This is a genomic window from Acidovorax sp. NN32 (assembly GCF_057597245.1).
In genome coordinates, this window is sequence record NZ_CP199679.1 from 55,577 (window position 1) to 112,124 (window position 56,548).

General features: G+C 64.4%; 49 protein-coding genes and 2 pseudogenes (2 of these 51 cut by a window edge). 27 read left to right on the forward strand and 24 right to left on the reverse strand.

Annotated features, from left to right (window positions below):
• A protein-coding gene (locus ACT89O_RS00280; protein ID WP_487261492.1) for an EAL domain-containing protein crosses the window boundary here: on the forward strand, positions 1-3,074 show its 3' portion. Its footprint begins 1,813 nt before the window's first position; 3,074 of the gene's 4,887 nt are visible here — the last part of the coding sequence; the start codon falls outside the window, past its left edge; it ends in the stop codon at positions 3,072-3,074.
• A gap of 1,016 nt (positions 3,075-4,090) precedes the next feature.
• On the opposite strand, the gene ACT89O_RS00285 is transcribed toward ACT89O_RS00280, so the two are convergent.
• Complete coding sequence (locus tag ACT89O_RS00285) at positions 4,091-4,687, reverse strand: Spy/CpxP family protein refolding chaperone (protein ID WP_487261493.1); 597 nt, start codon at positions 4,685-4,687, stop codon at positions 4,091-4,093.
• Between the two features lie 416 nt (positions 4,688-5,103).
• On the opposite strand from ACT89O_RS00285, the gene ACT89O_RS00290 reads away from it, so the two are divergent.
• From ACT89O_RS00290 to ACT89O_RS00300, 3 genes are all read left to right on the forward strand, one after another.
• On the forward strand, positions 5,104-6,168 hold the full coding sequence (locus ACT89O_RS00290; protein WP_487261494.1) for a recombination-associated protein RdgC: 1,065 nt from the start codon (positions 5,104-5,106) through the stop codon (positions 6,166-6,168).
• Positions 6,169-6,327: 159 nt separating this feature from the next.
• Entirely contained in the window at positions 6,328-7,317 is a 990-nt protein-coding gene (locus tag ACT89O_RS00295; RefSeq protein WP_487261495.1) for an acyltransferase family protein, read from the forward strand.
• Between the two features lie 17 nt (positions 7,318-7,334).
• Entirely contained in the window at positions 7,335-9,266 is a 1,932-nt protein-coding gene (locus tag ACT89O_RS00300) for an acyltransferase family protein (RefSeq protein ID WP_487261496.1), read from the forward strand.
• A 43-nt stretch (positions 9,267-9,309) separates the two neighbouring features.
• Here ACT89O_RS00300 and ACT89O_RS00305 read toward each other — a convergent pair whose 3' ends face one another.
• From ACT89O_RS00305 to ACT89O_RS00345, 9 genes are all read right to left on the reverse strand, one after another.
• A complete protein-coding gene (locus ACT89O_RS00305) occupies positions 9,310-11,172 on the reverse strand; it encodes a beta-galactosidase (protein ID WP_228897052.1) in 1,863 nt (620 codons plus the stop codon).
• A 200-nt stretch (positions 11,173-11,372) separates the two neighbouring features.
• Positions 11,373-12,125 carry a gamma-glutamylcyclotransferase gene (locus ACT89O_RS00310; RefSeq protein ID WP_487261497.1) on the reverse strand — a complete coding sequence of 251 codons (753 nt, stop codon included), beginning with the start codon at positions 12,123-12,125 and terminating at the stop codon, positions 11,373-11,375.
• A 174-nt stretch (positions 12,126-12,299) separates the two neighbouring features.
• Positions 12,300-13,097, reverse strand: a complete 798-nt coding sequence (locus ACT89O_RS00315) for an enoyl-CoA hydratase/isomerase family protein (protein WP_487261498.1) — start codon at positions 13,095-13,097, stop codon at positions 12,300-12,302.
• Positions 13,098-13,183: 86 nt separating this feature from the next.
• A complete protein-coding gene (locus ACT89O_RS00320; protein WP_487261499.1) occupies positions 13,184-14,983 on the reverse strand; it encodes an AMP-dependent synthetase/ligase in 1,800 nt (599 codons plus the stop codon).
• 177 nt (positions 14,984-15,160) lie between these two features.
• Positions 15,161-15,979 carry an ABC transporter ATP-binding protein gene (locus tag ACT89O_RS00325; RefSeq protein ID WP_487261500.1) on the reverse strand — a complete coding sequence of 273 codons (819 nt, stop codon included), beginning with the start codon at positions 15,977-15,979 and terminating at the stop codon, positions 15,161-15,163.
• Between the two features lie 13 nt (positions 15,980-15,992).
• Entirely contained in the window at positions 15,993-17,171 is a 1,179-nt protein-coding gene (locus tag ACT89O_RS00330) for an ABC transporter substrate-binding protein (RefSeq protein ID WP_487261501.1), read from the reverse strand.
• 17 nt (positions 17,172-17,188) lie between these two features.
• A complete protein-coding gene (locus ACT89O_RS00335; protein WP_487261502.1) occupies positions 17,189-18,226 on the reverse strand; it encodes a branched-chain amino acid ABC transporter permease in 1,038 nt (345 codons plus the stop codon).
• Positions 18,227-18,402: 176 nt separating this feature from the next.
• Positions 18,403-19,293 carry a branched-chain amino acid ABC transporter permease gene (locus tag ACT89O_RS00340; protein WP_487261503.1) on the reverse strand — a complete coding sequence of 297 codons (891 nt, stop codon included), beginning with the start codon at positions 19,291-19,293 and terminating at the stop codon, positions 18,403-18,405.
• Complete coding sequence (locus tag ACT89O_RS00345; RefSeq protein WP_487261504.1) at positions 19,290-20,132, reverse strand: ABC transporter ATP-binding protein; 843 nt, start codon at positions 20,130-20,132, stop codon at positions 19,290-19,292. Before ACT89O_RS00345 ends, ACT89O_RS00340 begins: the two co-directional genes overlap by 4 nt.
• A 155-nt stretch (positions 20,133-20,287) precedes the next feature.
• On the opposite strand from ACT89O_RS00345, the gene ACT89O_RS00350 reads away from it, so the two are divergent.
• A complete protein-coding gene (locus tag ACT89O_RS00350; protein ID WP_487261505.1) occupies positions 20,288-21,142 on the forward strand; it encodes a TetR/AcrR family transcriptional regulator in 855 nt (284 codons plus the stop codon).
• Positions 21,143-21,208: 66 nt separating this feature from the next.
• On the opposite strand, the gene cueR is transcribed toward ACT89O_RS00350, so the two are convergent.
• Together cueR and ACT89O_RS00360 are read right to left on the reverse strand one after the other, a co-directional pair.
• Complete coding sequence (cueR, locus tag ACT89O_RS00355) at positions 21,209-21,727, reverse strand: Cu(I)-responsive transcriptional regulator (RefSeq protein WP_487261506.1); 519 nt, start codon at positions 21,725-21,727, stop codon at positions 21,209-21,211.
• Positions 21,728-21,763: 36 nt separating this feature from the next.
• On the reverse strand, positions 21,764-21,967 hold the full coding sequence (locus ACT89O_RS00360; RefSeq protein ID WP_029414201.1) for a heavy-metal-associated domain-containing protein: 204 nt from the start codon (positions 21,965-21,967) through the stop codon (positions 21,764-21,766).
• Positions 21,968-22,134: 167 nt separating this feature from the next.
• Here ACT89O_RS00360 and ACT89O_RS00365 point away from each other — a divergent pair, with 167 nt between their 5' ends.
• The 4 genes and pseudogenes from ACT89O_RS00365 to ACT89O_RS00380 all read left to right on the forward strand — a co-directional run bounded on the left by ACT89O_RS00365 (position 22,135) and on the right by ACT89O_RS00380 (position 27,270).
• Complete coding sequence (locus ACT89O_RS00365) at positions 22,135-24,396, forward strand: heavy metal translocating P-type ATPase (RefSeq protein WP_487261507.1); 2,262 nt, start codon at positions 22,135-22,137, stop codon at positions 24,394-24,396.
• Positions 24,397-24,516: 120 nt separating this feature from the next.
• A pseudogene (locus ACT89O_RS00370) lies at positions 24,517-26,079 on the forward strand (methyl-accepting chemotaxis protein); the annotation flags it as partial.
• A gap of 123 nt (positions 26,080-26,202) precedes the next feature.
• A pseudogene (locus tag ACT89O_RS00375) lies at positions 26,203-26,511 on the forward strand (CZB domain-containing protein); the annotation flags it as partial.
• Positions 26,512-26,682: 171 nt separating this feature from the next.
• A complete protein-coding gene (locus ACT89O_RS00380) occupies positions 26,683-27,270 on the forward strand; it encodes a hemerythrin domain-containing protein (protein WP_218300695.1) in 588 nt (195 codons plus the stop codon).
• A gap of 135 nt (positions 27,271-27,405) precedes the next feature.
• Here the strand turns inward: ACT89O_RS00380 and ACT89O_RS00385 are convergent, their stop codons facing one another.
• Positions 27,406-28,512: an alkene reductase gene (locus tag ACT89O_RS00385; RefSeq protein ID WP_487261508.1), complete on the reverse strand. Its 1,107-nt coding sequence runs from the start codon at positions 28,510-28,512 to the stop codon at positions 27,406-27,408.
• A gap of 170 nt (positions 28,513-28,682) precedes the next feature.
• Between ACT89O_RS00385 and ACT89O_RS00390 the strand changes: the two genes are divergently transcribed.
• Positions 28,683-29,909: a YbfB/YjiJ family MFS transporter gene (locus tag ACT89O_RS00390; RefSeq protein ID WP_487261509.1), complete on the forward strand. Its 1,227-nt coding sequence runs from the start codon at positions 28,683-28,685 to the stop codon at positions 29,907-29,909.
• A gap of 163 nt (positions 29,910-30,072) precedes the next feature.
• Here ACT89O_RS00390 and gstA read toward each other — a convergent pair whose 3' ends face one another.
• Positions 30,073-30,681 carry a glutathione transferase GstA gene (gstA, locus tag ACT89O_RS00395; RefSeq protein ID WP_121421762.1) on the reverse strand — a complete coding sequence of 203 codons (609 nt, stop codon included), beginning with the start codon at positions 30,679-30,681 and terminating at the stop codon, positions 30,073-30,075.
• A gap of 355 nt (positions 30,682-31,036) precedes the next feature.
• Between gstA and ACT89O_RS00400 the strand changes: the two genes are divergently transcribed.
• Positions 31,037-34,666: a hypothetical protein gene (locus ACT89O_RS00400; RefSeq protein ID WP_487261510.1), complete on the forward strand. Its 3,630-nt coding sequence runs from the start codon at positions 31,037-31,039 to the stop codon at positions 34,664-34,666.
• Between the two features lie 45 nt (positions 34,667-34,711).
• Positions 34,712-34,957: a hypothetical protein gene (locus tag ACT89O_RS00405; protein WP_218301398.1), complete on the forward strand. Its 246-nt coding sequence runs from the start codon at positions 34,712-34,714 to the stop codon at positions 34,955-34,957.
• 248 nt (positions 34,958-35,205) lie between these two features.
• On the opposite strand, the gene ACT89O_RS00410 is transcribed toward ACT89O_RS00405, so the two are convergent.
• From ACT89O_RS00410 to ACT89O_RS00435, 6 genes are all read right to left on the reverse strand, one after another.
• Positions 35,206-35,979: a class II aldolase/adducin family protein gene (locus tag ACT89O_RS00410; RefSeq protein ID WP_218301397.1), complete on the reverse strand. Its 774-nt coding sequence runs from the start codon at positions 35,977-35,979 to the stop codon at positions 35,206-35,208.
• Between the two features lie 188 nt (positions 35,980-36,167).
• Positions 36,168-36,893, reverse strand: coding sequence for an Ig domain-containing protein (locus ACT89O_RS00415; protein WP_487261511.1), 726 nt, complete (start codon positions 36,891-36,893; stop codon positions 36,168-36,170).
• Positions 36,890-38,590: a tail fiber domain-containing protein gene (locus ACT89O_RS00420; RefSeq protein ID WP_487261512.1), complete on the reverse strand. Its 1,701-nt coding sequence runs from the start codon at positions 38,588-38,590 to the stop codon at positions 36,890-36,892. Before ACT89O_RS00420 ends, ACT89O_RS00415 begins: the two co-directional genes overlap by 4 nt.
• A gap of 29 nt (positions 38,591-38,619) precedes the next feature.
• Entirely contained in the window at positions 38,620-40,239 is a 1,620-nt protein-coding gene (locus ACT89O_RS00425) for a tail fiber domain-containing protein (protein WP_487261513.1), read from the reverse strand.
• Between the two features lie 181 nt (positions 40,240-40,420).
• Entirely contained in the window at positions 40,421-40,885 is a 465-nt protein-coding gene (locus tag ACT89O_RS00430; RefSeq protein ID WP_228897032.1) for a carboxymuconolactone decarboxylase family protein, read from the reverse strand.
• Between the two features lie 147 nt (positions 40,886-41,032).
• A complete protein-coding gene (locus tag ACT89O_RS00435; protein ID WP_487261514.1) occupies positions 41,033-41,959 on the reverse strand; it encodes an RNA polymerase sigma-70 factor in 927 nt (308 codons plus the stop codon).
• A gap of 155 nt (positions 41,960-42,114) precedes the next feature.
• Here ACT89O_RS00435 and ACT89O_RS00440 point away from each other — a divergent pair, with 155 nt between their 5' ends.
• From ACT89O_RS00440 to ACT89O_RS00455, 4 genes are all read left to right on the forward strand, one after another.
• Positions 42,115-42,573: a DUF4087 domain-containing protein gene (locus ACT89O_RS00440; RefSeq protein WP_487261515.1), complete on the forward strand. Its 459-nt coding sequence runs from the start codon at positions 42,115-42,117 to the stop codon at positions 42,571-42,573.
• Positions 42,574-42,712: 139 nt separating this feature from the next.
• Complete coding sequence (locus ACT89O_RS00445; RefSeq protein ID WP_487261516.1) at positions 42,713-43,120, forward strand: VOC family protein; 408 nt, start codon at positions 42,713-42,715, stop codon at positions 43,118-43,120.
• 7 nt (positions 43,121-43,127) lie between these two features.
• On the forward strand, positions 43,128-43,472 hold the full coding sequence (locus tag ACT89O_RS00450; RefSeq protein WP_409860479.1) for a hypothetical protein: 345 nt from the start codon (positions 43,128-43,130) through the stop codon (positions 43,470-43,472).
• A 75-nt stretch (positions 43,473-43,547) separates the two neighbouring features.
• Positions 43,548-43,916: a VOC family protein gene (locus ACT89O_RS00455; RefSeq protein ID WP_487261517.1), complete on the forward strand. Its 369-nt coding sequence runs from the start codon at positions 43,548-43,550 to the stop codon at positions 43,914-43,916.
• A 31-nt stretch (positions 43,917-43,947) separates the two neighbouring features.
• Here the strand turns inward: ACT89O_RS00455 and ACT89O_RS00460 are convergent, their stop codons facing one another.
• The 4 genes from ACT89O_RS00460 to ACT89O_RS00475 all read right to left on the reverse strand — a co-directional run bounded on the left by ACT89O_RS00460 (position 43,948) and on the right by ACT89O_RS00475 (position 46,206).
• Positions 43,948-44,226, reverse strand: coding sequence for a YkgJ family cysteine cluster protein (locus tag ACT89O_RS00460; RefSeq protein ID WP_487261518.1), 279 nt, complete (start codon positions 44,224-44,226; stop codon positions 43,948-43,950).
• Between the two features lie 79 nt (positions 44,227-44,305).
• On the reverse strand, positions 44,306-44,917 hold the full coding sequence (locus tag ACT89O_RS00465) for an NADPH-dependent FMN reductase (protein WP_487261519.1): 612 nt from the start codon (positions 44,915-44,917) through the stop codon (positions 44,306-44,308).
• 110 nt (positions 44,918-45,027) lie between these two features.
• Positions 45,028-45,552 (reverse strand): anthrone oxygenase family protein, encoded by a 525-nt coding sequence (locus tag ACT89O_RS00470; protein WP_487261520.1) that lies wholly within the window; start codon positions 45,550-45,552, stop codon positions 45,028-45,030.
• A 54-nt stretch (positions 45,553-45,606) separates the two neighbouring features.
• On the reverse strand, positions 45,607-46,206 hold the full coding sequence (locus ACT89O_RS00475; RefSeq protein ID WP_487261521.1) for a Crp/Fnr family transcriptional regulator: 600 nt from the start codon (positions 46,204-46,206) through the stop codon (positions 45,607-45,609).
• A gap of 150 nt (positions 46,207-46,356) precedes the next feature.
• Here ACT89O_RS00475 and mnmG point away from each other — a divergent pair, with 150 nt between their 5' ends.
• The 11 genes from mnmG to ACT89O_RS00530 form a co-directional block, all read left to right on the forward strand.
• Entirely contained in the window at positions 46,357-48,336 is a 1,980-nt protein-coding gene (gene mnmG / locus ACT89O_RS00480; RefSeq protein ID WP_487261522.1) for a tRNA uridine-5-carboxymethylaminomethyl(34) synthesis enzyme MnmG, read from the forward strand.
• Positions 48,337-48,338: 2 nt separating this feature from the next.
• A complete protein-coding gene (gene rsmG / locus ACT89O_RS00485) occupies positions 48,339-49,010 on the forward strand; it encodes a 16S rRNA (guanine(527)-N(7))-methyltransferase RsmG (protein WP_487261523.1) in 672 nt (223 codons plus the stop codon).
• 108 nt (positions 49,011-49,118) lie between these two features.
• Complete coding sequence (locus ACT89O_RS00490; RefSeq protein ID WP_055402191.1) at positions 49,119-49,733, forward strand: LysE family transporter; 615 nt, start codon at positions 49,119-49,121, stop codon at positions 49,731-49,733.
• 36 nt (positions 49,734-49,769) lie between these two features.
• Positions 49,770-50,582 (forward strand): ParA family protein, encoded by an 813-nt coding sequence (locus tag ACT89O_RS00495; protein ID WP_121421778.1) that lies wholly within the window; start codon positions 49,770-49,772, stop codon positions 50,580-50,582.
• Between the two features lie 34 nt (positions 50,583-50,616).
• Positions 50,617-51,162 carry an RBBP9/YdeN family alpha/beta hydrolase gene (locus tag ACT89O_RS00500; protein WP_487261524.1) on the forward strand — a complete coding sequence of 182 codons (546 nt, stop codon included), beginning with the start codon at positions 50,617-50,619 and terminating at the stop codon, positions 51,160-51,162.
• Complete coding sequence (locus ACT89O_RS00505; protein WP_487261525.1) at positions 51,159-51,416, forward strand: hypothetical protein; 258 nt, start codon at positions 51,159-51,161, stop codon at positions 51,414-51,416. The genes ACT89O_RS00500 and ACT89O_RS00505 overlap by 4 nt, the downstream gene beginning before the upstream one ends.
• Positions 51,417-51,436: 20 nt before the next feature.
• Complete coding sequence (locus ACT89O_RS00510; protein ID WP_487261526.1) at positions 51,437-51,733, forward strand: cupin domain-containing protein; 297 nt, start codon at positions 51,437-51,439, stop codon at positions 51,731-51,733.
• A gap of 39 nt (positions 51,734-51,772) precedes the next feature.
• On the forward strand, positions 51,773-52,690 hold the full coding sequence (locus tag ACT89O_RS00515) for a ParB/RepB/Spo0J family partition protein (protein WP_487261527.1): 918 nt from the start codon (positions 51,773-51,775) through the stop codon (positions 52,688-52,690).
• 237 nt (positions 52,691-52,927) lie between these two features.
• Positions 52,928-54,283 (forward strand): hypothetical protein, encoded by a 1,356-nt coding sequence (locus ACT89O_RS00520; RefSeq protein WP_487261528.1) that lies wholly within the window; start codon positions 52,928-52,930, stop codon positions 54,281-54,283.
• A gap of 6 nt (positions 54,284-54,289) precedes the next feature.
• A complete protein-coding gene (locus ACT89O_RS00525; protein WP_055395759.1) occupies positions 54,290-55,033 on the forward strand; it encodes a class I SAM-dependent methyltransferase in 744 nt (247 codons plus the stop codon).
• Between the two features lie 327 nt (positions 55,034-55,360).
• Positions 55,361-56,548, forward strand: the 5' portion of a protein-coding gene (locus tag ACT89O_RS00530; RefSeq protein ID WP_055395761.1) for a COG3014 family protein. Its footprint extends 339 nt past the window's final position; the window shows 1,188 of its 1,527 coding nt (coding positions 1-1,188); its start codon is at positions 55,361-55,363; its stop codon lies off the right edge, out of view.

Sequence of the window (56,548 nt, forward strand, 5' to 3'; positions counted from 1 at the left end):
AGCAGCAGTACCGCATGCTGTTCAACGAGCATCCCCATCCCATGTGGGTGTACGACAAGGAAACGCTGCGCCTGCAGGCTGTGAACCAGTCGATGGAAACCCACTACGGCTACACCGAGGCCGAGCTGCTGGCCATGGACATGACCGACCTGTGGCCCGCCGAGCGGCACGCAACCATCCGGGAGGCCCTGCATGCGATTGCGATCGACCAGCGCAACAAGCCAGTGATCAGCCGCCACGTCAAGAAGGACGGCAGCTTCATGGATGTGGAGATCACGGCTGGCAGCATCAGCTTCAATGGCCGCCCGGCACGCCAGGTGCTGGCCACCGACGTGACCGAACGCCTGCGCACCGAGCGCGAACTGGCCCGCATGGGCCGTGCGCAGCGCCTTCTGAGCGCCTGCAACGAAACCCTGGTGCGCGCCACCTCCGAAACCGCGCTGCTGCAGGCCATCTGCCAGATTGCCGTGGACATTGGCGGCTACCGCATGGGCTGGGTGGGGTTTGCGCTGGACGACGAACGCAAATCCATCCAGCCTGTAGCCCACGCGGGCTACAACCAGAACTACCTCGAAAACCTGCAGCTTTCCTGGTCGGCCGATGACCCCTACGGCCGGGGGCCGGCGGGCATGGCCGTGCGTTCGGGCAAGCCCGTGATCGTGCAGGACATCCGCACCGAAGGCGACTTTGCCGACTGGACCGAGCGCATGCTGGACCACGGCTTCCACGGTGTGATCTGCCTGCCTTTGCAGGACCGTGATCGCAACCGCGACCGTACCTTTGGCCTGCTGTACCTCTACGCGCCGGACATTCTGCAGATCAGCCCTGAAGAGGCCGCCCTGCTGCAGGAACTCTCCAACGACCTGGCCTTTGGCATCACCAGCCTGCGCGCGCACAAGGCGCAGCAGCGGCTGCAGGCCTCGGTGCTCAAGGTGGCGGCGGCCGTGTCGGCCAGCACGGGCACCGAGTTTTTTGTGCAGCTGGTGCGCAACATGGCCGATGCCCTGGGGGCCCAGGGCGGCTGCGTGGTGCGGTTGCTGCCCCAAGCGCAAGGGCAACCACCCCGGGTGGTCACGCTGGCGGCGGTGCTGGACGGCCAGATGCTGCCCAACGACGAATACAGCCTGGAGGGCACGCCCAGCCTCATGCTGCTGACGCAGCGCGAGTACGTGGTGACCGACAAGGTACAGCAGCGCTATCCGGATGCGCCCGTGCTCCGTTACGTGGGCGCGCAGGCGTACGCAGGACAACAGCTGTGCAATGCCGACGGCGAAGTGGTGGGCATTGTGTTCGTGCTGTTCCGCCAGGCCATTGCAGAGACGGATTTCATCGCCTCCACGCTGCAGATCTTTGCCGCGCGCGCTTCGTCCGAGATCGACCGACAACTGGCCGACGCCCGCATCCGCCACCAGGCCTCGCTGCTGGACAAGGCGCAGGATGCCATCCTGGTGCGCGACCTGGAACACCGCATCATCTTCTGGAACAAAAGCGCCGAGCGCCTGTACGGCTGGTCGCAGCTGCAGGCGCTGGGCCAGTCCATCGAGACCCTGCTTTACGACGACCCCGCCCACTTTCGCCATGCCACCCAGTCGGTGCTGGAGCAAGGCGAGTGGACTGGCGAGATCGTGCAGCGCCACCGCGATGGCAGCACCATCGAGGTCGAGGGCCGCTGGACCCTGGTGCGCGGTGATGACGGCCAGCCGCAATCCATCCTCGCCATCAACACCGACATCCGGCAACGCAAGGCCAGCGAGCGCGAAATCCAGCGTCTGGCGTTCTACGACGCGCTCACCGGCCTGCCCAACCGCATGCTGCTCATGGACCGCATGGCCCATGCGCTGGCCAATGCCCAGCGGCGCCAGCAGGGCGGGGCGCTGCTGTTCATCGACCTAGACAACTTCAAGACCCTGAACGACACCCTTGGCCATGACCAGGGTGACCTGCTGCTGCAGCAGGTGGCGCAGCGCCTGAACACCTGCGTGCGCAGCGTGGATACGGTGGCCCGGCTGGGCGGCGACGAGTTTGTGGTGATGCTGGAAGAGCTGAGCCCCAAATCCCACGAACTGGCCCTGCACGCGCGCGGGGTGGGCGAGAAGATCCTGGCCATGCTGGCCGTGCCCTATGCGCTGGCAGGCTACCAATACCGCAGCACACCGAGCATCGGCATCGCGCCCTTCACCGGCGAGTTGACCAGCGTGGGCGAACTGCTCAAGCAGGCCGACCTGGCCATGTACCAGGCCAAGACGGCAGGGCGCAACACCCTGCGCTTTTTCGACCCCGACATGCAGGCCGTGGTGACGGCCCGCGCCGGGCTGGAAACCGACCTGCGTGCCGCACTGGCGCAGGAGGAATTTTTGCTGCACTTCCAGCCGCAGATGCACCAGTCGGGCCGCTGTGTGGGCGTAGAGGCCCTGGTGCGCTGGGCCCACCCGCAGCGCGGCATGGTGCCCCCTGCCGTATTCATACCGCTGGCCGAGGAAACCGGGCTCATCCTGCCACTGGGCCGCTGGGTGCTGCACACGGCGTGCAAGCTCCTGGCCACCTGGCAGGCCGACCCGCAGCTGGCCCACCTGACCATGGCGGTGAACGTGAGTTCGCGGCAGTTCCGCCACGCCAGTTTTGTGGACGACGTGGCCCGGGTGTTGGCCATCACCGGGGCACCGGCCCACCTGCTCAAGCTGGAGCTGACCGAAAGCCTGCTGGTGGAAGACATGGAGACCACCATCGCCACCATGGCCGCGCTGCGTTCGCACGGCGTGGGCTTCTCGCTGGACGACTTCGGCACCGGGTACTCGTCGCTGAGCTACTTGAAGCGCATGCCGCTCGATCAGCTCAAGATCGACCAGAGCTTTGTGCGCGACCTGCTGACCGACCCCAACGACGCCGCCATTGTGGACACCATCATCGGCCTGTCGCGCAGCCTGGGCCTGGAAGTCATCGCCGAAGGCGTGGAAACCCCCGAGCAACGCGAGCTGCTGGCCCGCGCGGGCTGCCAGCTCTACCAGGGCTACCTCTTCAGCCGCCCCCTGTCTGCGGACCTCCTGGGGGCCTTCCTGCGCCCTGCGGCTGCGTAGACGGCCTGCACGGCCCCGCGTTTTCCCCGATCGCCTTGCCACAACCGGCCCCGTGCACGGTGGTCGGCTGCGGTTTTCTCCCTGGGGTTGTGTCCCGTGCGCCCCCAAACATCGCCCCGTCCAGATGACAACCCCTGCCCTCGGGTGTGCCCCAAGTTGTCCCTCTTTCTTCTTCTTATGTTGTCTATAAATACATAGTCATAGTAGTAGAAGGCGACACGGAATGTGGACAACCGCATTTTCCCCAACCGCAGCGCGCACTTGCAGGTGCGCCAACCCTGTGCACCGATCCCTCTTGCCGTTGTCACGGGAACGGGGACAAAACACAGCGCCTGTCTTTTTCTGTGGATAACCACGTGGTTGTGCCAGAACTATCCCCAGTCTTGCGCACCGGCCCTGGTTCGTCATGAATTTGTGCCAAAAATTGGCTGTAGCGCTTGCTGCATAAGCGCTATTAGCTACATTATTAATAGCAAACATGAATTGCAGGAGCCGTGCAGCAAGTGCCGCTCCACCTCCACCTCAGCAAAGCGGTGCCCAAAAACGGAGGTCCGCACCCAGGTCTTGTTCATCCCCCCTTTCCGGGGCAGCCCACCAGAACGCGCGTGCGCCGCGGAATGGTGTTTCGACGGGTTCTGGTTATTCTTCTATAGTTCTATATATAAATAGCAGTAGTAGTAGAGCAAGCCACTTTCTGTGGACAAGGCCAATTTGTTCAATGTTGGCGCGGGGTTGCGCAGCTGCAAAGTCTGTGTGGCGGTCTGCACAAAGGGCGGGGCTCGCAGACAACAACTTCGGGCCATCGCCTTTTTGTGTGGATAACTGTCCAGTTGTGCCAGAACTGTTCCCAGTGTTATCCACAACGGGTGCCCGTCGACAACCTTTTCCATCCCACAAAGCACAAAGCACAAAGCCCGGGGTCCGTGGAGGACTCCGGGCTTTGTCAGGCAAGAAGAGAGGGAACCGCCGCCCACCTCCGAGCCGCCCCCTGCGTCAGGGCGGTCCCAGGAGGGGATTTACTTCGCGGGTGCTGTCTGCGGTTGCTGATGGCGGCCTTCGCCACCCCGCATGCCGTGGTGCCCGTGTCGGCCTTCGCCGTCGCCCTTCATGCCTGCCATGCCTCCCATACGGTGGCCGTGGTGGGCCTGGGCGTCAAAGGTTTTTTGCTGCTCGGGCGTCAGCGCCGCGTAGAAGGCCTTGGTGGCCTCGCCACGGCGGTCGGCCTCGGCGGCGTGCTGGGCGCGCATGGCCCGCATGCGGTCGATGCGCTCGGGGGTGGTCAGTTTGTCCATGTTCTGGCGGTCCAGACGGGCAGGGCGTTCGCCCGGTTGCATGGCCGCAGTGAACGTTGTCCACGCGGGTTCTTGCGCGGCGGTCAGCTTGAGTTGGCCCTTGAGGGCGGCCAGGCGTTTGGCATGGTGTTCGGCACGTTTTTCTGCACGGTCGCCATGGTGGCGTTCGTGCCGTTCTCCGGCCTTGTAGCGCGGGGCGGCTTCGGTTGTGGGGGCGCCAGCAGCGGGTGGTGTGGCCGGGGCTGGCTGGGCCAGAACAGGCAGGGCCAGCGCGGCCAGAACAGCGGTGGCGGCAAGGCGGTGTTGGAAGCGGAAAGCCATGGTGTGGGTCCTTTTACGGGGGTGGCTCGCTGGAACGACCGTTCCGGCGATTGAGAGTCAGTGTCCGCCCCGCATGTATCGCGGCCGTGCGCGTCGGATGACGCTGTGTAAAGTTGTGCCAAGAAGCTGCAGGCCTGCGCGATCAAGATTTTGATAAAAAATGGCCGCTAGCGCTTATCCATCAAGCGTTAATAGCTATTATATTTATAGCTAATTCAGGCGGCCATCGTTGCTTGTGCGCTCCGGCCGCAGGCTGCGTGCCGACGACCACCGACAATGGCATGTTCCGTGTCGGGCGGGCTGTTTTGTTCACGGGTTCGATCGCTCGATCATCCGTTGGCAACAGCTTCACCGATAGAGAAAGTGCTCTCGCTGAAAGCGCTTCACCACCAACGCTCCCGAACAAAAGGTTATCTGTGTTCAAGAACATGATCGTGTACCGCATTGCCCCGCAATGGCAGGTTGAATTGACGCAAGTAGAAGAAGCCCTGGCCAAGGCGCCCTTCATGGAATGTGGTGCCACCCAGGAAAAGTCCCTGGGCTGGGTGCCCCCGCGCGGTGATGCACACGGCCCGCTGGCCGAGTCGGTCGGGGGCCAGTGGATCCTGCGCTTCATGGTCGAATCCAAAGTGCTGCCCGGCAGCGTGCTGGCCCGCCGCGTGAAAGAAAAGGCCGAGCGCATCGAGCAGGAAACCGGCCGCAAGCCCGGCAAGAAGGAAAGCAAGGAGCTGAAAGACGAGGCCAAGCTGGACCTGCTACCCATGGCCTTCACCAAGCAGGGCTCGATGTGGTTGTGGATCGACACCACCTCGCGCCTGCTGGTGCTGGACACCTCCAGCCAGGGCCGCGCGGACGAAGTGGTCACCCTGCTGGTCGAGGCGCTGCCCGGCCTGTCGGTGTCGCTGCTAAACACCCAGACCAGCCCGCAGGCCGCCATGGCCCACTGGCTCAAGGAACAGGAGCCGCCCGTGGGCTTCACGGTGGACCGCGAGTGCGAACTCAAAAGCGCCAACGAGGAAAAAGCCGTGGTGCGCTACGCCCGCCACCCGCTGGATATCGAGGAGGTGCAGGCCCACATCGACGCCGGCAAGCTGCCCACCAAGCTGGCACTGACCTGGGACGACCGCGTGAGCTTCATGCTGACCGAAGGCCTGCAGATCAAAAAAGTGTCGTTCCTGGACACCGTGTTCGAGGGGACCAAAGCGGATGACGGTGGTTTTGATACCGATGTGGCGATTGCCACCGGCGAGCTGGTCAAGCTGATCCCGGACCTGATCGAGGCGCTGGGGGGAGAGGCTGAGAGTGGCGTGGCCAGTGCGGCAGCTGCGGTGGCCTCAGAGAGCGACAGCATGCCGGTACCTTCAGTGGAATCACGCGCCCCCACGAATTCAGCGCCTGCGCGAAAGAGTGGCGCTGGTGGCGTGGTGACGGGGCCTGCGCAAGTCCCGGTGGATACGGATCCGGAGTCGGCGCCGTTTTGAGCGGAGAGTGTGAGAGAGCTTAGAAGGTGCTTTCTCCTGAATGCCGAGGTGTCTGGCCTAACAGATGCCGGTTGTTTTGCCCGTGGTTTGGCCGGCATGCGACACCTACCTACCAATTCTGGTAGTTAATATTTAATTGTCTCGCTATAGAATATTTGGATGAGTATTATTTCGTCAAAAAATCACTCCATTGAAACCTTGAGAGCACTGGCCGTGCTCCTTGTTTTTGCGAATCATCTCCATACCTTGAAGGTTGTTTCTATTCCATATTTTGGAATTGTAGGGGGGTGGATTGGGGTACAGATTTTTTTTGTTATCAGTGGATATTTGATTATTCAAAGCGCAATTAGATACTCTGCGATTGAATATATTAAACATCGATTTTTTAGAATATATCCGGCATACCTGTTCTGGTTTGTTTTATTTTCTCTGGTTTTTGGTCATTTTCAATTGGAATCAATGGACTTTGAAAGTCTATTGATTCATTTGTTTTTTCTTCAGCATTTTTTTCCAGAAGCTTATTTAAAATATAATGCCTTGAGCGTGAGCTGGACATTGACCATCGAAGTGGTATGGTATGTGATTGCATTTCTCATCGCCGCCAAGTTTTTTAAAAGCCCAACCAAAATTACAGCGATTTTTGTAGTCGCTGCATGCGTTTGGGTGTTTGGTGGTACCAAATGGCATCCGTTGGTAAAAAGCATGGAAGGAATATATGTGTATTTCTTTATTCAAAATAATGCGATTTCCCAGATGCCATTTTTTCTTTTTGGTGCGTGGATTGCGGTCAAAAATCCAAGGTATGACAAAGCAGCGCTGTTAGCCGTATTTGTATCGACCGTGGTTCTTTTTAAATCATGGGAGCCAATATTTCCGTCACCGATATTTCTCACAGGTCTTGGAGTGGCGGCATTATTTCTTATTTTGAAAAATTCTGAGTATGAAAATCCGAAATCGGTGAAATTGATGTCGGATATTTCTTATTCATTCTATTTGATTCACTATCCAGTCATTGTTTTGACAACTTCTGTTGTTCAAAACAAGTACCATCAAATGTTTTTGTCTTTCTTTGCAACGGTTACAATTTCTTATTTGAGCTATATGCTGATTGAAAAGCCGTTCATGAACATGGCTAGAAAAAAATCATAATCAATTTTGGCGGTTCAGTGAATACAGATAAAAAAATTGAATATCGTCCTGATATCGATGGATTGCGCGCCATTGCCGTATTGATGGTCCTTGCGGTTCACGCATCGCCTGCCAGCCTTCCCAATGGGTATGTTGGAGTGGACCTATTTTTTGTGATTTCGGGTTACCTCATTACATCCATTCTGTGCAGAGAGTTGGCTCAGGGGGATTTTTCCATTCGGGATTTTTACGTTCGCCGGATCAACCGTATCTTCCCCGCTCTGATCCTGGTGCTTCTGGGCTGCCTGCTTCTGGGCCCTGCGCTGATGTATCCAGGCGAATATGCCCAAATGGGCAAGTCGGCGCTGTTCAGTGCATTGTTTTCAGCCAATATTCATTTTTATCTGGAGTCTGGCTACTGGGATGTGGCCAGCAAGCTAAAACCGTTGCTGCATCTTTGGTCGCTTGGGGTGGAAGAGCAGTTTTACCTGTTGTGGCCATTGATTCTGCTATGGGCGCATCGTACGAAGCGTTCCATGGTGACGGTCTCCCTTGCCGTGGTTTTTGGCTCGATGGCGGTGAATCTGATCCTCACCAACAAAAGCCAGGCTGCGGGTTTCTACCTGCCGTTCGGGCGTCTTTGGGAGTTGGCCTGCGGCGGAGTGATGGCCTGTATTCAATGGCAAGCTGGAAGCAGGGTGTCCGCAAGTGCTTCTAGTGAAAAGCTGCGGCAGGATGTCTTGAATGTTGCAGGATGGTCCGGCATTGCTTTACTGGTCACTACCCAGGTTGTATTCATGGATGCCAACGCGTTTCCAGGCTTCTACACCCTGGCAGTGGTAATGGCCACCGCAATGCTGGTGCAAGCTGGGCCTGGCGCCTGGTTCAATCGCAAGGTGCTTTCGCACCCCGCATTGGTCTATGTGGGCAAACTGAGCTACCCGCTGTACCTGTGGCATTGGCCGCTGTTGGTTTTTGTACGCCTGCTGGGGGATGGGCGTTGGTCGTCATCCCATCGAAATCTGGCGGTTCTGGCTTCGATCCTTCTGGCTGTGCTTACTTACCACGGCATTGAAAGACCGTTGGCCAGACATGTGAAAAACAAGAGGCTTCTTGCGGTCCTGCTCTTGGCACTGATGGTGGTGGCAGGGGGGATCGCTTGGCTTGGGCTTGCAGGCAAGGTTCCGTTGACAGGCGTGCCCTACCCCAATGCGGCACTGACTGCCTACGACAAGCCAGAGATAAAAAGCCAGGGGAAGATAGCCTTGGTGGGTGACAGCAATGCAGGGCACTTGTTCTACGGCCTTTCGCTGCTGTATGGGAATCGGCTGGAGGTCGCGTCCACGCCGGGTTGGCCTTATCTTGATGGTGTCAGATACCGGCCAGGCTATATGCCGCATCCAGAACATGTAGGTACCCCGGAGATGACGGAAAAGGTATTGCGCCGCCTGGAGTCAGATTCAGACGTCCGCTTGGTTGTCCTGTCCAATGTGTACTTGATTTACTTCACGGGCAATAGCCTGCGCAGTATCCTGGGTGCTGGGCCTGACGAGACATCGACCCAGGCGTATGAGCGCGGCCTGCGGCGCACCCTGGAGCGGCTGGTGGCCAAACAGAAGAAAGTGGTGTTGGTGAAGTCCATTCCTATTCATTCGGTGTTGCTGAATGTGACAGGCTGCGCTGGTGATGTCCGGCCCGCCTTGCGCCGCGAGCCCGCTGAATGTTTGCGGGCCAGGGATGCTGTCGATGCGGAAAGACGGGAATACGACGCCATGGTGGAACGGGTGATTGGCGGGCTGCAAGGCGTGCATGTGTTGAACACGCTGGATGAGCTTTGCGATGCTCAGTACTGCTATATCAACCACAAGGGGGTACAGATGTACATCGACCCAGGCCATTTCACTACGGCTGGGAGCCAGCTCATGGCGGCCGCTCTTGCTCGGAAGATTGAAGACGCGCTGGCGCCATGAAGCCTGTGGTCCCAGGGCCTCCGGGCCCTGGTCTGGCGGGTTTTCAGTTTTGCAATGCAGGCCGTTTGGTGGCCACTTTTGCAATCTCGCGCACAAACAGTTTCTTCCACGCATCCTGGGTTGAATCGGCGACCAGTTGCGGCATGAACCCGAATGCCAAAGTGCGTTCGCCTTTCACCAAGATGCCTTGTTCCCGTTGAAGCAGTTCTGTGGCCAGCACCTGGTACCCGGTGCGGGGCGTGATCGACGCGTAGCCCGCGTACAAGTGTTTTGAAGGCTTGAGCCGGTAGACCTTGCCGTCGATCAGGAAGATGCCGCCATTCTTCTTCCACTCGACATTGGCTATGCCGAATACCTCGTGCATCCAGTCAAAGGTGGGTTTGCCGTTTTCGTCGAATTCACCCAGACGCATGTCCTGAATGAGCGCGCCGCCGTTTTTCCAGTAGGCGGTCAACTTGGTCTTGATGCCTTGCGGCATGGCCACCTGGTGGGGCACTAGGATGGCATCCAGCTGCCCGATGATGGGGTCGTCCGCGAGAAGGTTCTTTTCGCCGATGACGTGGACCTGCATGCCGGGCTCGCTGCTCAGAATCTTGTAAGACGCGAACAGCGCATCGCGGTGGGTGTTTCTGCCCGCGCTTTTCTCACCGTGCCACACGTGGAAGTTGGTGGTGGAGCCCAGGATGCCAATTCTGACCCTGCGTTCCGTGCCCGCTGTGACGGCGGGGCCCGGCTTGGCAATGCGGGCGTGAAGCTTGTTCAGCTGCAGGCCAGCCAGCGGCCCCCCACCTGCCTGGTGGTGGAAGCCTCCGATCTCGTAGCCCATCACATGGGGCTGGGCCAGCGACTGGGCCACCGCCTGCTGGATGACGGGGATCAGCTCTGGCGTCTTCTTGGCTGCTTCCCACCGCTCACCATATGCGCCCACCATGACTTTCTTGTAGCCCAGTGAACCCATGTAGTTGGCCAGCGTGGGCAACACATCGGGGTCTGCCACCAGCCCATAGCCATCGTAGAAATTGAAGTCGATGACTGCGATGTCAATGCACGGGGCCAGCTTTTCGACGACACCCGTGGCGTAGATGGCGTCGTGGGAGGTAAAGGTTTCTGCAAAGTAGCCAATCGCCTCTGCCCCCTTGCTCCGGATCACATTGGCGTAGGCACAGGTGGCTTCCTGGAGCCGGGTTTCCCGGAATTCCTTGTGGGCGTGCAGCAGGGGCTCTGCTTTAGGAACACCTGCTGCGATGTGGTTGTTGTAGTTGATGATGGGCTGTTTGGCGTTGTACTTTTTGGCAAACGCATCCTGGGTGGACTCCTTGTAGTCCCGCCACTGGTAGCCCATCTGCCCGTACTTGATTTCGTGCTCTTCCTGCAGGCCGATGGCGTAGCCCAGGACCTTGCCGGGGTAGCGCTTGGAGAAGTGATCGACCGTCTGCGCAATGAATGGGTCTGCATACTTCCTGATCGACGCATCGGTGAAGTCGGGCTGCCAGCTGGGGTCGCCCGAGAAATTGCGCATGGCCATGTCTGGATGTGCCGTGGTGATCCATTGCGGCACGGTGGACATGTTGGGCACGAGCTGGCCCGTCTCGTCCTTGTAGGGGCGTCCACCCATGTCAATGACCAGCAGCAGCGACAGGCCGCCGTTGACGATGGCATCCAGATGGCGGTGGTACTGGGCAAATTCGTACTGGCCCTTGCGACTTTCGATATCGGACCAGTTGAGATAGACGGTGGCGTGGCTGAAGCCCTGGGCCTTGAGTTCGCGGGGCAGGTTCTGGTTCTGATTCAGATCCCAGGGCATGACGATGATGCTGGAGACGGGAGCGGGTGGAGGTGGGGCTGCTTGGCTGGCCAGCGCAACCAGCGAAACAAGAACGGCGGCAATGCGGAGAATTTTTTTCATGAAAGCGCTGGAAGAAAGATTCCGTAGGAGGCGTTGGGCGGCCTGGATTCACAAAATGTGCCCCTCGCTGGGCGGTCAAAGCGCTGGCAACAAGAGGGATTTCCATTCCATTGTTCCATGAACAACAGGGGTACCTTGATCATGTGCTGCGCTACACCGGCGCGGGGTGGTAGTGCGCCACCACCTGCTCGGAAGCTCGTTCAGCAGGCCATCTGCACCATCTGCACCATCTGCACCATCTCCGCCAGCGCATGCACATAGGGGTCTACGATGCCCAGCACGCCGAATTGTGCGACCAGCTGATCAAGGTATTCGCGGTTGCTGCCGATGCGGCCACAGGCGCTGGCTATGGTGGCGGCGGTGGCCTGCATGGACAGGTCGCCCCGGTAGTGTGGATGGGCTGTATTGGCCGTCAGCACCAGCGCCTGATTGACAACACCCTGGGGCGTCTGCAATGGCAGCAGGGCGGGGCTGTAGGCGCCGGTGATCATCTCGCGGCGCCAGAGCAGGCGTGACTCCTCTTCAACCGCACAGGCCGGAATGCGGAACACCAGCCCGTCGCAAGACTGCGCTGCGTCGCGCTGCAGCGTGAGCACGAGGCCGGGGCAATCCGGTGTGCCCCGGCCGATGGTGGTGCTCAGCGCAAAGCGCCGGGCGAATCCCGGCAGGTGCGCCCTGCGGACTTCGGCAAACTCCAGGCCGGGGTTCCACATCAGCGATCCATACGCAAACACCCACAGGTCGTCCCGGCGTTCGGACACGCCCGCCAGCACCTGGCGGCGCGAGCGTTCGATGTCGCCGTCGGGCAGGCGCCAATCGATGGGCAGGCCCTGGCTGCGCGCCTGCGCGTCCCATTCCGCCAGGACCTCGTCGGTCAACCGCAGTCCGCAGGCGTGGGCGGGGATGAGCCGTCCTTGAAGTTCGGGAAGGTGCACAAAGGCAGGGGGCGTCATGTGCTGGGGCTTCAGGAGATCGTGGGGCAAGCTCTACAGTAGTGGTCCGAGAACGGTTGGATCAATGGGCCGACTGACAACTCAGTGTTCCAGCGATGGTGTTGATGGCGGCGCGCGGTGACGTGTTACGGCAGAGGCCATGAAAGAAGGGGGCGCCGCCGTGGCGATGGCGCGTCAGCGGCCCACAAATTGCGCGCTTTGGCGTTGGTGAAAGGCCTCCACGCCCGCGCGGAAGTCTTCGGTGCCTGCGCAGTGCACAAAGGCGTCTTTTTCGGCCGCCAGTTGTTCGGGCAGAGTGCGGTCCATCGATGCGCGCATGAGGCGCTTCATCGCGCCGTAGGCCACGGTAGGTCCGGCGGCCAGGCGCTGGGCCAGGGTGGTGGTGGCACAGTCCAGTTCAGCGGCAGGCACGATGCGGTTGATGAGGCCCAGGCGCAGCGCGTCGTCGGCGGTGAAGGCTTCGCCCAGCAGCGCGATCTCCAGCGCCTTGCGCAGGCCCACGGTGCGTGGGAGCGCCCACGAGGCGCCCACGTCGCAGCTGGTGCCCAGGTTAATGTAGGCCAGGTTCAGGCGTGTGCCTTCGGCGGCGATCACGTAGTCGGCCATGAGCAGCAGGCTCAGGCCCGCGCCAGCAGCCACACCGTGCACTTGCGCAATGACGGGCGCGTTCATCTGCGCCAGCAGGAGCAGTGCTGCGTTGAGCGGCGTGAGAATGTCGATGGCACCCTGCACCGGGTCGGCGTGCAGCGTGGCCAGGTCGCCACCGGCCATGAAACCCCGGCCGTTGCCACACAACACCACGGCGCGCACGCCAGGGTCGGCGGCAATGGTCTGCACGGCGGCGAGGACGGCGTTGGCCATGGGCACGTCGATGGCGTTGAGCGCATCGGGCCGGTTGAAACGCAGCGTGGCGATGGCGCCGTTGCGTTCCAGCAGCAGGGGGGCGGTCGGGTCGGCGGCGGCGGTTTTCATGTCAAATTGGCCTCTAGCGCTTGATGGATAAGCGCTGAAAGCTCCTGTTTTGATAGTAATTTAGGCAGCAAGTGGTGAGCCCCGGGCTAGTGGTACAGCGCCTCGATCTCGGCCGCATAGGTCTTGTAGATGCTCGCGCGGCGCACCTTCATGGTTGCGGTCACCTCGCCGTCGTCGTGGTCCAGCTCCTTGGTGAGCAGGTGGAACTTGCGGATCTGCGAGACCTGCGCGAGGCGCTGGTTGCCCTGGTTGATTTCCGCATCGATGAGGACACGCACCTCGGGGTGCTCCACCAGCGAGCGAAAGTGCGTGAACGGAATGCGCCGCGCCTCGGCCCACTTGCCCACGGTCTCGTAGTCGATCATCACCAGCGCGCCGACGAACTTGCGCGCCTCGGCAACGATGATGCATTCCTTGATGAAGGGGCTGCCCTTCATCGTGTTCTCGATTTCGGACGGCGTGAGGTTCTTGCCACCGGCCGTGATCATGATGTCCTTGAGGCGGTCCACGATCTGGATCTGGCCTTGCGATTCGCGCACCACGTCGCCGGTGTGCAGCCAGCCGTCGATGATGCTGCTGGCCGTGGCCTCGGGGTTCTTGTAGTAGCCCGCGAACACCATGTCGCCTTTGATCTGTAGCTCTCCGTTGTCGGCAATGCGGTGCTCCAAGCCCAGCGTGGGCACGCCCACGGTGCCCACCACCACATGGTCCAACCGGTGGCCCGTGACCATGCCGGTGGATTCGGTCAGGCCATACACCTCGATGAGCGGCACGCCGAGCACGCGGAAGAAACGCACCACATCGGGCGGAATGGGCGCGGCGCCCGTGAGCGCCACATGGGCATTGCGCAGGCCGATGAAGTTCTGCAGCGCGCGGAACACCAGCCAGTAGCTGGCGGCAAAGGTCAGCTTGTCGGCAGCGCTCCAGGCACTGCGCGGCTTTTCGGCCAGCGGCTTGCAGGCGTTGTAGGCCTTGTGGAACAGCGCGCGGCGCAGGCCACCCGTTTCCTGCAGCTTGATGTGGATGGCCGCGTGCAGCTTTTCCCAGATGCGCGGCACGCCCAGGAACATGGTGGGAGCGACCTCGCGCAGGTCTTCCTGCACGGTGCGGATGGACTCGCCAAAGTTCACTTGCGAGCCGATGTACACGGGCACAAAGCTGGTGAGCATCTGCTCGGCCACATGGCACAGCGGCAGGTACGACAGGTGGGTGGTCTCGCGCGACAGCTCCAGGCGGTCCACGATGCCAGGCACCACGCCCCGGATGTTGTGGTACGAAATCATCGCGCCCTTGGGCTTGCCGGTGGAGCCCGAGGTGTAGATCATCAGGCCCACATCGTCGAGTCGCTGGCGTGCGAGGGCGTCGTCGATGATGGCTTGTTGGCCCGATGCCGCGCCGAGCTGTTCCACCTCGTCAAACGTGGTGATGAACTTCCGCACCTCGGCCGCAAAGCTGCGCAGGCCCTTGGTCTCCATGACCACGATCTTTTTCAGGCGCGGCAGCTCGGGCAGTGCAGCCAGCAGCTTGTCGGTCTGCTCCTGGTCTTCGCAGACCATGATCTCGATGTCGGCATGGCCCACCACATAGGCCACCTCGTTGGTGGGGCTGGTGGGGTACACACCCACGGTCACGGCGCCCACCAGGCCTGCGCCCATCTGTGCCAGCACCCATTCGATGCGGTTCTCGGAGATCACGCCCACATGCCCGCCCGCAGGCAGGCCCAGAGCGCGCAGCCCCAGGCCGAAGTGGTTGGCACGCTGGTGGTACTGCGCCCAGGTGAAGGGCTTCCAGATACCGAAGTCCTTTTGCCGGATGGCGATGCGCTGCGCGTCGGTGCGTGCGCGCTCGCGCAGCATCTGGGGCAGGGTGAGGTCGGGAAGATTCATGTCAGTCATCCATGGCGCAACGCGCCGCCCAAAACCTGTGAAATGGGCCGGTGTGGCTCCCTCTCCCCCCGTGGGAGAGGGCCGGGGAGAGGGGGTGGTCGATGTGGTCGCAGCGCCGGTTGCTGCCCCCTCTCCCCAACCCCTCTCCCACCAGGGGCGAGGGGCTCACGGGGCGGCTCAAGACAGCCACCTTTTGCGGCGCTTGTAGTGCTTGATGTCCTTGAAGCTTTTCGCCTCGCCACCACCACCCATGCCGAGGTAGAACTCGCGCACATCCGGGTCGTTGGCCAGGCGTTCTGCCGTGCCGTCGATCACGATCTTGCCGTTCTCCATGATGTAGCCCCGGTGCGCCACGGCCAGGGCCACGGTGGCGTTCTGCTCCACCAGCAGCATGCTGGTGCCCCGCTCGGCGTTGATGCGCGCGATGATGGTGAAGATGTCTTCGACGAGCTTGGGGCTGAGGCCCAGTGAGGGCTCGTCGAGCAGGATGAGCTGGGGCTGCGCAATCAGCGCGCGGCCAATGGCCAGCATCTGCTGCTCGCCACCCGACAGGTACCCGGCCAGGCCCTTGCGCCGCTCGTGCAGGCGCGGGAAGTAGCTGTAGACCAGGTCGAAATCCGGCGTTGCACCGCTGCGGCCCGTGAGCGCATAGGTGGCCGCCACCAGGTTCTCTTCGACCGTGAGGCCTTCAAACACACGGCGGCCTTCCATCACATGGCTCAGGCCGTTGCGCACCAGCTGCTGTGGCGCCAGGGCGGCCGTGGGCTGGCCGTTGAAGTGGATGCTGCCGCTTTCGACCACACCATCCTCCAGCGCCAGCAGGCCCGAGATGGCCTTGAGCGTGGTGCTTTTGCCCGCCCCATTGCTGCCCAGCAGCGCCACGATCTGCCCCCGCGGCACGGCCAGCGACAGGCCGCGCAGGGCCTGCACCACCTTGTTGTAGATGACCTCGATGTTGTTGACTTCGAGGACGTTGGCCGGGGTTGGCTGGGTCATGGCAAAGGCGAGGTCAGAGCTTGATCCAGTCAGATGCGGCCACCATTTTTTGCGCCTTCATGTCGGCGCGGTACACGCGCCCCACGGGGATCGAATTGCCGCTGATGGTGATCGGCACGCCGATCAGCCCGCCCGTGTCGAAGTCCTTGATGGAATTGAGCGAAGCCTTCAGGTTGGGGCCGGTGAGGGGCTTGCCTGCGTCCAGCGTGCGCTTTGCTGCCTCGGTGAACAGCATCGCGGCCAGAAAACCCTGGATGTAGGCCGTGCTCTGGTACTCGGGCCGCAGCGCGCGGATCTTCTCCAGCATCGGCGCCTTCTCGGTGTCGTAGTAGTAGCGGTAGGGCATCACACCCATGAAGCCGTCGGCGGCGTCGCCCATCTTCATGACGGTGGAGCTGTCCATGGTCCAGAAGGTGCCCATCCACTTGCTGGTCATGCCCTGCTGTTTGCCCTGGGTGATGAACTCGGGGATGGGCGCGAGGATGTAGCCGTGAAAGATGGTGTAGTCGGGCGCCGCGCGACGCAGCTTGATGACCTCGGTGGACACATCCACGCTGCCGGCGGGCGTCATGATCTTGATGGGCACCGACAGGCCCAGCTGCTTGGCCATGGCTTCGCTGGACTCGATGGGGTCGCGGCCGAATTCCGAATCGGAGTACACGAAGGCCACCTTGGCGCCAGGCTTTTCCTTGGCGATGTGCTTGAGCAGGATGCCGAACATCTCGGTGTAGTCGGGGCCCACAAGGAACTGGTTGGGGTACTTCTTGGGGTCGTTGAGTTCGGTGGCAAACGACGCGCCCGCCATCAGGATGTTGCCGTTGCGGTCCAGCTCGGGGTTGATGGTTTTGGAGAAGCCTGTGGAGTCGCCGTAGTACAGGTTGACCTTGTTCTGGCTGGTGATCTTCTTGAACGCAGCCACCGACACATCGACCTTGTAGCCCGTGTCTTCGGGCACGTACTTGACCTTGCGGCCCTTGATGCCGCCCGCGTCGTTGAGCATCTTCACGTAGTCGCCCATGCCCGCGTTGATGCCCACGCCCGCAAACGCGAACACGCCGGTGAGCGGGATGGAGCCGCCAATCACGATCTCTTCGGCGCCTTGGGCCAGCACCGACAGCGGGCTGGTGAGGGCGGCGGCGCCGGCAGCTGCCAGCAGGGTGCGGCGGCGTGGGGAGGTGGGGGTGGGCTGCATGCGTGTCTCCTTGGGGGTTAGTTTCTGAAAGGCCAGAGATGGAAGAAACGACGGACGCGCCGCCACACTTCGGCCAGGCCATGGGGCTCGAAGACGAGAAAACCGATGATGAGCAGGCCAAAGATGACCGTGCGCACGGGCGAGAGGAACACGGTGAGTTCCGCACCCCCGGGCAGCAGGCCCACCACGAGCTTGAGCAATTCAGGAACCATGGTCATGAACACCGCGCCCAGGATGCCGCCCAGGAAGGAACCCATGCCGCCGACGATGATGGCCGCGAGGAAGAAGATGGACATGAGCAGCGGAAAGCTCTCGGGCGTGACCACGCGAAAGAAGTACGCCCACAGCCCGCCCGCTACCCCCGCATAGAACGACGACAGCCCAAACGACAGCAGCTTGTAGCGCAGCAGCGGTATGCCCAGCACCTCGGCTGAGATATCGCGGTCGCGAATCGCAATGAACGCGCGGCCCACGCGCGTGCGAAACAGGTTGGCCGCGCCCAGCAGCATGAGGATTGTGACCGGCACGATGAGCCAGTACAGCCGGAACGAGGTGTCGAGCGCCATGCCAAACAGCTTGGCGGGCGGCACGCTCAGGCCACCTGTGCCGCCAGTGAACTTCCAGTTGGCAAAGATGAAGTGCGCAATGAACGATGCGGCAATGGTGGCAATCGCCAGGTACAGCCCTTTGACGCGCAGCGATGGGATGCCCACCACGATGCCACCCAGCATCGCCACAAAGCCGCCCGCCAGCAGGTTCAGGATGAACGGCGTGCCCACCTTGGTTTCCAGCACGGCCACGGTGTAGGCGCCCAGGCCCATGAACGCCGCTTGCCCCAGGCTCACGAGGCCTGTGTAGCCCGTGAGGATGTTCAAGCCCGTGGCGCTGGCCACATTGATGCTGACCAGGCAGGCTAGGTACAGCCAGTAGTCGCTGGCCATGAAGGGGAACAGCACCAGCAGCGCAGCGCCCACGGCCAGCCACACTTTTTGCGTGCGCGAGTCGAACAGCGCCGCGTCGGCGATGTAGGTTTCCTTGAGGGTTCCGATGCGCATGGATCAAGCCTCCAAGGCGCTGATGTGTTTTGGCATCGTCGGCCTGACATTTGCCAAGCCTTTGTGCGAAAGGCCGCGGAGCAGGCCATGCGAGTGACCGCCGTGGAACCGGCTTTGCCGGGCCACCGGCGGTGTCCCCCTTGAGGGGGAAGACGCGAAGCGGCGCAGGGGGTGTTTCATAGTCTTTCGATTTCGTGGGTGCCGAACAGGCCATAGGGCCGCACCAGCAACACGGCGACCAGCACGATGAAGGTGGCCAGCAGCTTGTATTCGCCGCCCAGGTAGGCGCCGGCCAGCGCTTCGATCAAACCGATGAGCACGCCACCAATGAGCGCACCCAGCACGCTGTCGAGCCCGCCCACGATGACGACCACCAGCACCGACAGCCCAAACACGCCCATGCTCGACGAGATGCCGCCAATCGAGCCGACGATGATCCCGGAGATGGCCGCCAGCATTGCCGAGGCCACCCACGCCAGCGAGAACACGCGCGGCACGTTGATGCCCACCGAATACGCGGCGGCCTGGTCGCTGGCGGTGGCGCGCAGGGCCACACCGCCGCGCCAGAAGCGGAACACCAGCAGCACGGCTGCAATGAACACCACGGCAATCACTGCGCCCCAAAACACCTTGGGCGCGAGGAACGCATCGCCCACCATGATGGGCTGGCTGGGCATGAAGTCGGGCAGGCGGCGCTGGTCGGCCGTCCAGATCATTTCCACCAACCCGACCAGCACCGAGGCCAGGCCCACGGTGACCATGAAGACCGAAATCGGTGGCTCGCCCAGCAGCGGGCGGATCATGGTGCGCTCGATCACGGCACCCAGCAGGCCCGTGCCCAGCACGGCGGCGGGGATGGCTAGCCACAGCGGCAGCGCAAACATCGATGCAAAGGTGAAGAACAGGTAGGCACCCACCATGAGCAGCTCGCCAATGGCGATGTTGACCACGCGGGTGGCCTTGTAGACCATGACGAAAGCCAGTGCGGCCAGCGCGTAGAGACCGCCGCCCGCGATGCCGGTGAGGCTGATTTCAAACAGGTAGGCCCAGTCAAAGTTGCCGGTCATGCGGTGGTCACCCCCTGCAGCTTGGCACGCAGGTCGCCCACGTCGCCCGCGCCAAGGTAGGCGCGGATGACCTCGGGGTCCGCCTGCACCTGCGCGGGCGTGCCCTGTGCGATGACCTGGCCAAAGTTCAGCACCACCACATGGTCCGACAGATCCATCACCATGCCCATGTCGTGCTCCACCATCAGCACCGTCACGCCCCACTCTTCGCGCACGTCGAGGATGAAGCGCGCCATGTCTTCGGTCTCTTCGCGGTTCATGCCGGCCACGGGCTCGTCCAGCATCAGGATCTGCGGCTGCATGGCGAGGGCCCGTGCCATTTCCACGCGCTTTTGCAGGCCGTAGGGAAGGGCCGACACGGGCGCGTGGCGGATGTGGTCGATTTCGAGGAAGTCGATGATGCGCTCCTCGATGTCGCGGCGCAGCTCGGCCTCTTCGCGGCGCGCGCGGCCCAGGTAGAACAGCGCTTGGAGCACGTTGGTTTTGAGATGCGCGTGGCGGCCCAGCTTGATGTTGTCGAGCACCGTCATGCCGCGAAACAGCGCAATGTTCTGAAAGCTGCGGCCCAGGCCCAGCTTGGCGCGCTGCGGTGCGGGCACGCGGGTGATGTCCTGCCCCTGAAAGCGGATGGACCCCTGGCTGGGCCGGTAGAAGCCCGAGATGGTGTTGAACAGCGAGGTCTTGCCTGCGCCGTTGGGGCCGATGACGGCGGTGATGGAGCCGGGCCGCACATCAAACCCCACACCGGTCAGCGCCTTCACGCCGCCAAACGCCAGGGTCACGCCCTGCACCTGGAGCAGGGGCGTGGCAGCAAAGGGGCCGGAAGGGGTTGTCTCCATTGGCTTTCTAATATGGGTTGTTCGCAGCTTCTGACAGAAATTTCTCTGGAACCCTGCAGAAATTTCCTACTTGTGCGTAAACTGTTTACTCGTGAGTAGATTCTGGAAGCCGCCACCCCATTCAGCATCCGTACTTTCCCGAGGAATCGCCCCCCATGCCCCAGGCCAAAGCGGCATCGACCCGACGCAGCAGCAAAAGCAGCACGAGCGGCAGCAGCACCCAGCGCGCGGCCCCCAAGCCCTCATCCTCAGCCCCGTTGCCCCCTGCCCAGGCTGCTGCACCCGACGAAGCGTCGCACGCCGCAGCTTCGCCCTGGGCTCCGGTATCGCACCGCGAGCGACAGCGTGAGGCCAAGCGCAACGCCGTGCTGCAGGCGGCGGCGCAGCTGTTCAACGAGCGCGGCTTTCACGCCACCTCGCTCGACGACATCGCTGCGCGCCTGAACGTGACCAAGCCCACGCTGTACTACTACGTGAAGAACAAGGACGAGATCCTGCTGCAGTGCGTGCGCCAGGGTCTGGACATGATGCTGGAGGGCATAGAGGCATCGCGTGCCGCCGGTGGCAAGGCCATCGACCAGCTCATGACCTGCATGCAGGTGTACGCGCGCATCGTCACCATGGACTTCGGCATGTGCCTGATCCGCGTGGGCGACGAGCAGGTGCCCCCCGAAAGCCGCAAGGAGCTGCGCCGCCTCAAGTCCGCCATCGACCAGGAGTTCCGCCGCCTGGTGGCCGAGGGCGTGGCCGAGGGCTCGATCCAGCCCTGCGACCCCAAGATCACGGCCTTTGTGATTGCAGGTGCGCTCAGCTGGATCGGCCGCTGGTACCAGCCCGGCGGCGAGTACACGGCCGAGCAGGTGGCACAGCAGTGCATTGCGACGCTGTGTGACGGGGTGTTGCGGCGGCCAGCTGACAGCACTGCGCTGAACACCGCCGCCGTGCCCACCCCCAAACGCAGGGCGGCGAGCAGCAAAGCCAAGACCGCTGTTCGGCCCAGCGCGGGCTGATGCGTCTCGGTGGGTCGGAATTCAAGCCAAATCGGCCTTTCGCGCTTGATGGATAAGCGCTAACTGCTACTGATTGGGTAGCGTTTTGCGCGGTGCCCTGGGGGCTTGGTGTTCCGCCTGCCCTGCCGCCAGGTCATCCAATATCGGGCAGTCTGGCCGGTCGTTGCCCTTGCAGCACGACACCAGCGTTTGCAGGCTGCGCTGCATGGCCTGCATCTGGGCGATGCGTTCGCTCAGGTCGTCGATGTGCTGCTGGGCGATGCGCTTGACCTGGCTGCTGGCGCGGCTGCGGTCGTGCCACAGGCCCAGCAGTTCGGCGATTTCTTCCATCGAGAAGCCCAGGTCGCGGCTGCGGCGGATGAAGTGCAGGGCGTGCACGTCGGCCTCGGTGTACTGGCGGTAGCCGCTGTCGGTGCGCGCCACGCCGTTGATGAGGCCCAGCGATTCGTAGTGCCGCACCATGCGTGCCGAGATGCCAGCGCGCCGGGCGGCGACGCCAATGGGCACGGGCCAGGTGGTGGCGCGGGGCGTTGCGGCCCGGGTGCGCGGGGCCCGTGCTGTATCCGGGGAGTGGGGCGTGGTCATGGTGTGGCCCTTGCTGGGTGTGTGGTGGCGCGGCGCTCAGGCCGCGACGGTGTAGCCTTCTTCGGCAATGGCGGCGGCCAGGGCCTCGCGGGGGGCGGTACTGTCCACGTCCACCTTGCCGCTGGCGCGGTCGATGCGCACCTGGGCGTCGGGATCTATCTGCTGCACGGCCTGGGTGACGGCGCGTTCGCAGTGGCCACAGGTCATGCCTTGAACTTGGAAAGTAGTGGTGGTTGTCATGGGGTGTCCTCGGGTTGGTTTTAAAAAGGGCCGTTGAAGCGACCCAAGTGAATGTTGAAGCTTGACATCGTGGCAGAGTCAAACACCGCTCAAGACACTCATGATGTGAGGGTTGATCAAGATCAATGCTTGACCTTGCCATCACGTCAAGGATCAGCATCCCCGCCATGAACACCATCACCACCCCCCCCAACACCGCGCCCGGGTCTGTGCACTCGCTGGACCTGGGCATTTCTGGCATGACCTGCGCAAGCTGCGTGGGCCGTGTGGAGCGTGCACTGCGCAAGGTGCCGGGCGTGCAGGAGGCCTCGGTCAACCTGGCGACCGAGTCTGCGCGCATTGCCTTTGTCACGCAGGTGGGCGCCGACGCCGCTGCCATGGAGGCCGTGCTGCGCCGCGCGGTGCGCAATGCGGGCTACGAGCCGCGTGCGGCGGGGCAGGAGGATGCTCCGGAGGACTTGTCACCCTGGGCGGGCTTCATGCCCGTGGGCATTGGCCTGCTGCTGTCGGCGCCGCTGGTGCTGCCCATGATCGGTGACCTGTTCGGCCAGCACTGGATGCTGCCCGCCTGGGTGCAGTTTGTGCTGGCCACGCCGGTGCAGTTCATCCTGGGGGCACGGTTTTACAAGGCGGGCTGGCATGCGGCCAAGGCGCTGAGCGGCAACATGGACTTGCTGGTGGCGTTGGGCACGAGCGCGGGCTGGGGCCTGTCGATGTGGCTGTGGCTGACGGCGCCCACGGGCCACCCGGGGCATGTGCCGCACCTGTACTTCGAGGCCTCGGCCGTGGTGGTCACGCTGGTGCTGCTGGGCAAGTGGCTGGAGGCGCGCGCCAAGCGCCAGACCACGGCCGCCATCCGCGCGCTGCATGCGCTGCGGCCGGATGTGGTGCATTTGCTGACCAAGCAGGGCGAGGTGGATGTGCCGGTGTCCGAGGTGCTGGTGGGTGACCAGCTGGTGGTGCGGCCGGGAGAGCGCATCCCCGTGGATGGCACGGTGCACGAGGGCCACACGCAGGTGGACGAATCCATGCTGACGGGCGAGCCCTTGCCGGTGGCGCGCGATGTGGGCGCGGCGCTCACGGGCGGTTCGATCAATGGTGATGGCCGCATCGTGATGGCGGTGACGGCCGTGGGCGCCGAGACGGTGCTGGCCCAGATCATCCGGCTGGTGGAAGACGCGCAGGCGGCCAAGGCGCCGATTCAGCGGCTGGTGGACCAGGTGTCGGCCGTGTTTGTGCCCGTGGTGCTGGTGGTGGCGGTGGTCACCCTGCTGGGCTGGCTGTGGATGGGCGTGGGCATGGAGGCCGCGCTGATCCACGCCGTGGCCGTGATGGTGATTGCCTGCCCCTGTGCGCTGGGGCTGGCCACGCCTGCGGCCATCATGGCGGGCACGGGCGTGGCGGCCAAACACGGCATCCTGATCAAGGACGTGCAGGCGCTGGAGCTGGCGCACAAGGTGGATGTGGTGGCCTTTGACAAGACCGGCACGCTGACCGTGGGCCAGCCTCGGCTGACAGCGTTTGAGGTGGTGCCAGGCTTCGACGATGCGGCCGTGATGGCGGCGGTGGCTGCGGTGCAAAGCGGCAGCGAACACCCGCTGGCGCGTGCCGTGGTGGCGGCTGCGGGCGAGCGGCAGATCAGCGTGGCCACCGCGCAGGACGTGCGCGCCGTGCCTGGGCGCGGCACCGAGGGCGAGGTGGACGGCCAGAGCTACCTGGTGGGCAGCCTCCGCTGGATGCAGGAGCTGGGGGTGGACCTGGGTGCGCTCGCGGTGCGGGCACAGCAGCTGCAGAACGAGGGGGCCACCGTATCGGCTGTGGCCCAGCGCGTGACGGAAGGGTTAGCGCTTCGGGCCCTGATGGCTTTTGGTGATGAACCCAAGCCCGGTGCGCGCGAGGCGCTGGCGGCACTGAAGGCGCGTGGCATCCGCACCGTGATGATTTCGGGTGACAACCGCGGCGCGGCCGAGGCCATGGCCCGGCGCCTGGGGCTGGACCCCGACGCGGGCGAGGTGATGGCCGAGGTGCTGCCGGGTGACAAGGCCGCGAAGGTGGTGGCATTGCAACAAGGGCCTGATGGCAAGCGCCATCAAGTGGCGATGGTGGGCGACGGCGTTAACGATGCCCCAGCCCTCGCGGCTGCGGATGTGGGCATGGCCATGGGCAATGGAACCGACGTGGCCATGCACGCGGCGGGCATCACGCTGATGCGGGGCGACCCGATGCTGGTGGCAGCGGCGCTCGATATCTCGCACCGCACGGTGATGAAGATCCGGCAGAACCTGTTCTGGGCGTTTGCATACAACGTGGCGGGCATCCCGCTGGCGGCCCTGGGCTTTCTGAGCCCGGTGGTGGCGGGGGCTGCGATGGCGCTGAGTTCGGTGAGCGTGATGGCGAATGCCCTCTTACTCAAGCGGTGGCGCATGTGATAAATACGTACAACACGGTCATCGATGTCTGGCAAACTGCAACGATTTGTTGCGAATCCGTGGCCTCGGGGGAGGTGCGACGGGCGCACAGGCATACCAATATATGAAGGACGACAGATCATGAATCTCTTCTCGCTCATGCGGCAGTTCACCATACGTTTGCGCATGCTGGGGGCCATTGGCGTGGTGCTGGGCCTGCTGGGGCTGCTGGGGGGCGCGGGCATGCTGGGCATGTTCCGCATCCACAACATGAGCCAGGACTTCATGGACCACTCCTTTGCCGAGGTGGGCTACATGGCCGAGCTGCGGGGCGAGATGGGGGCCATTCGCCAGTTCGAGAAGGACATGATCATTGGCTACGAAAAGCCCGAGGCGGTGAAAGCGGCGCACGCCAAATGGCTGGAAAGCCAGGACAAGGCCAAGAAGATTGCCAACAAGTTCCTGGAAGGCGAGGAAGACTCTGACAACCCTGTGGTGCGCAACATCGTCAAGCGCCTGGACAGCTACCGCGAGCTGTTCGCGCACGTGGCGCGCCAGCTGGAGGCCAGCGGCTATGACACGGCCACGATTGCCAACCGCATGAGCGGCAAGGCCGTGGCCGAGTTTGCCGAGGCCGACAAGCTGATGGCGGAGCTTGATTCCGTGCTGCGCGCCGAGGTGGCCAAGTCGGTGGAGCAGCAGGGCGAGGTGTCTGATCAGACCAAGTGGCTGTTTGTGCTGGCCGTGCTGATCACCGTGGTGGTGGTGGTGCCCACCACGCTGATGAACATGAACTCCATCTGCCGCCCGTTGGAAGACGCACGCAGGATGGCGCAGGCGATTGCGGGGGGCGACCTCTCGCAGCACATTGCGGCCGAGGGCAAGGATGAAGTGGCCGACCTGCAGCGCGCTCTGCGCGACATGCAGCAGGGCCTGGGCGCGCTGGTGGCGCAGGTGCGCGATGCCAGCGGCAACATCGCCACAGCCAGCCAGGAGATTGCCACGGGCAACCAGGACCTGTCGCAGCGCACCGAGCAGACGGCCAGCAACGCCCAGGAGGCCGTGTCTTCGCTGTCGCAGCTGACCGCCACGGTGCAGCAGACGGCGTCGTCGTCGCAGATGGCGAACCAGTTGGCGGCCTCGGCCTCGCAGATGGCCACGCACGGCGGTGGCGTGGTGCAGCAGGCCGTGGCCAGCATGCACGAGATCTCCACCTCCAGCCGCAAGATCGGCGACATCATCGGCCTGATCGACTCGATTGCGTTCCAGACCAACATCCTCGCGCTGAACGCTGCCGTCGAGGCCGCCCGCGCGGGGGAACAGGGCCGGGGCTTTGCGGTGGTGGCCAGCGAAGTGCGCAGCCTGGCGCAGCGCTCTGCCGCAGCAGCCAGCGACATCAAGGGGTTGATCCAGAACAGCGTGGCGGCCGTGGACGGTGGCGTGCGCCACGTGGAAGAAGCGGGCACGGCCATGAAGGACATCGTGAGCAGTGTGCAGCGCGTGGGCGACATCATTGGCGAGATCACGGCAGCGGCGTCCGAGCAGTCGGCCGGCATCGGCCAGGTGAATGGCTCGGTGGGCGAGATCGACCGCATGACGCAGCAGAACGCGGCGCTGGTGGAAGAGTCTGCCGCCGCCGCCGAATCACTGCGCGAGCAGGCCGCGCGGCTGTCGCAGGTGGTGCAGCAGTTCCATCTGGCCGACGATCGGCATTCCGTTGGCGTGCGGCAGACCGTCGCCCTGCAGCAGGGTACATCCATGGCGCTGGCGGCTCCATCCGTTCAGGGTGTTGACCTTGATTCGGCCATCAAGGCCCATGCGCAGTGGCGCACCAAGTTGCGCGACGCCGCCAAGAAGCATCAGCAGCTTGATGCCGACACGATCAGGCGCGATGACTGCTGCGAGCTGGGCCGTTGGCTGCATGGGAAAGGACAGGGGTCTTATGGCGCCTTGCCTGCCTTCCAGTCGTTGCTGGACAAGCACCGCGATTTCCATGAAGTGGCAGGCGCCATTGCCCAAACCATCAACCGGGGCAACTACGCGGACGCCGAACAGGCATTGGCGGGCAATACCCCGTTCTCGCAGGCCTCCAGCGCGGTCGGTGCCGCCATCATCCAGTTGCGCAACAGCCTTTGAGGATCGGGTATCAGGGCCGCAGCTGACGGCCCCGATGATCCTGGCTTCAGGCGCGCGAGGCGTCTTGGGGCCGGGGGCGTGGGTGGCCCCTGTATCTCTTGATCTGCGTCAGGCGGTGTAGGCGCGCATCGTGGCAATCTTGAAACCCCGTATCACCCTGGGGAGTGCACCATGCCGTCGATCAGCCTGCGGACCATTCGCGAAGAGCATGCGTCGCTTGCGGCGGTGCTCCATTCCTTGCGCCTGATGCTGGACCAGGGCCCGGGCGATGCGCCTGCCGCGTTCTTTGACGTGATGCGGGCCATGCTGTTCTACATCGACGAGTTTCCCGAACGGCAGCACCACCCCAAAGAGTCGCAGTGGCTCTTCCCCAAGGTGGCCGAGCGCGCGCCCCAGGCCGCTGAGGCCATTGCGCAGCTGGAGCGCGACCACGAAGGTGGCGAGGCAGCGGTGCGGGAGCTGCAGCACCTGCTGCTGGGCTGGGAGCTGATGGGTGATGGCCGCCGCGAGGCCTTTGCCGACGCGCTGCAGCGCTATGTGAGCTTTTACCTGGAGCACATGCGCACCGAGGAAACCGTGGTCCTGCCGGCGGCGCAGGAGTGCCTGCAGCCCGGTGATTGGGTGGCCATCGATGCGGCCTTTGCCAGCAACACCAACCCGCTGGCCCCGGGCAAGCCGCGCGATGCGGCGTATGACCGGTTGTTCACCCGGATCGTGATGCGGGCGCCCAGCCCGATAGGGCTTGGAAGCCCCCCCTGAGTCGCCTGCGGCGCCTTCCCCCTCAAGGGGGACGCCGCCAGCGTGGCGGGGCGGCCCTTGCGCGGCGGCCCTGGCTTGGGGCGCGCCGGTATCCACCGTTGTGTGGCGAGACTGCCGCTTGGTGGACAGGGCTGTTCAGCCCGCTGCCAAGGCTGGATAGTCGGTGTACCCCTCAGCACCGCCTCCGTACAGCGTCGCGCGGTTGATTTCGTTCAGCGGGGCGTTGCTCTCCAGGCGCGCCACCAGGTCGGGGTTGGCGATGAAGGGGCGGCCAAAGGCAACAATGTCGGCACCGTGGGCCAGTGCGGCATCGGCCAGCTCGCGGGTGTAGGCGTTGTTGACCATCCAGGCGCCCTTGCCACCGGCGGCGCGGTAGGCTGCCTTGAGGGCGGCGTAGTCAAACGGGCGGCCTTCCACCTCGCGCGGGCCGCCGGTGGCGCCTTCGATGATGTGGATGTAGGCCAGGCCCAGCGGGCCGAGGTGGCGTACCACGTGGTCGAACAAGGGCTGTGGGTCGGCGTCCACGATGTCGTTGGCGGGGGTGACGGGCGACAGGCGGATGCCGGTGCGGCCACCGCCGATTTCCTCGACGATGGCGCGGGTCACTTCCAGCAGCAGACGGGCGCGGTTGGCAATGCTGCCGCCGTAGTCGTCGGTGCGCTGGTTGGCACCGGTCTTGAGGAACTGGTCGATCAGGTAGCCGTTGGCCGCGTGGATCTCCACACCGTCAAAGCCCGACGCAATGGCGTTGCGCGCGGCGTGGCGGTAGTCCTGCACGATGCCGGGGATCTCTTCGGCATCGAGCGCGCGGGGCATGGAGGTGGGTGTGAAGGTGGGCACGCCGTCCTTGATGAGCACGGTCTTGGTGTTGGCCTGCACGGCCGAGGGCGCCACGGGTGCTGCGTTGCCGGGTTGCAGGTCGGTGTGCGAGACACGGCCCACGTGCCACAGCTGCACCACGATCTTGCCGCCGGCATCGTGCACGGCGCGGGTGACCTTCTTCCAGCCGTCCAGCTGCTCGGTGCCGTACAGGCCGGGCACATCGGCATAGCCCTGGGCTTGCGGGCTGATGGCTGTGGCCTCGGAAATGATGAGGCCGGCACTGGCGCGCTGCGCGTAGTAGGTGGCGACCAGGTCGGTGGGGATGGCCTCGGGCGAGCGGTTGCGCGTGAGCGGCGCCATGGCGATGCGGTTGGCCAGCTGAAGGTCGCCCGCGCGGGTGGGTTCAAACAATGAGGTCATGGTGAGGGTGTCCTGAGGGCTGTGTGCAAGAAAAGCAGCCTTCCAGCTTAATGCTGCAGCGCAAAACGTGCAGCACACTTGCGTCAACAAGGGCACAGGTTTTGTGTTAGCCCGGTCGCTCAGACTGTCGTGCCAGCGGCGCGGGGGCCGTTGCACGAGAATGGACCGCCATGCCCTTGCCACCGCCTTCCGCACCGTTGTTCGTCTCCCCGTTGCGCAGCCTGTGGTTGGCCGTGACCTTGTCGATGGGTGCGGCCATCTCGCTGGGTATCACGCGGTTTGCCTATGCCTTGTTGTTGCCGCCCATGCGGGAGGACCTGGGCTGGTCGTACACGCTGGCGGGTGGCATGAACACGGTGAACGCGCTGGGCTATCTGCTGGGGGCTCTTGCCACGCCGCTGCTGTTGCGGCGCGTGGCCCCGGGGACGGTGCTGGTGGCAGGTGCGGTGATGGCCACGGTGTTCATGGGCCTGAGCGGATTTTTCACGCAGGCAGCGCCCCTGCTGGTGCAGCGCCTGCTGGCCGGTGGTGCCAGTGCGCTGGTGTTCATTGCGGGGGGCCTGCTGGCGGCACGCCTGGGCGCCCAGGTGCCGGGGCGCAGCGGTTTGCTGCTGGGCCTGTACTACGGCGGCACGGGCTGGGGCATCAGCCTGTCGGCCTTGCTGGTGCCTGCGGTGCTGGGCGTGGCGCCTGCGCCGCACAGCTGGACCTGGGCGTGGTGGGTGCTGGCGCTGGCCTGCGTGGCGGCCACGGCGGTGCTGCTGTGGCCTGCGCGGGCGTTGAACGGGTTGGCTGCACCCGTGGCCGCCGCATCCGGGATCACACCGGAGGCTGCAGTGCCCGACCGCGTGCGCTGGCGGGCGCTGGCTCCTGCGCTGCTGGGTTATGGCCTCTTTGGCGTGGGCTACATCGGCTACATGACCTTTGTGGTGGCGTTGCTGCGCGAGCAGGGCCGGGGTGCGGGCGAGGTGACGCTGTTCTACGCCTTGCTGGGGCTGGCCGTGGTGCTGTCCTCACGCATCTGGGCCGGGCTGCTGGACCGCAGCCGGGGCGGAGAGGCACTGGCGCGGCTCAATGCGCTGCTGGGCGTGGCCACCATCCTGCCCGCCATCACGGGCGCGTGGCCGGTGGTGCTGGCCTCGGGGCTGCTGTTTGGCGGGGTGTTTTTGTCGGTGGTGGCATCGACCACGGCGCTGGTGCGGCACAACCTGCCGCAGGCGCTGTGGGCCAGCGGCATCAGCGCGTTCACCATCGTGTTTGCGGCGGGGCAGATCGTGGGGCCCACGGTGGTGGGCTGGATTGCCGATGGCCCTGGAGGCCTGGCGCGCGGGCTAGTCTTCTCGGCCTGCGCGTTGTGGGTGGGGGCGCTGGTGGCGTGGCGGCAGAAGCCGCTCTAGCGCATCTGGAGTTTTGGCCGTGTGTCGTGCTATGCGCTCCCAATCGATACTGGCGCGGCCTAGACCAGAAACGCCGAGCAAGGGCCGCCCCGCAGCGAGGGTGTGTCCCGCTGCCCGCGTAGCGAGAGCGGGGGGAAGGCGCGCAGCGCCTCAGGGGGTATCCCTATTTCAGCAGGCCTTCTGCCTTCATGGCCGCCTGCACCGCAGGCCGTGCACCCACACGCTCGCGGTAGGCCGCCAGATTCGCCAGGCCGGAGATGTCGAGCTTGGTGGGTTGGGTCCAGTTGGTCACGGTGAACAGGTAACCGTCGGCCACGGTGAACTGGTCGCCCATCAGGTATTGCTTGCCCGCCAGCTGGCCATCTACCCACTGCAGGCGTTGCAGCAGCCGCTCGCGCACCATGGGTTTGTAGTCCTCGGGAGTGGCGGGGTTGAACAGGGGGCTGAAGCCCTTATGCAGCTCGGTGCCGATGAAGGTCAGCCACTCCTGCAGGCGGTAGCGCGCCAGGGTGCCGTTGGCGGGGGCCAGTTGCTTGTCGGGCACCTGGTCGGCGATGTATTGCACGATGGCCGGGCCTTCGCGCAGGCGCTCGCCGTTGTCCAGCTCCAGCACGGGCACGTAACCCAGCGCATTGATGGTGTAGTAGTCGGTGCCATCCTGCAGCTTGTGGCTCTTGGTGCTTGCCAGCACGGGGGTGTAGGCCAGACCGGCCTCTTGCAGGGCGATGTGGGGAGACAGGGAGCAGGCGCCGGGGGAGTAGTAGAGCTTCATGGATCGGTCCTTGAATTGGTGAAAGAGTGGCAAACGTTGAAGCTGTCGATGCTATGCGCTTCGCTGTTTTTTTGTCGGCCGACAGTGCGTGGCGGCCTCGGTCATTCCTCTGCAGCCCTCACCCTGGTAAAAGTCTGTAACCCGCGCAGCCCACCTCCTGCATTCCCCGCGCGCAGACCGCTCCTGATTCCATAGCTGCTTACGCATTCCCCACGGCCCCTGCAGCCCGATTCCTTGCATTCACCGCCGCCCACACCGGCCCGTCCCATGTAGGGGTCATTCCTAGCTAGGAACACTCCTAGCTAGGAGCCTTCCCAGTTTCGCGCGCTGAAGCCTGTAGGCACAGTCGCGCGCCATGCAAGTCGCCCCCTCAGCCTCCACCTACGCGCCAGCCCCTGGCGATCTGGCCAGCCCGCCCGCTCCTGGCAGTGCATTCAACAGCTATACAGACCAGCCCCAGGACAACGCTGGCGCCTTCACCGACAGCGGCCCAGGCGGCTATGGCCAGCCCGACCCCTACGCTGACACGGCCTTGGCCAGCACCTCCCTCTTCGCCCCCACCGACCACACCCCCAGCGACACACTGGCCCTGATGGTGCAGGCACAGACCAAGCCTCTGCTGGTCACCCCTGAGAACGCAGCAGGCCTGGGCATCGACTTTGCGCACACCAAGCCCCTGACCGTCACCCCGGAGAACGCAACAGGTCTCGGCATCGACCTGGTGCAGACCAAACCCCTGCAGATCCCCCCCGAGAACCCAGCCACTGGCACTGCGGGCGCCCAGGCAGCAGCCCCCAACGCCAGCCCCACCGAGATCGCTGCCCTGGAACTGCTGCTGGCCGAGCCCGCCAACCAAGAGATGGTGGCCCAGTTCGGCCCGCCCCTGCGCCCGCTGAACACCGACACCGACGTCGGCCAAGGCATCCTCGCGCGCTTTGGCCCCGACCTGGGCGCCCGGCTGACCCAGCTGCAAGAAGCGCACAACGCCGTACGCGACCAATTCCTGCAGGCCCTGGACCACGCCCAGCAAAACCCCGGCCCCGAAGTGGCAGGCAGCGAACTGATCGCACGGCACTCCAGCGGAGGCGATGCCGAGCACATCACCGAGCAGACACTGCACAGCGTCACCCACCCGCCCAGCGCCAATCAGGCCAGCGACCTCCAGGCCATTGAAGCCCAGGCGCTCGCCGCTGGCGGGCAACACCAGAACCTTTGGCGCCTGAGCGACCCCGCCGAATTCGCCAAGGCCTACGCCAGCGGCGACAGCCCCGCGCAAAGAGCCTTTGCCCAACTGCACGGCAAAGAGCCCCTGCAGTTCCATGACGAAGTGCGCACCGGAGAAACCGATGCGGGCCCCCAGATCACCCCTGCCTACTACGGCCTGGGAGAAAGCCAGCTGGTGCTCGGCGGCCCCACCGTCACAGAAAACGGCAACCCCGGGCCCTGGTCTGCCAGCACCTGGCAGACCACCCAGCTCACCCCCGAACAAAACCGGGATCTGATCAACAACGAATACCTGTGGTTTGACCCCGTCAACGGCTGGAGCACGGACCTGGCCAACAACATCAAGCAAAGCACCAGCTTCCTGGACAAAGCGCTGCCCATGGTGTTTGCAGGCGTCATGACCTTCGCCACCGCAGGCGCCTTTGGCATCACCGCCGCCAGCGCCAGTACCAGCCTGGGCCAAAGCATGGCGCTGGGCGCCATCAGCAGCGCCACCATGCAGCTGACCACCGGGGGCAAGATCGACCTGGGCGACCTGCTGCGCTCGGCACTGACGGCCGGAGTGAGCTTTGGGGTGATGAACGCCACAGGCATGAACGAGCTGCTGCAAGGCGGCGATCTGGCTACGCGCAGCCTGGGCCACCTGGGCAAGGCGGGCCTGCAGGGTGTGCTGCAAGAAGCCACTGGGGGCAAGTTCAAGGACGGCCTGACCAACAGCCTGCTGGCCAGCGTGGCGGGAGAAGTGGGCAAGAGCCTGGAGGTGCAGATCGCCGAGCTCAGCAAGAACGAAGGCCTGAGCGTGCAAGAAGCCAGCATGCTGCGCCTGATTGGCCGGGCTGCCAGCAGCGCAGTGAAGGTTGCGGGCAGCAATGACCCGGCGGCGGGGTTTGCGAGTGACTTCCTGGGCGAAGTGCTGGGCGAAGAGCTGCGGGGCGCACAAGGAAAGGGGCAAAGCCAAAGCCAGAACCCAAGCCAGGCAGGGAGTGAGGGACAACCAGGAGACAGGCCCTCCAGCGACTGGGTGAGGAACCTGGGGGCCAGTGAGGTGGATGCGCAGGGGCTGGGCCTGCGGCCAGGACTCGGGGGACTGGGCGTGCGGGTTTCAGACGAAGCCCTGTCTGACTGGAGTGACGAGATCGATGGCGGCATCGCCCTGAACGGCAGCATGGCCCCCGAAACGCAAGCGATCACTGAAGCAGTGGTCGGAAAGGGCCAGGGCCCGCTGGCAGCCCTGGAGGCAGCGGGGCTGGACAAGCAGCAGCAGATAGCGGCCTACGGTCAGTTGCTGGCTAGCGGTCAGATACAGCTCAACGCGCAGGGCGTGCCCATCGTGCAGCCGGGGCAGGTGCTGCAGTTTGATCTGTCGGATACAGGCGCGGCGCAGCTGGGTGGGCGGGCGATTGCGCAGGAGAGTGCGGGGCGGGCCCAGCGGGAGGCGCTGGCCCAGCAAGCCAGCGAGGCGCGCCAACAAGGTATGAGCCCCGAGCAGGCTGCCGAGATCTATACCCAGTACGGTGGACGCTCTGCCAGCTACGCAGGTTTGACACCCACCTGGAGCGGCCGCATGGTTGACGTGCCAGGGGGTGGAGTGGATGCCCTGGGCAACCCCACCGGCATGCGCGAGCAGGTCTGGGTCAGCGACAAACCGTCGAGCAGTTGGTCGCAAAGCGTAGGCAACGCAATACAAACCGGCGCCATGCTGATTGACGGAGCCGTGCAGCTTGGGGTGAACGGAGTCGTCAACGGCATGTGGGCTCGCCCGGCCAGCGGACTGGCGGCACTGCCCGCATTGGTCATCAACGGTACAGAAGCCTACACCGCCATCCAGGCAGACCTGCAAGAGCGCATGAGCCTGCAAAGCAACAATCCTGGGGCCATCGCCATCCAGCAAAGCCTGGGCCAGATGCTGCAGCCCGTGGGACAAACCCTGGACCAGCTGAGAACCGCCAGCGAGAACCGGTTCGGTGATGGTTGGACGGCGGCAGGCTTCACGGCTGCGCAAGCGGCGTTGGAAGTAGGCGGACTATTGGGCGGGGTAGCGGCCATCCCGGCTGGGCGAGTGGCGCTGGGCAACCTGGGCACCAGCGCGCGGATGGGATTGAATACACTGGCCGATGTGATGCCGGTGGGGTCTGGGGATGCGGCGCGACGAAGCGCAGCGTTCGAGTGGGGGGCTGTGGGGGATTTGGAGAGGCTGAGGGATACCCGCAAGACGAACGATGTGTCGCGCTCATACGGTAGCAATGAATTGGAACGGCATTTTGTTGGTCCGCAGCGCCCAATTAGTCGACAGCGTTTAGATATGTTAACTGCGCATCCTGATGCGCACTCAATTGAGCGTCACGGCGGCTCAGTCACAGATCCGCAGCTGATGTATAGATCGCTAACTGGGATTGCCCCCGATGGGCATGTGAAGATTGATGGAAAGAGCGGTAAGGTCATCTTGCCCCCTATGTCTTCCGCTTTCCATTCCGATCAACTTTTAGCTTACGCCGATGATGCCATTCGAAACAACGGCACTTTGGCCACAAAGATCACTCAGAACCCTGGGGCTCAGTATGTAACGCTAACTCCAGAGGATGTCGGTGATCTTGGTTACAACTTGGGGCGAGGTTATGCCCGTATCGGTGGCAGTAAGCTTGATCCAACATTGCAAGGGGCGCCGAAGTTGATTGAAAACCTCAGGAGCGTTCAGGCTACTTATGGGTTCAATCCGCTCACAAATCGGTGGGAGCCTGTGACAATTTTCCCTGCGAGATAACGAATGAATCAATATCCAGTTCTCAAGAATCTACTGGTTTCCATCATGTCGGTAGATGTCGGCTTGTCGCAAGAGCGTGAGGAGGCGGCTTTGGTGGCTTCTCTGGCAAACGGAGAGTATCGTCAGAAAATTCGCCACGAGTTAGAGGCTGCATTTCTCGATGAGGATTTTTCCTGGATGAACCTGCTCGACAATGAAAATTATTGTGTCTTTCCGGCTGACTCCGAGGAAGAGGCAAAAGAATACGTCAAGGCACGACTGTGGAATAGGATAGTTGCGATGGAGTCTTGATCTCGGTCTGCTAGTTTTTTGCTAGCGGGCATCGCCTGATGGACCTCCCAGAGGCTTTATTGCTTGTCGCATCTCGGACGACCATATGGGCGCTTACATACCCGGGGCAAAACTGCCCAATTTCTCATTGCGCCACCAACCAGCCCACCTCGCACAACCAGACCCATGTTAGTGAGGCCCTCCGCGCCAGCGTATTGACGCCATCAAGGGGTATTTACCTCACCCGCTGTCGGGGGCTGTAGGACGTCTCAGGTATTCCAGCCTGGCAGGTCGCGCTGCACCTTTCGCAGTAGTGCAGGCCAGGCAAAGGCGCCGCCCAGGCCGCCCGTCTGCACACGCATGGCCTGGGCCACGCCGCTCACGATCTGGGGGTTTACGGCGATCAATTCGCCACCTGCCTGCGCGTCGATCTGAATGCGGCAAGTGTTCTCGAAGGTGTACATCGACAGGAACGCGTCGGCAATCGTCTTGCCCACGGTGAGCAGCCCGTGGTTGCGCAGCATGAGGAAGTTGGCCTCGCCCAGGTCGGCCTGCAGGCGTGGCTTTTCTTCGTCGCGGAAGGCCACGCCCTCGTACGCGTGGTACGCCAGCGAGCCCAGCACGAAGGTACTTTGCTGGCTGATGGGCAGCACGCCGCCCTTCTGGGCGCTGACGGCCACACCGGCACGCGTGTGGGTGTGCAGCACGCAGCCGGCTTCGGGCCGGGCCTCGTGCACGGCGCTGTGGATCACAAAACCGGCCGGGTTCACGGGGAAGGGCGAGTCGTGCAGCTTGTTGCATTGCATGTCCACCTTGATCAGGCTCGATGCCGTGATCTCGTCGAACATGAGGCCGTAGGGGTTGATGAGGAACTGGTGCTCGCCCGGACCCGACACCGATTCGGGCAGTTTGGCGCTGATGTGGGTGAAGACCAGGTCGCTCCAGCCGTACAGCGCAACGAGCCGGTAGCACGCGGCCAGGTCGCAGCGCAGCTGCCATTCTTCGGGGCTGACGCTGTCTTGCAGCGAAGGGATGTTAAGCATGGGGTGTCTCCGATGGTGGGGGTAGGACACCCACTGTAGGGCGGTAGGGCGGGCGAGTCTGTCAGGCAGGCTACAGGTGCTTCGCTTTTTGTGAATGCTATGAAAATAATAGCTTCCTAAGTCCATCCATTAAGCGCCAGGGCCGAATTTTGTTCAAATTCCTGTGCCCTGGGGCCCAGCCCGGTCTATCAGCGCCCGTGTCCTTGCTGCTGCCGTATCTGGCGCCGCCCCAGCCAGCCCAGTCCCAGGGCCGCCAGCACCAGCATCCATGGATCGTTCACCGGAATCCCCGTGGAGAGGGCCATCACTTGGAGGTTCAGTGTGATGGTGGAGGACAGGCCGTTGGCGTCCGTGACCTGGATGACCAGGACATAGAGCCCCGGTATGGTCGGTGTTCCGCTCAGCAGGCCGTTGGGCCCCAAGGTCATGCCCGGGGGCAGGGGGCCGGAGTTCACGGTGAAGGTGTAGGGGCCTGTGCCGCCGGTGACCTGGATCTGTCCGCTGTATGCGGTGTTCGCGACCAGCACGGGCGGAGGGGTGATGGTCAGCGCACCTGTCACGGTGCCCGCACCCAGCAGGTCCAGCTCGCGCCCCAGGGCGTCGGACACTGTGATGGTGAAGCTGTAGGGCGCCGAGCTGGTGGGCGTGCCCGTGAGATCGCCCGTGCCCGACAGGCTCAGGCCCGCCGGAAGAAGCCCTGCGCTGACGAGGAACTGGTAGGGCGCCACACCATCGCTGGCGACAAAGGTCACGCTGTAGGGCACACCCAGCGCCGGTGTGGGAATGCTGGACGGGGTGACGGTGATGTCCTGCGCGGCGACGCTGGCAGCCCACAGCACCAGGCTGGCAACGCCGATCCATGTGGTGAGGCGGCGCAATCCGGTGCGCAGTGCCTGCGCTGCGCGGGCCGTCATCGCGCGCCCCCGTTCTTGCGCGCGAGCTGCTGCTCCAGGGCCGAAAGGCGTTCGGCCAGGGCCATGAGTTCTGCATCCTTGGCGGCCAGCTTCTGGTGGAGGGCCTGGACCGTGGCGGCCGCAAGGCCGGCGACATCGCTGGGCGCAAGCGTCCGGGGGCTGGCGCCCACCTGAAAGCGCTGGTGTACATCCTCGGCCATGGGCCCCAGGTGCAGGCTGGCGTTGAGATCGCTCAGGTAGCGCCAGGCATACAGCGGCAGGTTCAACACTTCGCCAAGGACTGCATGGACCGGGGCGGGGCTGATGTCGTGTTTGAGCGTGCGGCTGGAGCCCTGGCTGAGCGTGCCGGCCACCACCAGGCCGCCGCCTGCCTGCATCGACAGCGCATTGCTGCCACTGCCGCTGGGCGCCAGGCTGAAGGCCGAAGCCGTAGCGTGTTGCGTCCAGTATGCGGTGCCTGTGCCATGTGCAAGCCGCGCAGCGATGGCGCCGTTGTTCTGCAGCTCCATCTGCACGCGGGGCAGGGCGGTGGCGCTGGTGTTGTCCACCAGCAGGGCTCCGCTGCCGTCCGCGCGCCGCAGGTGCAACGGGGCAGCAGGGCGCGGCGTGCCCAGGCCCACGCTGCCGTTGCCCGCAATATCAACGCTGGCATGTGGCGCCCCCGGCCGGATGCGTAGGGGAAGGAGGGAGCCTCCGGTGACATCGCGCACGAAGAAATTGGCTTCGTTGCCCGCCACATCCCAGGTCTGGGCTGTGTAGCCGTTGGTGTTGTTCTGCTCTTGCCGAAGCGCCGGGGTGTTGGAGGACAGCACATGCAGATCAAGCACGGGTACGCCGGTGCCCACCCCCACGCGCCCTTGCGGGTCCACAACCAGGCTGTTGGCGGGCGCTCCGGCCAGCCAGCGCACGGGGGTCAAGCTGCCTGTGACATCGTCGATGCCGAGGTAGCTGGCCCCGCCGCTGGCGCTGTCGTTGGCGATGATCTGCCAGTCGTTGCCGGGAAACGCGCCCGCACTGGTGTCTTCAAACTTGATGCGCAGGTTGTTTTCCTTCAGGCGCAGGGTGTCGAAGCCAAAGCTCTCGTTGTTGACGCAGTCAAACCCCATGCAGATGCTGCCTTGCACGATCTGGTCGTCGGCGACCAACTGGTCTTTGGTGGCAAGGCGGAGGGTGCGGGCGGCCTTTGAAGATGGGGCGGACTGCGCGGTGGGGCCGTCGGCTGTATCCCCTTCGCCCGGGGGCAAAAGTGCGGGTGGCAGCACAAACGCGCCGCCCGCCACCGACACATTGCCGGCCAGCATGGCGCCCCTGGGCCCGGTAGCGCTGGAGGCACCCACGGGGTTGGCCGCCACGGGGGTTGCATCGTCGGGCCGCACGGCAGCGGTGGTGGGGGCCAGCGTCAACTCGTAGGTGTAGCGCCCGTCGGGCAAGGGATGGTCTTGCAGCGACAACACCAGCGGGCCGGACAGCACCAGGTCCTGGGGCGCATCGCCCTCGCGGGCGATGCGCAGCACGGCGCGGCCATGGGGTGCGGTGGAGGTCCACTCCAGCCGGGTGGCCTGAAGCCGTGCCGCAATGGCGGGGGGCTGCGCTTCGCTGCCGGTTTGTGCGTGCACGAGGGGTGGGCTCAGCAGGGATGCCAGGGTGGCGGCAACCAGGGCGGCAGTGCGCGGCCGCAGCCTGGTCAGGAGGGGCAAGCAATGGTGGGCAGGCATGTTGACAATCCCTAGCGTGCTGCGGGCGTGGCGGTCTTGGTGGGCACGCCCGAAGCGCCCGGCGCGCCCGTTGGGGCCATCTGCGCTTCGAGCAGGGAGATGCGGGCCCGGATCGCGGCGATGTCTGCCTCGCGCTCGTTCACCTTGCGGGCCAGCGCCTGCACGGCGCCCAGGGTCACGCCGGCCAGATCGCCGGGGGCCAGGCTTTTGTCGTCCTGCCCCAGCTGGAAGATCTTGCGGAAGTCCTCGGCCATGGGGCCGACGTGGCGCTCTTGTGTGGGGCTGGATTTGTAGCGCCAGTGGTAGAGCGGCAGGGCCAGCACTTTCTCCAGCAGGGCGGTGCCATTGACCGGCTCGATGCCGGTCTTGAGCGTGCGGCTGGAGCCTGTGCTCAGCGTGCCGGTGATGGCCAGGTTGCCGTTGGCCGCCAGCGTGAACTGGGGGGTGCCAGCGCCCTGGGTGGCCAGCGTGAGCGCGGTGCCTGACGTCATGTCCCAGCCCGTGGCCGGTGCCGTGGTAAAGCGCAGCACGGCTGGCCCGTTGTTGGCCAGGTTCAGCAGCGTGCGCGGGGCCGTTGTGCCGCTGGTTTCCTGCACCAGCACCTGGGCCGTGCCATCGGTGCGCCGGACGTGCAGCGCCGCGCCGGGCGAAGCGGTGCCTATGCCCACTGCGCCCGAGGCCGCAATGTCCAGGCTGCTGGTGGGCGCGCCGGGGCGAATGCGCAAGGGCAGGCGCGAGCCGTTGGTGACGTCGCGCACGAAGAAGTTGGCCTCGTTGGCGCCGATGTCCCAGGTCTGCGCCGTGAAGCCGCCTGCCGACGACTGCTCCAGCCGAATGGCGGGGGTGTTGCCGGTCAGTGTGTGCACGTCCAGCACCGGCGTGGCAGTGCGCAGGCCCAGCCGGCCCGTCGAGCTGACGTACAGGCTGTTGCTGGGGGCGCCAGCACTGACGGTGAAGACCTGGCGGTTGGCCGTGGCATCCTCGACCGTGAAATACGATGCCCCGCCCGAGGCGGTGTCATTGACACGGATCCGCCAGTCGTTGGCCGGAAAGGTGCCAACGCTGGTGTCGTCGAAATGAATGCCGAGGTTGTTCTCCTTGAGCCGGAGCGTGTCAAAGCCAAAGGATTCGTTGTTGACGCAATCAAAGCCCGCGCACAGGCTGCCCTGCACGATCAGGTCGTCGGCCACCACCTGGTCCTTGGTGGTGAAGGTGCTGCCGGTCTTGGTGGGCAGCACAGGGGCGCCTGGCTCGGTCGCATCCACCACCAACTGGCCCTGAATGACCACGAACGAGCCCGCCGTGATGCGCTGCTGCATCGTGGCCTGGGCCTGGGCGGGGTCCATGGCCGCAGGGGGCTCCAGGCTCAATTCATAAAAATAGCGGCCATCGGCCAGCCCTGCACGCTGGGGCTCCAGCACCACGGGGCCGCGCGCAAACAGCAGGTCGCTGACCGTGCCATCCGGGCGGGCCAGCCGCAGCTTGGCGGCACCGTGGGGGGCCGCAGCCGACCAGGTGATGCGGTCAGCCTGGCGCGTGGTGGAGATGGCCTGGGCCGGGGATTGGGCAGCACAGGTGGCAGCCGCGAGGGTCGCCATCAGGGCGATGGTGGCTCGGTGCAGGGGTTTCATGGGGCTTTCTCGAAGGTGGGCATGGGCTGCCCAGGGCGCCAATATGGCCATTGCTGCATCGCGGCATTGCCGCCCGCAGAACCAGCGGCCCATCAATGGCGACGAGTCTGGCCGAGCGATGCCAGATCGTCAATCGAGTAATTGCCAGGGGTTGCGCTGCGCAAAAGCCCTGCGCCTGTGCTCAGCCCGCTTGCGGAATCGGCGCCCGCATGCCCGCGTTGATCAGGTTCCACGCATTGATCACGCCAATGGCAAAGCCCAGTTCGGAGATTTCCGCTTCGTTGAACACCGTCTGCAGCTTGGCGTATTCCTCGTCGCTCGCATCGCTGTGGGGCGTGGCGGTGATGATCTCGGCCCAGCGGAACGCGGCGCGTTCACGTTCACCGAAGAACGGCGCCTCGCGCCACCCTGCCACGGCGTTCAGGTGGCGCGGGTCCATGCCGTCCTTGACCAGGTAGGTCCAGTGCATGTCCATGCAGTATGCGCAGCCGTTGATCTGCGACACGCGCAGAAACACCAGCTCGGCCAGGCGCGCGCCCAGCGGGCCCTTCTTGATGGTTTCGGAAAGGCTCACCAAGCCCATGAAGGCTTTGGAAGACAGCTTGTGATAGGGCAGGCGGGCGGTGTGTTGGGTGGTCGATGACATGGCGGTTCCTTGGATGTAGGTGGCAATGGTCCGGGGTAGATAAACCTTGGGCATGAAGGCGGCGGTGGTGTTGCTGCCTTTCATACTGGTTAGACGTTGCCAGGTCTGACGCTGTGACACGGGGCGCCAAAAATCTCCAAAGAGATTTCACCCCAGCGTGGCCGGAATGCCCGCCAGCTTGTCCGGATTGCGCACGGCGTAGATGGCCACTATCTGCTCCCCGTCCGTCACAAATGCCTGCGCCGATTCAAGGTGGCCATCCACATAGCGCAGCAGCCCCGGCTCGCCATTGATGAGCGCCATGCGGTACGCCACCTGCGCACCCAGGCGGCGGAACAGCGCCCAGTACAGGTTGGCAATGCGAAACGGCCCCACCAGCGGCTTGGGGAAGGACGGTACCTTGCCGCCGCCGTCGCCAATCAGCTGCGCGTCTTCGCTCAGCAGCGCCTCGATGGCGTTGCGGTCGCCACTTTTGGCGGCCAGCATGAAACGCTGCAGCAACTGGTGGTGCACGGCGTGGGGCACCTCAAAGCGTGTGCGCGCCTGCTGCACACGTTCGCTGGCGCGGTGCACCATCTGGCGGCAGCTGGCCTCGGTTTTCCCCAGCTGTGCGGCGATCTCGGGGTAGTCGTAGTCAAACACCTGGCGCAGCAAGAATGCAGCGCGCTCCTCGGGCCCCAGGCGCTCCAGCACGTACATAAACGCCACCGACAGCTCGCCCGCCAGCTCGGCGGCTGCCTCCGGTGTGTTGTGGTGTTGCGCGTCGCCGGTGGTGTGGTCGCGCAGCTCCACCAGCGGCTCGGGCAGCCACCAGCCCACATAGGCCTCGCGCTCGGCCTTCAGTGCCCGCAGCCGGTCGATGGACAGCCGCGTGACCACCGTCACCAGCCAGGCCTCGGCCGACTGCAGCGCGGTGGGGTCCTGGCGGCTCCAGCGCAGCCAGGCGTCCTGCAGCACATCCTCGGCATCGGCGCGCACGCCCAGCATGCGGTAGGCAATGCCGAAAAGGCGGGGGCGCAGGGTGGTGAAGGGGTCGGTGGCGGGTGGGGCGGCGGATGCGGGCTGTGTGGTCATGGTGGTGTGCGTGAGAGACCTGCGGGTCTTTTACAGACGTTGGAGGTCGCTGTCTTGTGACAAGGTCTCCGCAGTCGCTTTTGTTTTGATAGCTGCCAGCGCTTGCTGTATAAGCGCTAGAAGCACTTTTGATCTGAAATGGAAAGGATGCAGAGATGGCCGCTTTGTACGCAACCCAGCGCGCGCAAGCAACCCCGCGCGTGGGCCGGATGGGGAACGGCGCGAAGGCGGCGGTGGCAATGCTCTTGTTCGCGCTGGTGCCGTGGGCGACCCCAGTCCAGGCCCAATCGCAAACACCGCTATCCGCCGCTGGTGTTGCCCAGCCGCTGGAAAACCGCTGCGGCTGGTTTCACAACCCCACCCCCAACAACGCCACCCTGACCGACCGTGATGGCGAGTGGGTAGTCTCCACCCAGGGCGGAGACAGTGCCGAAGGCGACTGGCCCGTGTTCACCGACGCGCAGTGGAAGAAAACCAATGGCCACTATGGCTACGGGTGTGCGTGCATGAAGGTGGTGGTGGACCGCAGCGACGGGCGGGTGCTGCGCATTGCATCAGCCACGGCGAAGCCGTTGAAGGCGTGCCGGGAGGACCGGGCGCTGCCGAAGCCTTGAAGAAGGAAGGGAGTGGCAGTTGGCGGTGGGTGTGGCATTGCCATCAAGCCAAATTCCAGGCCAAAAAACACGGTCCTTCCACGTGGGTCTTCTTGTTGCGGTGGCTATAGTGAGGCCGCGCCCACCAACCACCCCAGTTATGAGCATTCATCTGCGAATCGCGCGCCCCGTGCTGGACCTTTGCCGCACTGTCGCCCAGTACAAGCAAGGCCTGGGCTTTGAAGAACTCGCCCACTTTGCGGACCACGATGGCTTCGATGGGACCATGCTGGGCCTTCGCGACGCGGATTTCCACTTTGAGTTCACCGTCTGCCGCCGACACCCAGTGACGCCGCAGTCAACGCCCGAAGATCTGTTTGTCTTCTATGTTCCCGATCATCAGGCGTGGACGGAACGTTGCCAGGCGATGCGTGGCGCTGGCTTTAAGGAGGTCGAATCGTTCAATCCATACTGGAGCCAGCAGGGCTGCACGTTTGAGGATGCGGACGGGTACCGGGTGGTGATTCAGCGCGCTGCGTGGAATCCTCCGCTCGCCCGTCACCGGTAGCTTCACCATGCGTCTGTTCCTCGTATCTCTGAGCCTTGCACTATTGGCGCTCTCCCTGGCTGGCTACTGTTTCGTGCAGATCCCGCTCATCAAACACCCCACCGCAGCGGTGATTTCAGATTTGGAAGATCGATTTTTGGCGGACCGTTCCCAGCTGAGCCCGCCGGAAGCCGAGCGTCTTGACGCTCATTTGCGGGTTCTTCGCTTCAATACTCAAGCGTTGAATACAGCACACACAAACCTTTGGCGAGCGGGAGTGCTTGGTTTTCTGGGTTTAGGGATTGCGAATCTGGTGGTGGCCGGTGTCGCTTACGAAATGTACAAACGACAAAAGGCCAGTGGCGCCAGGTGACGCGCCACCATTGCGCTGGTCAGCGTACAAGTTCACAGTGCTGGTTTTCGATTTCCCAACCCCAAGGAGAGCCCTATGCCCCATGCCTTGAGCTGGTTCGAGATCCCTGTGACCGACTTCACCCGCGCCAAGACTTTCTACGAGACGGTGTTGGACATCACGATTGCGCCCATGGAAATGGGCACGACCAAAATGGGCATGTTGTCGACCGACCCTACCGCCATCGGTGGCGCCCTCGTGCAGGGCGAGGGCAGCGTGCCGTCGCAAAACGGGACGATGGTGTACCTGAACGGCGGTGATGACCTGGCCCCGATGCTGGCGCGCGTGGAGCAGGCGGGTGGGGCGGTGGTGGTGCCCAAGACGGAGATTGGCAATGACTTTGGCTTCTTTGCCCATTTTGTGGACACCGAGGGCAACAAAGTCGGGCTGCACTCGATGAAGTAGTGGGTACCTCGCCCGATGGAAGGAGGACCGGCTACGCCACCGGTTGGTCAATACTTCCGGGCTGCGTCAGCCGCTCCAGCTGCGTCAGATACGCCAGGGCCTGCCCATTGCTGGTTCCGCACATTTCCACCTGTGGCATCAACCCGCCGCACACCGCCGGTCGCTCAGGCTGCCCAAAAATGCGGCAGCGCGCATCGTCCCCCAGTTGAACGCACCGCACCCCCGCAGGTTTGCCCTGCGGCATGCCCGGGATGGGCGAGCTGATGGAGGGGGCGGTGCAGCAGGCGCCGCAGCCGGGGCGGCAGTTCATGGGTGATTGCTATTGTTTTTGTAGCTTCTGGTGCTTGTCGGGCAAGCGCTAGAGGCCAATTTGACTCAAATTTTGGTGTTCACTGGCCAGCGGCAGCGTCGCCGTGCAGGCGGCTGGATGCCCACAGCACCTGGTCGACCACGGCGCGCACGCGGTCGCGGTGGGCTTGCTGGATGAGGGCGCCGCTGTCGTCAAACGCGCTGCCGGCCGAGCCCAGTGCAAACGCCTTGGGCGCCAGCCAGCATTCGGCGTTGATGAGCAAGGGGGCCAGATGGCTTTGCGAGCGCAGGCCGCCCAGTGCCCCCGGCGACGCGCTGAGCATGCCCACCACCTTGCCGCGAAAGCTCTTGCCGCCGTCCTGCCAGTCAGGGTTGCCTTTGACGGGGCTGGAGGCCCAGTCGATGGTGTTCTTGAGCAGGGCGGTGTAGCTGCCGTTGTACTCGGGCGAGCAGATGACCCAGGCGGGGTGCTGCCACAAAATTTCTTTGAGTCGGATCACGTCGGTCGGCGTGCCCTGGGCTTCGAGGTCGGCGTTGTACAGCGGGATGTCGAACTCGGACAGCTCCAGCAGCGTGACGGTGGCGCCCGCGTCGCGTGCGATGGCGGCGGTGGCGTGGGCCAGTTTGCGGTTGAAGGATTGCTGGCGCGTGCTGCCGGCAAAGATGAGGAGGGAGGGAGTGGTGTGTGGCATGGTGCCTGCGATTGAATCACAGGCGTGCGGCAGGAATCCTGCAAGCGAGGCAGGCCGGGCAGGGTTATTCCGCGGTGTGGCTGCACGGTGTTCGGGGCGGATGTAGCGATCTACGTGCCGCGACCGGCAAGCCGCCCCACCAGCGTCCCCAGCGCTGTGGCAAAGCAACCCAGGCTGAGCAGCGCACGCCACAGGTTGGCGGCATTCCACTGGTCACGCACTTTGGCCCAGTCGGCGGGCAGGGCCTTGGGGTTCCAGGCTTCTGTTGTGTAGTTCAGGGGCAGGTTGACCTGCTGGGTGAAGAACACAATGCCCAGCAGGTAGGCCACGCCGACCACGGCCAGCAGGCGCCACCACAGTGTGCGGTGTTCACGCCAGGCGGTAGCCAGGGCCAGCGCACACCACAGCGGTGGGCCAAAGAACAGCGCAAAGAACAGGGCGTGCCGGACGTTGCGGTTGAAGGCGGACTGCACGGTGGCGTAGGTGGCGCCGTCCATCTGCAACATGGCCAGGTTAACGTTGGCGCTGTAGGTGCCGAAGAACCCGGCCATGAGGCCGAGCCACAACACGGCGAGGGCGTGGGGGATGAGGGAGAGCGGGACGGGCGTGTGGTGGGCGTGTTGGGCAGTGGTCATGGGCGGGCCTTAGGGGAGATGCCTGCACTCTGCCGAAGGCCCGTGCTCTGCGCCTTATCCTTTGATAAGCCCCATCTCGCTGCGCAGGCGGGACAGTGAAACATCGGTCACACCCAGGTACGAGGCCAGGTGTTTCAGGGCGATGCGCTCGGCCCACTGCGGGTGTTGCTCCAGCAAACGGGCGTAGCGCTGGCGGGCGCTGAGCTGCAAGAACTCCTGTTCGCGCTGCATCTTGCCGTCGAGCAGGGCGCAGAGCACCCGGTGCTCCAGCGCGGCCCAGGGTGCCCAGCCCGCGCTGGGCAGCGGCTCACCTGGATCGACGGGCAAGGGCAGCGCCCACACCACGCTGTCTTCCAGTGGTTCCACGTGAAACATCACCGGCTGATGGCGCAGCGTGGGAGTGATGGGCCAGCACAGGGCGCCGTCCAGAAAGAAGTTCTTGTTGGACTCTGCGCCGTCGCGGTCCAGGTAGTACAGCCGCAGGGCGCCGCGCTCCACCCACCACAGGTGCCGCCAGTGTTCGCCCGCCCGCAGCAGGGGCTGGCCACGCTCCAGCAAGCGCCGTTCGGCGCGTACCCACCAGGTCTCCACGGCCGGAGGCGGGACGCCAAGCAACTCGGTCAGGAAGAGGGTGAGGGGGCTGGAAACAGACACGGCCTGCGCAAAGTGGGAAAATCGCGGGTTGCCTGCTGGGGCGCCAAGTGCGCCCACCACCAGCAGGGCCGGTGTGCGGCGCCTTTGACAGGGCACCCTAGCGCACCGGGTGTTTTGATTGTCGGGCCCGCCAGGCCCCGGAGTGTCCCCATGTTGTACCCCCAGGAATTTGATGTGATCGTTGTCGGCGGTGGCCATGCAGGCACCGAGGCCGCGCTGGCCGCTGCGCGCATGGGCAGTAAAACCCTGCTGCTGTCCCACAACATCGAGACGCTGGGCCAGATGAGCTGCAACCCCAGCATTGGCGGCATCGGCAAGGGCCACCTGGTGAAAGAGGTGGATGCGCTGGGCGGGGCGATGGCGCTGGCCACGGACGAGGGTGGCATCCAGTTCCGCATCCTCAACAGCTCCAAAGGCCCCGCCGTGCGGGCCACGCGGGCGCAGGCCGACCGCATTCTGTACAAGGCGGCCATCCGCCGGATGCTGGAGAACCAGCCGAACCTGTGGCTGTTCCAGCAGGCTGTGGACGACCTGATGGTGGAGGGCGACCGCGTGGTGGGCGCCGTCACGCAGGTGGGTATCCGGTTCCGCTCGCGCACGGTGGTGCTCACCGCCGGGACGTTCCTGGACGGCAAGATCCACGTGGGGCTGAACAACTACGCGGCGGGCAGGGCGGGTGACCCACCTGCCGTGTCGCTGTCGGCACGCCTCAAGGAGCTAAAGCTGCCCCAGGGGCGCCTGAAGACCGGCACGCCGCCCCGGCTGGATGGGCGCAGCATCGACTTCTCGAAGTGTACCGAGCAGCCCGGCGACGGCATGCCCGGTGGTGTGAACGAGGGTACGGTGCCCGTGTTCAGCTTCATGGGCAACGCAGAAATGCACCCGCGCCAGATGCCTTGCTGGGTGACGCAAACCAACGAGCGCACGCACGAGATCATCCGCAGCGGCTTTGACCGCAGCCCCATGTTCACCGGCAAGATCGAGGGCGTGGGCCCGCGTTACTGCCCCAGCGTGGAAGACAAGATCAACCGCTTTGCTGACAAGGACAGCCACCAGATTTTTCTAGAGCCCGAGGGGCTGACCACGCACGAGTTCTACCCCAACGGCATCAGTACCAGCTTGCCATTCGACATCCAGTACGAGCTGGTGCGCAGCATGAAGGGGCTGGAGAACGCGCACATCCTGCGCCCCGGCTACGCCATTGAGTACGACTACTTTGACCCGCGCTCGCTCAAGAGCAGTTTTGAAACCCGCCAGATCCAGGGCCTGTTCTTTGCCGGGCAGATCAACGGCACCACCGGTTATGAAGAGGCGGCGGCCCAGGGCCTGTTCGCAGGCATCAACGCCGCCCTGCAGTGCCGGGGCGACGCGCCTTGGCTGCCTGGCCGCGACGAGGCCTACCTGGGCGTGCTGGTGGACGACCTGATCACCAAGGGCGTGACCGAGCCCTACCGCATGTTCACCAGCCGGGCCGAGTTCCGCCTGCAACTGCGGGAGGACAACGCCGACATGCGTCTGACCGAAGTGGGACGCCGTATGGGCCTGGTGGACGATGCGCGCTGGGATGCGTTCAGCCGCAAGCGCGATGCTGTTTCACGTGAAACAGAACGCCTGAAAGCTACCTGGGTGAACCCGCGCAGCCTGCCAGCGGCGGAGTCCGAGCGGGTGTTGGGCAAGAGCATCGAGCATGAATACAACCTGTTCGAACTGCTGCGCCGCCCGGACGTGAACTACACCAACCTGATGTCCATGGATGGTGGCAAATACGCGACCAACGATGTTTCACGTGAAACGCTGGGCGATTTGAGCGAACCCGTGGTGGAGCAGGTAGAGATTGCCGCCAAGTATTCGGGCTACATCGACCGGCAACGGGATGAGGTGGGGCGCGCCGCGCACTTCGAAAAGCTCCGCTTGCCAGCCGAGCTGGACTACATGCAGGTCACCGCCCTGAGCATCGAGGCACGCCAGGTGCTCAGTCGCCACCGGCCCGAAACCCTGGGCCACGCCTCCCGCATCACGGGCATCACGCCGGCGGCGATCTCGCTGCTGATGGTGCATCTCAAGAAGGGCGGGTTCAAGGAGTTTGCGGTGGCTGCGGCTGCCAAGGCAGAAGGGGAAGTGGTGGCATGACGATGGCAGTGACAAACGACAGCTTGCGCCAACAGCTGCAGGCAGGGGCCGATGCCTTGGCCCTGGGTCTGACCGACGCCCAGATCACCCTGTTGATGGATTTTCTGGCCCTGCTGCAGAAGTGGAACAAGGTCTACAACCTGACCTCGGTGCGCGATCCGCAGGAGATGATGACGCACCATCTGCTGGACAGCCTTGCCGCTGTACCGCCGTTGCGCCGCCATGTTGCTGTGCTTGCAGGGCAGGGCCACCACGCTGTGCGCTTGCTCGACGTTGGCTCGGGCGGAGGTTTGCCCGGTGTTGTGTTTGCCATCTGCTGCCCGGAAGTGGATGTGAGCTGCGTAGACACCGTGGGCAAAAAGGCGGCGTTCATCCAGCAGGCGGCGGTGGCGCTGAAGCTGCGCAACCTGCATGGCGTGCACGCGCGGGTCGAGACGCTGACGACCCCCTTTGACATCATCAGCTGCCGCGCCTTTGCCTCTTTGCCTGACTTTGTGACCTGGTCGCGCGCCGCGCTGGTGGCATCGCACGGGGTCTGGCTGGCCATGAAGGGCAAGCACCCCGAGGATGAAATTACGGCCCTGCCCACCGATGTGTCGGTGTTTCACGTGGAACAGCTCACCGTCCCAGGCCTCGACGCCGAGCGCTGCATCATCTGGATGAAGCCGGTCTGACCGTCGGCCGCTATCTTGTCAGCGGCCGGGGCGGGGTGGTCGCGTAAACTCGGCACCTCACTTCGGGTGCATCCATCTGCGCACCCGTCCAGCACACCGGGAGAGATCATGTTCGGCATCGCAGACTACGGCGCCTTTGTCGCCGCCATTGTGTTGTTCCTGCTCATTCCGGGCCCCGGCAATCTGGCGCTTATCACCTCCACCAGCAAGGGCGGCGTGCGGGGCGGCCTGGCGGCCACGATGGGGGTGATCGCGGGTGACCAGGTGTTGATGTGGGCCGCGGTGGCCGGTGTGGCGGCGCTGCTGGCCACGTACCCCACGGCGTTCAATGCAGTTCAGTGGTTGGGCGCGGCCTACCTGGCCTGGCTGGGCTTCAAGATGCTGACGGCCAAACCCGGCGCACAACCCATCCTCAACATCCAGCCGCGCCACTACTTCAAACAGGCCGGCCTGATCACCTTGCTCAACCCCAAGGCCATCGTGTTTTACATGGCGTTCTTCCCTCTGTTTGTGGACCCGGCCCGGCACCAGGGCTTGCTGACCTTTGGCGTGATGGCGGCGACGGTGGCGGTGCTGACGTTTATCTACGGGCTGGTCGCCGTGCTGCTCACGCACCACCTGGCCGAACGCATGCGCGCCAACCCGCGCATCGGCCGCGTGCTGGAAAAGGTGGCGGGCGTCTTTCTGATCGGCTTTGGCATCAAGCTCGCCATCTCCAAATAAAACAACGACAACAACAACACGGACTGCAACACCCACATGGCCAAAATTTTCTGCGTTGCCAACCAAAAGGGTGGCGTTGGCAAGACCACCACCACCGTCAACCTTGCTGCGGGCCTGGCCAAGATCGGCCAGCGCGTGTTGATGGTGGACCTGGACCCGCAGGGCAACGCCACCATGGGCTCGGGCGTGGACAAGCGCAGCCTCGATCTCACGGTGTATGACGTGCTGCTCGAATCCGCCTCGGTCAAAGAGGCTGCCGTGCTGTCGGAAAAATGTGGCTACTGGGTGCTGGGCGCCAACCGCGAACTGGCGGGCGCCGAGGTGGAGCTGGTGGCGCTGGAGCACCGCGAAAAGCGCCTCAAGGCAGCGCTGGCCGAGGCCGATACCGACTTCGATTTCGTGCTCATCGACTGTCCGCCCAGCTTGAGCATGCTCACCCTCAACGGCCTGTGCAGCGCCCATGGCGTGATCGTGCCCATGCAGTGCGAGTACTTCGCGCTCGAAGGGCTGACCGACCTGGTCAACACCATCAAGCAGGTGCACGCCAACCTCAATGCCGACCTGCAGATCATCGGCCTGCTGCGCGTGATGTTCGACCCGCGCATCACCTTGCAGCAGCAGGTCAGCGACCAGCTCAAGGGCCACTTTGGCGAGAAGGTGTTCAACAGCGTGATCCCGCGCAACGTGCGCCTGGCCGAAGCGCCCAGCTACGGCTTGCCCGGCGTGGTGTTTGACCCGGCGGCCAAGGGCAGCCAGGCGTTTGTCGAGTTTGCACAAGAGATGGTGGACCGCGTGAAAAACATGCCTGCTGCTGCATCTTCCATGGCAAAAATGGCACCTGGCGCTTGATGGACAAGCGCTAACAGCTATTAAATTGATAGTAATGAAGGCGTCCAACATCCTGTTGCTGCCCGGCTGGCAGAACTCCGGCCCCGACCACTGGCAAAGCCGCTGGGAGGCTGTGCACGGCTACCAGCGCGTGGAGCAGCACGACTGGATGCGCCCGCTGCGCGGTGACTGGTCGGCGCGGCTGGAAGAAACCGTGGTCGATGCCGACGGCCCCGTGGTGCTGGTGGCGCACAGCCTGGGCTGCGTTCTCACCGCGTGGTGGGCTGCGCATTCGGCCAACGCGCACCGCGTGTTGGGTGCGTTGCTGGTGGCACCGGGCGATGTGGAGCGGCCCGATCTGGCCGCGCAGATCCACGGCTGGGCGCCCATTGCACGCCAGCCGCTGCCGTTCCCGGCCCTGCTGGTGGGCAGCCGCAACGATCCGTATTGCAGCTTTGAGCGCGTGCAAGCCCTGGGCCATGTCTGGGGCGCGCGTTTTATCGATTACGGCGAGCGCGGCCACATCAATGCCGAGTCGGGCCTGGGCGATTGGGACGAAGGCCACGCCTGGCTGCACGAACTGGCGGGTGATGTCGCATGAAGCTGCGGACCTTCTGGCACAAGCCAGCATCGGTTGAACCGCCCGCAGTGCCGTCGCCACAAAAGCTCGATCCCGCGTGGCTCGAGGCGCCGCTCACCATGCTCTCCTGGTTTTTACCGGGCGGCGCCGTGGTGGTGGGCGCGCTGGGGCAGTTCATGCTGGCCCTGGTGTTGCTGGCCATCGCATTCGGTGTGTGGCTTCGTTTGTGGCGCAGCCGCAAGAAGCGCCGTGCGGTGGGCCGCCCCACGTTCTGAAATATGTGTGCTTCCGACCCATGACCAAAATCAACCTGCCCGCCATCGCCGACCAACTGCCCCGCGCCTGGAACTCCACGGTTGTGGGCCAGGCGGCAGGCGCCAACGTCAAGGTGCTGCGCATGGACGACGCCGCCTATCCCGACGAGTCGCACGACTTTGACGAGGCGCTGCTGGTGCTCGACGGCTGCATGCGCCTCGCCCTGCAAGGGCAGGTCACCGAGGTGAATGCGGGCGAGGTGTTCATCGTGCCCGCGGGTGTGCCCCACGCCGTCGCGCCCGGCAGCCATGGCACGCTGGTCATCATCGACCGCTGATTCTTCCCATTCCTTTTTCCCTTTCGCGAGACGCATTTCATGGTCACCAAAAAACCCAAGGGCCTCGGCCGTGGCCTGGAAGCCCTGCTGGGCCCCAAGGTCGAAGAAAAAGTGGAGCAGGCCCAGGCGGCCGAAGCCGGGCTGCCCAGCAGCCTGCAGCTCTCCGAACTGGTGCCCGGCGTGTACCAGCCCCGCACGCGCATGGACGAGGGTGCGTTGTACGAGCTGGCCGAAAGCATCAAGGCCCAGGGCATCATGCAGCCCATCCTGGTGCGGCGCCTCACGGGTGGCGACAACGCTGGCAAGTACGAAATCATCGCGGGCGAGCGGCGGTTCCGCGCCTCGCGCCTGGCGGGCCTGGCCGAGGTGCCGGTGCTGGTGCGCGACGTGCCCGACGAGTCGGCGGCGGCCATGGCGCTCATCGAGAACATCCAGCGCGAAGACCTCAACCCGCTGGAAGAAGCCCATGGCCTGCAGCGACTGGTCAAGGAGTTTGGCCTCACGCACGAACTGGCCGCGCAGGCCGTGGGCCGCTCGCGCAGCGCGGCCAGCAACCTGCTGCGCCTGTTGAACCTGGCCGAGCCCGTGCAGACCATGCTGATGGCCGGCGACATCGACATGGGCCATGCGCGCGCGCTGCTGTCGCTGGACCGCGCTGCGCAGATCACGGCGGGCAACCAGATTGCGGCCAAGAAGCTGTCGGTGCGCGAGGCCGAAGCGCTGGTCAAGAAGATCGGTGCCGAGTTCAGCTTGGTGCCGCAAAAGCCCCAGAAGGAAAAGTCGCGCGACATGAAGCGCGTGGAAGAAGAGCTCTCAGACCTGCTCATGGCCGAGGTCGAGGTGCGCGTGAAAAAGCGTGTGAAACGCCATGGCCGGGTGGAGGACATGGGCGAGTTGGCGATTCAGTTCGGCTCGCTCGAAGCTTTGAATGGCTTGATCGACCGCCTGCGCGGCTGATCGACCGTTGGTCCGGGGCGCGGCGCTGTCGCCGCGCAAACATGCGTGAAATAGCGCACACAAACGGTTTCCACAGGTAACTTGCGCAGGCAAAATGCGTCTGTGCGGGGCCTACACTGCGCTGCGTTCAACACACCCGGGTTGACCGCAAGGCCTCTTCACAGGGCGGCGAAGGTGCCGCCCTGTGGCCCACGATGGTTTGCCGGGTGATCCATGTATCTCCTGGAGCAGACCCCCATGACCTCTTTGCGCTTCGTCCTGACCCCCGCCTGCCTAGCCATTGGCCTGTGCATCGCCAGCTTGGGCGCCCAGGCCCAAACCACCAAAGCCCCCAAAGTCCAGCTGTGGATGGATGTCTCCACCGGCACCATGGCGGGCATGCCCGAGATGGACAGCCTGCCCGGTGGCGGCGGCATGCTCGGCGGCCTGATGGGGGGGATGGGCGGTGGCGCGCAGGGCAGGGCGGGTGGTGGTAACACGTCCTATGGCCACGCCCGCGCAATGTCCATCATGCCGCCGCGTGTCATCGACATCGCCTTGCACAACACCCTGCGCCCCGGCGTCGAAGCCAGCCAGGCCATACCGCCTGGCATGCGCATGGGCGAATCCCTTCCGCTGATCCCGCCCCGTGCCCAGCCCACCCAGACCGAGCCGGGCGAGGTGCCGCAGGAATACCAGCAGCACCAGCCCAAGGGCCGCATCCTGCTGTACTGGGGCTGCGGCGCCTCGGTGCGTGCGGGCCAGCCGCGCGTCATCGATCTGGCGCGCGCCAAGCCGACCGACTACGCACAGGCCTTTGCCGGCCGCGCCGTGCCCGACCGGGGGCCGCGCGTGGGCCCGGCCTATGCGCTGTACCCCAACGAACGCAACCAGGTGAGCCTGTCGCGGGACAGCTCGCTGGTGGGCGAACACCAGGTGCGCGGCGACGGTGTGCCTGCGTCCATGAAGTTCACGCTGGGTGCGGCACAAGACCTCATGCCCGCCATCGACCTGCGCACCACCGGCAAGCCGCAGGACAGCATGGGCACCAGCTGGCAGCCTGTGCGCAATGCGCGTGCCTACTACCTGCACGCCATGTCGCAGAGCGGGGACGACCTCATCATGTGGTCCAGCGCCGAGACGCCCGACACGGGCATGGGCCTGTTCGACTACCTGTCGCCCGCCACCATCGACCGCTGGCTCAAGGAGCGTGTGCTGCTGCAGCCCGAAACCACGCAGTGCGCCATTCCGCAGGGCATCTTTGCGGGCGGCGGGCGTGACGCCACGCCCATGCTGCGCATGATGGCCTATGGCGGCGAAAGCCACATCGTGCACCCCCCGCGCCCGGCGGACCCCAAGGCCGCGTGGGAGCCCGAATGGGCCGTGCGCGTGCGTGTGAAATCACACACCATGGCCATGCTGGGCGAGGAGATGCAGGGGCGGCGCGGGGGCATGGGGGCTGCTCCGCCGGCCGCTTCGGGCGGTGCCTATTCGAGCGGCATGGGCGGTGCGCCGACCGGCCAGCAGCCCGCTGGCGACGGCGGTGCGGAATCCGGCAACGCGGGCAACGTGGTGAACCCCGTCAACCTGCTGCGCGGCATTTTGGGCCGTTAAGAACCCATGTTGGCCCTGCGCATGCCCTGGCCCCTGCCCGCGCTGGTCGCGTGGGCGTGCGCGTGGCTGATTTTTGTGGCGCTCCAGCGCGCGGTTCCCCCCGTGGCTGCCTTGCTGGTCGCCTGCCTGCTGGGGACGGCGGCCAGTGTCCTGGGCGACAGCTGGTGGCGACGCGGGCTGATTGCGGCGGGCTTTCCGCTGTCGCTGGCGCTGCTGGGTGCGGCCAGCCTGCCGACCTGGGCGTGGCTGGTGCCGCTGGCGCTGCTGCTGCTGGTCTACCCCCTGAACGCCTGGCGCGATGCACCGCTGTTTCCCACGCCCCACCATGCGCTGCAGTCGCTGGCCTCGCAGGCTCCGCTGCCGCTGGGTGCCCGCGTGCTGGATGCGGGCAGCGGCGTGGGCGATGGCCTCAAGGCGCTGCGCCACGCCTACCCGGCCGCACAGCTGGAGGGCATCGAATGGAGCTGGCCCCTGCGCCTGCTGTGCGCCCTGCGGTGCCCCTGGGCCCAGGTGCGGCGCGCCGACATGTGGGCCGAGGACTGGAGCCCCTACCGCATGGTCTATCTGTTCCAACGGCCCGAAAGCATGGCCCGCGCCGCCGCCAAGGCCCAGGCCGAGCTGGCAACCGGGGCATGGCTGGTGAGCCTGGAATTTGCCGTGCCCGGCGTTCTGCCCTGTGCACAGCTGCGTGCGCCCGGTGGCCGCGTGGTGTGGCTGTACCGCATGCCCCTGAACCGCGTCGAGGCATGAAATGGCACTGTTGGATTGCGATTTGAGCCGTTCGCCACGGTTACAGAAAAGATACAAGCTTTTGCTACATTGCGTCCCTGGCTACAACCCCATACAAAACTACCAAGAAACTCACAGCCAGAGGGGGCTGCCAGCAGCACGTGAACGCGCCGGGAGGGGGCGCACCGGCCGCCAGCACCTTCCTTGTCCGGACCTCCCATCCTGCAGGCCCCACCAGCCTCTGCGGCGCACCACTCTGACGGGTGTGCCTGCAGTGCGGTGCCGTCTTGCGCGTGGACATGGCCGGGGTTTTCTGGTGCACCACCGACCGATCTGCAAGGAGCATTCATGACCGCCCATCCATCCCGTTTCCGCCCGCGCCTTCTGTGGGTGCTGGCCCTGAGTGCCGCCCTCACGGGCTGCGCCACCATGCAGAGCCACGACAAGCTGGCGACCGACATGCAGAACGCCGGCCGCAGCGGCGGCATTCCCGCCGCCATCGCCCAGCTCGAAAGCACGGCCAAGACCGAAGAAGAAAAAACCGCGCTGCTCTACAACATGGAACGCGGCGAGCTGCTGCGCATGGACCGCCGCTACCCCGACAGCACCAACGCCTTCCTGCTGGCCGACAACAAGGTCAAGGAATGGGAAGAAACCGCCAAGACCAACCCGAGCAAACTCATGGGCACCGTGGGCGCTGCGCTGATCAGCGAACGCCTGAAGGTCTACGAGGGCCAGGACTATGAAAAGGTGTGGGTGACCACGCGCCTGGCGCTCAACCGCATGGCCGTGGGCGACTTTGAAAACGCCCGGGTGGACATCAAGCGCACCCACGAGCGCGAAGCCATCATTGCCGAGTTCCGCGCCAAGGAAACCCTGGCCGCTGAAGAAGAGGCAAAGTCCAAGGGCGCCACCTCTGGCGGCAAGGAACTCAACGGCTACCCCGTCGAGACGCTGAACGATCCCGAAGTGCTGGCGCTCAAGAACGGCTACCAGAACGCGCTTTCGCACTACCTGGCCGGTTTTCTGTACGAAATGCTCAACGAGCCTGGCCTGGCCGCGCCCGGCTACCGCAAGGCCATCGAGCTCAAGCCCGAAACCGGCGTGCTCGAAGAAGGCCTGCGCGGCCTGGACACGCGCACGGGCTTCACCTGGAAGCGCCGCCAGCGCATGACCGACGTGCTCTTCATCGTCGAAGCCGGTGACGCCCCCGCGCGCAAGCCCAAGGCCTTCACCATTCCCGTGCCCACGGGCCGTGGTTTGGTCACGGCCAGCATCTCCTACCCCGTGATCGAGCCGTCTTCCGATCCACTACTGACCACCATCTCCGCTGCTGGCACCGACCTCAAGCTGGAAAAAGTGGTGGACGTGAACGTGATGGCGCGCCGCGCGCTCAAGGACGAAATGCCCGGCATGGTGCTGCGTGGCTTCACCCGCGCCGTGGCCAAGGGCGTGCTGCAGAACGAACTGCAAAAGCGCGGCGGCCTCATCGGCGGCATCATCGGCGCGGCCGCCTCGGTGGCCACCGAGCAGGCC

Excerpts from the sequence above, each read along its gene's own strand:
- ACT89O_RS00490 (WP_055402191.1), top strand. The coding sequence starts at position 49,119 with ATGTTCGGCATCGCAGACTACGGCGCCTTTGTCGCCGCCATTGTGTTG.
- ACT89O_RS00360 (WP_029414201.1), bottom strand. The coding sequence starts at position 21,967 with ATGACAACCACCACTACTTTCCAAGTTCAAGGCATGACCTGTGGCCAC.
- ACT89O_RS00435 (WP_487261514.1), bottom strand. The coding sequence starts at position 41,959 with ATGACCACACAGCCCGCATCCGCCGCCCCACCCGCCACCGACCCCTTC.
- mnmG (WP_487261522.1), top strand. The coding sequence starts at position 46,357 with ATGTTGTACCCCCAGGAATTTGATGTGATCGTTGTCGGCGGTGGCCAT.
- ACT89O_RS00365 (WP_487261507.1), top strand. The coding sequence starts at position 22,135 with ATGAACACCATCACCACCCCCCCCAACACCGCGCCCGGGTCTGTGCAC.
- ACT89O_RS00335 (WP_487261502.1), bottom strand. The coding sequence starts at position 18,226 with ATGCGCATCGGAACCCTCAAGGAAACCTACATCGCCGACGCGGCGCTG.
- ACT89O_RS00310 (WP_487261497.1), bottom strand. The coding sequence starts at position 12,125 with ATGACGCCCCCTGCCTTTGTGCACCTTCCCGAACTTCAAGGACGGCTC.
- ACT89O_RS00520 (WP_487261528.1), top strand. The coding sequence starts at position 52,928 with ATGACCTCTTTGCGCTTCGTCCTGACCCCCGCCTGCCTAGCCATTGGC.
- ACT89O_RS00295 (WP_487261495.1), top strand. The coding sequence starts at position 6,328 with ATGAGTATTATTTCGTCAAAAAATCACTCCATTGAAACCTTGAGAGCA.
- rsmG (WP_487261523.1), top strand. The coding sequence starts at position 48,339 with ATGGCAGTGACAAACGACAGCTTGCGCCAACAGCTGCAGGCAGGGGCC.
- ACT89O_RS00510 (WP_487261526.1), top strand. The coding sequence starts at position 51,437 with ATGACCAAAATCAACCTGCCCGCCATCGCCGACCAACTGCCCCGCGCC.
- ACT89O_RS00470 (WP_487261520.1), bottom strand. The coding sequence starts at position 45,552 with ATGACCACTGCCCAACACGCCCACCACACGCCCGTCCCGCTCTCCCTC.
- ACT89O_RS00405 (WP_218301398.1), top strand. The coding sequence starts at position 34,712 with ATGTCGGTAGATGTCGGCTTGTCGCAAGAGCGTGAGGAGGCGGCTTTG.
- ACT89O_RS00410 (WP_218301397.1), bottom strand. The coding sequence starts at position 35,979 with ATGCTTAACATCCCTTCGCTGCAAGACAGCGTCAGCCCCGAAGAATGG.
- ACT89O_RS00500 (WP_487261524.1), top strand. The coding sequence starts at position 50,617 with ATGAAGGCGTCCAACATCCTGTTGCTGCCCGGCTGGCAGAACTCCGGC.
- ACT89O_RS00495 (WP_121421778.1), top strand. The coding sequence starts at position 49,770 with ATGGCCAAAATTTTCTGCGTTGCCAACCAAAAGGGTGGCGTTGGCAAG.
- ACT89O_RS00340 (WP_487261503.1), bottom strand. The coding sequence starts at position 19,293 with ATGACCGGCAACTTTGACTGGGCCTACCTGTTTGAAATCAGCCTCACC.
- ACT89O_RS00505 (WP_487261525.1), top strand. The coding sequence starts at position 51,159 with ATGAAGCTGCGGACCTTCTGGCACAAGCCAGCATCGGTTGAACCGCCC.
- ACT89O_RS00415 (WP_487261511.1), bottom strand. The coding sequence starts at position 36,893 with ATGACGGCCCGCGCAGCGCAGGCACTGCGCACCGGATTGCGCCGCCTC.
- ACT89O_RS00460 (WP_487261518.1), bottom strand. The coding sequence starts at position 44,226 with ATGAACTGCCGCCCCGGCTGCGGCGCCTGCTGCACCGCCCCCTCCATC.
- ACT89O_RS00325 (WP_487261500.1), bottom strand. The coding sequence starts at position 15,979 with ATGACCCAGCCAACCCCGGCCAACGTCCTCGAAGTCAACAACATCGAG.
- ACT89O_RS00380 (WP_218300695.1), top strand. The coding sequence starts at position 26,683 with ATGCCGTCGATCAGCCTGCGGACCATTCGCGAAGAGCATGCGTCGCTT.
- ACT89O_RS00305 (WP_228897052.1), bottom strand. The coding sequence starts at position 11,172 with ATGAAAAAAATTCTCCGCATTGCCGCCGTTCTTGTTTCGCTGGTTGCG.
- ACT89O_RS00315 (WP_487261498.1), bottom strand. The coding sequence starts at position 13,097 with ATGAAAACCGCCGCCGCCGACCCGACCGCCCCCCTGCTGCTGGAACGC.
- ACT89O_RS00385 (WP_487261508.1), bottom strand. The coding sequence starts at position 28,512 with ATGACCTCATTGTTTGAACCCACCCGCGCGGGCGACCTTCAGCTGGCC.
- ACT89O_RS00345 (WP_487261504.1), bottom strand. The coding sequence starts at position 20,132 with ATGGAGACAACCCCTTCCGGCCCCTTTGCTGCCACGCCCCTGCTCCAG.
- ACT89O_RS00440 (WP_487261515.1), top strand. The coding sequence starts at position 42,115 with ATGGCCGCTTTGTACGCAACCCAGCGCGCGCAAGCAACCCCGCGCGTG.
- ACT89O_RS00350 (WP_487261505.1), top strand. The coding sequence starts at position 20,288 with ATGCCCCAGGCCAAAGCGGCATCGACCCGACGCAGCAGCAAAAGCAGC.
- ACT89O_RS00425 (WP_487261513.1), bottom strand. The coding sequence starts at position 40,239 with ATGAAACCCCTGCACCGAGCCACCATCGCCCTGATGGCGACCCTCGCG.
- ACT89O_RS00515 (WP_487261527.1), top strand. The coding sequence starts at position 51,773 with ATGGTCACCAAAAAACCCAAGGGCCTCGGCCGTGGCCTGGAAGCCCTG.
- gstA (WP_121421762.1), bottom strand. The coding sequence starts at position 30,681 with ATGAAGCTCTACTACTCCCCCGGCGCCTGCTCCCTGTCTCCCCACATC.
- ACT89O_RS00400 (WP_487261510.1), top strand. The coding sequence starts at position 31,037 with ATGCAAGTCGCCCCCTCAGCCTCCACCTACGCGCCAGCCCCTGGCGAT.
- ACT89O_RS00320 (WP_487261499.1), bottom strand. The coding sequence starts at position 14,983 with ATGAATCTTCCCGACCTCACCCTGCCCCAGATGCTGCGCGAGCGCGCA.
- ACT89O_RS00525 (WP_055395759.1), top strand. The coding sequence starts at position 54,290 with ATGTTGGCCCTGCGCATGCCCTGGCCCCTGCCCGCGCTGGTCGCGTGG.
- ACT89O_RS00330 (WP_487261501.1), bottom strand. The coding sequence starts at position 17,171 with ATGCAGCCCACCCCCACCTCCCCACGCCGCCGCACCCTGCTGGCAGCT.
- ACT89O_RS00465 (WP_487261519.1), bottom strand. The coding sequence starts at position 44,917 with ATGCCACACACCACTCCCTCCCTCCTCATCTTTGCCGGCAGCACGCGC.
- ACT89O_RS00430 (WP_228897032.1), bottom strand. The coding sequence starts at position 40,885 with ATGTCATCGACCACCCAACACACCGCCCGCCTGCCCTATCACAAGCTG.
- ACT89O_RS00285 (WP_487261493.1), bottom strand. The coding sequence starts at position 4,687 with ATGGCTTTCCGCTTCCAACACCGCCTTGCCGCCACCGCTGTTCTGGCC.
- cueR (WP_487261506.1), bottom strand. The coding sequence starts at position 21,727 with ATGACCACGCCCCACTCCCCGGATACAGCACGGGCCCCGCGCACCCGG.
- ACT89O_RS00390 (WP_487261509.1), top strand. The coding sequence starts at position 28,683 with ATGCCCTTGCCACCGCCTTCCGCACCGTTGTTCGTCTCCCCGTTGCGC.
- ACT89O_RS00450 (WP_409860479.1), top strand. The coding sequence starts at position 43,128 with ATGCGTCTGTTCCTCGTATCTCTGAGCCTTGCACTATTGGCGCTCTCC.
- ACT89O_RS00445 (WP_487261516.1), top strand. The coding sequence starts at position 42,713 with ATGAGCATTCATCTGCGAATCGCGCGCCCCGTGCTGGACCTTTGCCGC.
- ACT89O_RS00455 (WP_487261517.1), top strand. The coding sequence starts at position 43,548 with ATGCCCCATGCCTTGAGCTGGTTCGAGATCCCTGTGACCGACTTCACC.